General features: G+C 40.3%; 46 protein-coding genes and 2 tRNA genes (2 of these 48 cut by a window edge). 19 read left to right on the forward strand and 29 right to left on the reverse strand.

The genetic code is table 11. The annotated features are described in order from the left end of the window. The 5 genes from LY624_RS10180 to aspS form a co-directional block, all read right to left on the reverse strand. A protein-coding gene (locus LY624_RS10180; protein WP_445936710.1) for an alpha/beta hydrolase crosses the window boundary here: on the reverse strand, nucleotides 1-168 show its beginning. 543 nt of this gene lie to the left of the window's left edge; 168 of the gene's 711 nt are visible here — the first part of the coding sequence; it begins with the start codon at nucleotides 166-168; its stop codon lies beyond the left edge, outside the window. A gap of 28 nt (nucleotides 169-196) precedes the next feature. Further along, the gene (locus LY624_RS10185; protein WP_341802910.1) at nucleotides 197-784 is read right to left on the reverse strand and encodes a GNAT family N-acetyltransferase; all 588 of its coding nucleotides are present in this window, start codon (nucleotides 782-784) and stop codon (nucleotides 197-199) included. 30 nt (nucleotides 785-814) lie between these two features. Next, nucleotides 815-1,405 carry a pentapeptide repeat-containing protein gene (locus LY624_RS10190; RefSeq protein WP_341802911.1) on the reverse strand — a complete coding sequence of 197 codons (591 nt, stop codon included), beginning with the start codon at nucleotides 1,403-1,405 and terminating at the stop codon, nucleotides 815-817. Beyond that, on the reverse strand, nucleotides 1,402-1,608 hold the full coding sequence (locus LY624_RS10195) for a hypothetical protein (RefSeq protein ID WP_130150156.1): 207 nt from the start codon (nucleotides 1,606-1,608) through the stop codon (nucleotides 1,402-1,404). Before LY624_RS10195 ends, LY624_RS10190 begins: the two co-directional genes overlap by 4 nt. 104 nt (nucleotides 1,609-1,712) lie before the next feature. Continuing rightward, a complete protein-coding gene (gene aspS / locus LY624_RS10200) occupies nucleotides 1,713-3,482 on the reverse strand; it encodes an aspartate--tRNA ligase (protein WP_130150157.1) in 1,770 nt (589 codons plus the stop codon). Nucleotides 3,483-3,709: 227 nt separating this feature from the next. On the opposite strand from aspS, the gene LY624_RS10205 reads away from it, so the two are divergent. Both LY624_RS10205 and LY624_RS10210 read left to right on the forward strand, forming a co-directional pair. After that, entirely contained in the window at nucleotides 3,710-4,558 is an 849-nt protein-coding gene (locus LY624_RS10205) for a DUF72 domain-containing protein (protein ID WP_341802912.1), read from the forward strand. A gap of 13 nt (nucleotides 4,559-4,571) precedes the next feature. After that, the gene (locus LY624_RS10210) at nucleotides 4,572-5,066 is read left to right on the forward strand and encodes a M48 metallopeptidase family protein (RefSeq protein WP_341802913.1); all 495 of its coding nucleotides are present in this window, start codon (nucleotides 4,572-4,574) and stop codon (nucleotides 5,064-5,066) included. 31 nt (nucleotides 5,067-5,097) lie between these two features. On the opposite strand, the gene LY624_RS10215 is transcribed toward LY624_RS10210, so the two are convergent. Further along, nucleotides 5,098-6,108, reverse strand: coding sequence for a DUF5924 family protein (locus LY624_RS10215; RefSeq protein WP_062569376.1), 1,011 nt, complete (start codon nucleotides 6,106-6,108; stop codon nucleotides 5,098-5,100). 169 nt (nucleotides 6,109-6,277) lie between these two features. Here LY624_RS10215 and LY624_RS10220 point away from each other — a divergent pair, with 169 nt between their 5' ends. Next, nucleotides 6,278-6,751, forward strand: coding sequence for a hypothetical protein (locus LY624_RS10220; protein WP_130150160.1), 474 nt, complete (start codon nucleotides 6,278-6,280; stop codon nucleotides 6,749-6,751). 46 nt (nucleotides 6,752-6,797) lie between these two features. Here the strand turns inward: LY624_RS10220 and LY624_RS10225 are convergent, their stop codons facing one another. Beyond that, nucleotides 6,798-7,478: a DUF3334 family protein gene (locus tag LY624_RS10225; protein WP_341802914.1), complete on the reverse strand. Its 681-nt coding sequence runs from the start codon at nucleotides 7,476-7,478 to the stop codon at nucleotides 6,798-6,800. Between the two features lie 118 nt (nucleotides 7,479-7,596). On the opposite strand from LY624_RS10225, the gene cmoA reads away from it, so the two are divergent. The 5 genes from cmoA (at nucleotide 7,597) to LY624_RS10250 (ending at nucleotide 11,942) form a co-directional block, all read left to right on the forward strand. Then, nucleotides 7,597-8,322, forward strand: coding sequence for a carboxy-S-adenosyl-L-methionine synthase CmoA (cmoA, locus tag LY624_RS10230; protein WP_193988968.1), 726 nt, complete (start codon nucleotides 7,597-7,599; stop codon nucleotides 8,320-8,322). A 28-nt stretch (nucleotides 8,323-8,350) separates the two neighbouring features. Further along, nucleotides 8,351-9,319 carry a tRNA 5-methoxyuridine(34)/uridine 5-oxyacetic acid(34) synthase CmoB gene (gene cmoB, locus LY624_RS10235; protein ID WP_341802915.1) on the forward strand — a complete coding sequence of 323 codons (969 nt, stop codon included), beginning with the start codon at nucleotides 8,351-8,353 and terminating at the stop codon, nucleotides 9,317-9,319. A 193-nt stretch (nucleotides 9,320-9,512) separates the two neighbouring features. Beyond that, nucleotides 9,513-10,565: a phosphoribosylformylglycinamidine cyclo-ligase gene (purM, locus tag LY624_RS10240; RefSeq protein ID WP_054551593.1), complete on the forward strand. Its 1,053-nt coding sequence runs from the start codon at nucleotides 9,513-9,515 to the stop codon at nucleotides 10,563-10,565. Beyond that, on the forward strand, nucleotides 10,565-11,212 hold the full coding sequence (gene purN / locus LY624_RS10245; RefSeq protein ID WP_341802916.1) for a phosphoribosylglycinamide formyltransferase: 648 nt from the start codon (nucleotides 10,565-10,567) through the stop codon (nucleotides 11,210-11,212). Before purM ends, purN begins: the two co-directional genes overlap by 1 nt. Continuing rightward, on the forward strand, nucleotides 11,166-11,942 hold the full coding sequence (locus LY624_RS10250; RefSeq protein ID WP_445936740.1) for a DUF3108 domain-containing protein: 777 nt from the start codon (nucleotides 11,166-11,168) through the stop codon (nucleotides 11,940-11,942). The genes purN and LY624_RS10250 overlap by 47 nt, the downstream gene beginning before the upstream one ends. 97 nt (nucleotides 11,943-12,039) lie before the next feature. Here the strand turns inward: LY624_RS10250 and LY624_RS10255 are convergent, their stop codons facing one another. Beyond that, the gene (locus tag LY624_RS10255) at nucleotides 12,040-12,804 is read right to left on the reverse strand and encodes a class II glutamine amidotransferase (protein ID WP_130150165.1); all 765 of its coding nucleotides are present in this window, start codon (nucleotides 12,802-12,804) and stop codon (nucleotides 12,040-12,042) included. 310 nt (nucleotides 12,805-13,114) lie between these two features. Between LY624_RS10255 and fadE the strand changes: the two genes are divergently transcribed. Next, nucleotides 13,115-15,571: an acyl-CoA dehydrogenase FadE gene (fadE, locus tag LY624_RS10260; RefSeq protein ID WP_130150166.1), complete on the forward strand. Its 2,457-nt coding sequence runs from the start codon at nucleotides 13,115-13,117 to the stop codon at nucleotides 15,569-15,571. Here the strand turns inward: fadE and LY624_RS10265 are convergent. Together LY624_RS10265 and LY624_RS10270 are read right to left on the reverse strand one after the other, a co-directional pair. Continuing rightward, complete coding sequence (locus tag LY624_RS10265; protein ID WP_341802917.1) at nucleotides 15,568-16,662, reverse strand: DUF6136 family protein; 1,095 nt, start codon at nucleotides 16,660-16,662, stop codon at nucleotides 15,568-15,570. The genes fadE and LY624_RS10265 overlap by 4 nt on opposite strands. Further along, entirely contained in the window at nucleotides 16,659-17,249 is a 591-nt protein-coding gene (locus LY624_RS10270; protein WP_341802918.1) for an ABC transporter ATP-binding protein, read from the reverse strand. The genes LY624_RS10265 and LY624_RS10270 overlap by 4 nt, the downstream gene beginning before the upstream one ends. A gap of 149 nt (nucleotides 17,250-17,398) precedes the next feature. On the opposite strand from LY624_RS10270, the gene LY624_RS10275 reads away from it, so the two are divergent. From LY624_RS10275 to LY624_RS10285, 3 genes are all read left to right on the forward strand, one after another. After that, nucleotides 17,399-19,324, forward strand: a complete 1,926-nt coding sequence (locus LY624_RS10275; protein WP_341802920.1) for a S9 family peptidase — start codon at nucleotides 17,399-17,401, stop codon at nucleotides 19,322-19,324. Between the two features lie 301 nt (nucleotides 19,325-19,625). Continuing rightward, a complete protein-coding gene (locus LY624_RS10280; protein ID WP_341802921.1) occupies nucleotides 19,626-20,063 on the forward strand; it encodes a SulA-like leucine-rich domain-containing protein in 438 nt (145 codons plus the stop codon). Nucleotides 20,064-20,103: 40 nt separating this feature from the next. Continuing rightward, nucleotides 20,104-20,583 carry a YchJ family protein gene (locus LY624_RS10285; protein ID WP_341802922.1) on the forward strand — a complete coding sequence of 160 codons (480 nt, stop codon included), beginning with the start codon at nucleotides 20,104-20,106 and terminating at the stop codon, nucleotides 20,581-20,583. 11 nt (nucleotides 20,584-20,594) lie between these two features. Here the strand turns inward: LY624_RS10285 and LY624_RS10290 are convergent, their stop codons facing one another. The 4 genes from LY624_RS10290 to LY624_RS10305 form a co-directional block, all read right to left on the reverse strand. After that, nucleotides 20,595-21,410, reverse strand: a complete 816-nt coding sequence (locus LY624_RS10290) for an alpha/beta hydrolase (protein ID WP_341802923.1) — start codon at nucleotides 21,408-21,410, stop codon at nucleotides 20,595-20,597. A 2-nt stretch (nucleotides 21,411-21,412) separates the two neighbouring features. Continuing rightward, the gene (locus LY624_RS10295) at nucleotides 21,413-22,054 is read right to left on the reverse strand and encodes an alpha/beta hydrolase (RefSeq protein WP_237118298.1); all 642 of its coding nucleotides are present in this window, start codon (nucleotides 22,052-22,054) and stop codon (nucleotides 21,413-21,415) included. 66 nt (nucleotides 22,055-22,120) lie between these two features. Beyond that, on the reverse strand, nucleotides 22,121-22,420 hold the full coding sequence (locus LY624_RS10300; protein ID WP_062570016.1) for a DUF6172 family protein: 300 nt from the start codon (nucleotides 22,418-22,420) through the stop codon (nucleotides 22,121-22,123). 161 nt (nucleotides 22,421-22,581) lie between these two features. Continuing rightward, nucleotides 22,582-23,097 carry a VC2046/SO_2500 family protein gene (locus LY624_RS10305; protein WP_062570015.1) on the reverse strand — a complete coding sequence of 172 codons (516 nt, stop codon included), beginning with the start codon at nucleotides 23,095-23,097 and terminating at the stop codon, nucleotides 22,582-22,584. Nucleotides 23,098-23,209: 112 nt separating this feature from the next. Here LY624_RS10305 and LY624_RS10310 point away from each other — a divergent pair. Together LY624_RS10310 and LY624_RS10315 are read left to right on the forward strand one after the other, a co-directional pair. Then, nucleotides 23,210-23,294: transfer RNA gene (locus tag LY624_RS10310), tRNA-Tyr, on the forward strand. 48 nt (nucleotides 23,295-23,342) lie between these two features. Beyond that, a tRNA-Tyr gene (locus tag LY624_RS10315) sits at nucleotides 23,343-23,427 on the forward strand. A gap of 42 nt (nucleotides 23,428-23,469) precedes the next feature. Here LY624_RS10315 and LY624_RS10320 read toward each other — a convergent pair. Next, nucleotides 23,470-24,156: a M48 family metallopeptidase gene (locus tag LY624_RS10320; RefSeq protein ID WP_445936711.1), complete on the reverse strand. Its 687-nt coding sequence runs from the start codon at nucleotides 24,154-24,156 to the stop codon at nucleotides 23,470-23,472. 103 nt (nucleotides 24,157-24,259) lie between these two features. Here LY624_RS10320 and LY624_RS10325 point away from each other — a divergent pair, with 103 nt between their 5' ends. Continuing rightward, entirely contained in the window at nucleotides 24,260-25,240 is a 981-nt protein-coding gene (locus LY624_RS10325; protein ID WP_130150186.1) for an ion channel, read from the forward strand. On the opposite strand, the gene LY624_RS10330 is transcribed toward LY624_RS10325, so the two are convergent. Further along, a complete protein-coding gene (locus LY624_RS10330; protein WP_130150188.1) occupies nucleotides 25,237-26,307 on the reverse strand; it encodes a GGDEF domain-containing protein in 1,071 nt (356 codons plus the stop codon). The two genes, LY624_RS10325 and LY624_RS10330, sit on opposite strands and share 4 nt — an antisense overlap. Nucleotides 26,308-26,444: 137 nt before the next feature. Between LY624_RS10330 and LY624_RS10335 the strand changes: the two genes are divergently transcribed. Together LY624_RS10335 and LY624_RS10340 are read left to right on the forward strand one after the other, a co-directional pair. Continuing rightward, complete coding sequence (locus tag LY624_RS10335) at nucleotides 26,445-29,774, forward strand: PAS domain S-box protein (protein ID WP_341802925.1); 3,330 nt, start codon at nucleotides 26,445-26,447, stop codon at nucleotides 29,772-29,774. Continuing rightward, nucleotides 29,771-30,760, forward strand: coding sequence for a response regulator (locus tag LY624_RS10340; protein WP_130150191.1), 990 nt, complete (start codon nucleotides 29,771-29,773; stop codon nucleotides 30,758-30,760). Before LY624_RS10335 ends, LY624_RS10340 begins: the two co-directional genes overlap by 4 nt. 17 nt (nucleotides 30,761-30,777) lie before the next feature. Here the strand turns inward: LY624_RS10340 and LY624_RS10345 are convergent, their stop codons facing one another. Next, nucleotides 30,778-31,170 (reverse strand): VOC family protein, encoded by a 393-nt coding sequence (locus LY624_RS10345; RefSeq protein ID WP_341802926.1) that lies wholly within the window; start codon nucleotides 31,168-31,170, stop codon nucleotides 30,778-30,780. A 2-nt stretch (nucleotides 31,171-31,172) separates the two neighbouring features. After that, on the reverse strand, nucleotides 31,173-31,820 hold the full coding sequence (locus LY624_RS10350) for an HD domain-containing protein (protein ID WP_341802927.1): 648 nt from the start codon (nucleotides 31,818-31,820) through the stop codon (nucleotides 31,173-31,175). A 135-nt stretch (nucleotides 31,821-31,955) separates the two neighbouring features. On the opposite strand from LY624_RS10350, the gene LY624_RS10355 reads away from it, so the two are divergent. Further along, a complete protein-coding gene (locus LY624_RS10355; RefSeq protein ID WP_341802928.1) occupies nucleotides 31,956-33,146 on the forward strand; it encodes a class I SAM-dependent methyltransferase in 1,191 nt (396 codons plus the stop codon). A 3-nt stretch (nucleotides 33,147-33,149) separates the two neighbouring features. Here LY624_RS10355 and LY624_RS10360 read toward each other — a convergent pair whose 3' ends face one another. The 6 genes from LY624_RS10360 to LY624_RS10385 form a co-directional block, all read right to left on the reverse strand. Continuing rightward, the gene (locus LY624_RS10360) at nucleotides 33,150-33,440 is read right to left on the reverse strand and encodes a PilZ domain-containing protein (RefSeq protein ID WP_130150197.1); all 291 of its coding nucleotides are present in this window, start codon (nucleotides 33,438-33,440) and stop codon (nucleotides 33,150-33,152) included. A gap of 12 nt (nucleotides 33,441-33,452) precedes the next feature. Further along, nucleotides 33,453-33,764 carry a response regulator gene (locus LY624_RS10365; protein ID WP_237115262.1) on the reverse strand — a complete coding sequence of 104 codons (312 nt, stop codon included), beginning with the start codon at nucleotides 33,762-33,764 and terminating at the stop codon, nucleotides 33,453-33,455. Between the two features lie 179 nt (nucleotides 33,765-33,943). Next, complete coding sequence (hrpA, locus tag LY624_RS10370; protein ID WP_341802929.1) at nucleotides 33,944-37,834, reverse strand: ATP-dependent RNA helicase HrpA; 3,891 nt, start codon at nucleotides 37,832-37,834, stop codon at nucleotides 33,944-33,946. Nucleotides 37,835-37,947: 113 nt separating this feature from the next. Next, a complete protein-coding gene (locus LY624_RS10375; RefSeq protein ID WP_341802930.1) occupies nucleotides 37,948-38,820 on the reverse strand; it encodes a peptidylprolyl isomerase in 873 nt (290 codons plus the stop codon). Between the two features lie 88 nt (nucleotides 38,821-38,908). Next, nucleotides 38,909-42,613 (reverse strand): autotransporter assembly complex protein TamB, encoded by a 3,705-nt coding sequence (tamB, locus tag LY624_RS10380; protein WP_341802931.1) that lies wholly within the window; start codon nucleotides 42,611-42,613, stop codon nucleotides 38,909-38,911. Next, nucleotides 42,613-44,340, reverse strand: a complete 1,728-nt coding sequence (locus LY624_RS10385; RefSeq protein ID WP_445936712.1) for an autotransporter assembly complex protein TamA — start codon at nucleotides 44,338-44,340, stop codon at nucleotides 42,613-42,615. The genes tamB and LY624_RS10385 overlap by 1 nt, the downstream gene beginning before the upstream one ends. Nucleotides 44,341-44,510: 170 nt before the next feature. Here LY624_RS10385 and LY624_RS10390 point away from each other — a divergent pair, with 170 nt between their 5' ends. Continuing rightward, nucleotides 44,511-44,840 carry a ribonuclease E inhibitor RraB gene (locus LY624_RS10390; protein WP_062570001.1) on the forward strand — a complete coding sequence of 110 codons (330 nt, stop codon included), beginning with the start codon at nucleotides 44,511-44,513 and terminating at the stop codon, nucleotides 44,838-44,840. 40 nt (nucleotides 44,841-44,880) lie between these two features. Here the strand turns inward: LY624_RS10390 and LY624_RS10395 are convergent, their stop codons facing one another. From LY624_RS10395 to LY624_RS10415, 5 genes are all read right to left on the reverse strand, one after another. Then, complete coding sequence (locus LY624_RS10395; RefSeq protein ID WP_341802932.1) at nucleotides 44,881-46,626, reverse strand: DEAD/DEAH box helicase; 1,746 nt, start codon at nucleotides 46,624-46,626, stop codon at nucleotides 44,881-44,883. Between the two features lie 62 nt (nucleotides 46,627-46,688). Beyond that, nucleotides 46,689-46,994: an H-NS histone family protein gene (locus LY624_RS10400; RefSeq protein ID WP_062570000.1), complete on the reverse strand. Its 306-nt coding sequence runs from the start codon at nucleotides 46,992-46,994 to the stop codon at nucleotides 46,689-46,691. Between the two features lie 102 nt (nucleotides 46,995-47,096). Then, a complete protein-coding gene (locus LY624_RS10405) occupies nucleotides 47,097-51,284 on the reverse strand; it encodes an ATP-binding protein (protein ID WP_341802933.1) in 4,188 nt (1,395 codons plus the stop codon). Nucleotides 51,285-51,478: 194 nt separating this feature from the next. Beyond that, nucleotides 51,479-54,301, reverse strand: coding sequence for a TonB-dependent receptor domain-containing protein (locus tag LY624_RS10410; RefSeq protein ID WP_130150207.1), 2,823 nt, complete (start codon nucleotides 54,299-54,301; stop codon nucleotides 51,479-51,481). A gap of 737 nt (nucleotides 54,302-55,038) precedes the next feature. Further along, a protein-coding gene (locus LY624_RS10415) for a TonB-dependent receptor (protein ID WP_341802934.1) crosses the window boundary here: on the reverse strand, nucleotides 55,039-57,671 show its 3' portion. Its footprint extends 214 nt past the window's final position; 2,633 of the gene's 2,847 nt are visible here — the last part of the coding sequence; the start codon falls outside the window, past its right edge — the gene reads right to left on this strand; its stop codon occupies nucleotides 55,039-55,041.

Consider the following 57,671-nt stretch of genomic DNA (forward strand, 5'->3'; position numbering starts at 1 on the left):
CATACCATAGCCTGCCCCAATAAACGCCACGGGGCATTTTTTCTTTATCGTGCATTTGCTATCGGCAGCTGTAATGGTCACCGGAATATGGCGTGCCCGCTCAGTATCAAACAGTGTCTCTGTTTGATTTGCAAAAGCTGTTTGCCCGCTAAGGGTTAACGCGAGCATTAGCGCCGCCTTTTTAATATTTAACATACTATAACTGCTCTAATTTGAATTCTAAGCTACGTTTAACCATAGGCCATTCACCATCAATAATTGAAAACACCACGGTATCACGTACGCATCCATCGGCCATTATTTGGTGATTTCGAAGCACCCCATCTTGTTTCGCTCCTAAGCGAGCAATGGCATTGCGCGAAGCCTGGTTATGCCAATGGGTACGAAACTCAACGGCAATCACATTAAGTGTTTCAAATGCATAACTCAGCAGCAGTTTTTTACAATCAGTATTAACCCCTGTACGCTGAAAACGCTTGGCATACCAGGTATAGCCAATTTCTAAACGGCGGTTTTTACTATCTATATTACAAAAGCGAGTTGAGCCTATCACCTCATCGGTGTGTTTATCGATGACAGCAAATGGTAATGCGCGCCCAAGTGCTTGTTGCTCAAATGCCATACTTAAATAATCGTCAACACGTTCTTCATTAGGCACCGAGGTAAACCACAACTCCCAAAGCTTTCCATCTGAAGCAGCGCTTACTAAAGCATCGCGATGTTCACTTGTTAACGGCACTAATTTAACAAATTGACCTTCCAAGGTGATGAGACTTAAATTCATAATCTTCCTTAACCCTCTTAGTAATAAAACTTAGTCCACCAGCTCTATATCGAGCCCTGCGAGCAAGTCCAGAGCTGCATAGCGCTCAAATTTAGCTTTGCTGATATTATTAGCAGTTATATCAATGGCAAAATGGCTGGCACCAATAAAATTAGCGTTACTGAGATTGGTTTGTTGAAACAAGCTGTCACGAAAATCAGTGTCAGTAAAATCAGCAGATGATAGATCCGCATGCCTAAAATCAACATCTTTGGCAAAACAGCTGCGCATTTTTAATGCCTTTAAACTCAGTTCAAAAAAGCTGCTGTGGCTAAGTTCACAACTAATAAAACTCACTGGAGCACGGCTGGCAAGTAGCGGCCAATCAACATCAGTAAAACGCACACTGGTTAATTTACACTGTTTAAAGCTGACCTCTTCGAGTGAGGTGTATCTCAGCCCAAGCGCAGCTAAATTGCAGTTTTTGAACTCACACTCTATAAATCGGCAATTTTCAAACTGGCTACTGCTAAAGTCACAGTCAATAAATTCACATTGCTCAAACTCGCAATGTGAAAACGTTTGTCCCGCTAAATTAACCTCAAAGGTTTGTTCAAAATAAAGTGAATGACTTTTGATCACGCGCTCGTCTCAATATCTTTTTTAAGCGCCAGTACAGCAATAAAAATTAGGCCAAATAATGGCATAAAACCTAAAAGCCCACCGATTATGGCGACGATTACAGGTGTTGTCGTTTTACGTTTACCTAAGTAATAGCTAATAACGGCAAAAAACGGGATTAAAATCAAAATGAAAAAACCGATGAAGCTTCCACTTACGCTCATGCCCACTCCTTGAAGAACATATTTAAAAACATTTAAGCACAAAAAAACCCTAAGGCATACACCTTAGGGTTTTCATTAAACCTTATAATTCAGTTTATTATGAATTATTCAGTGTCTTTCGCTACAACATCAATGGCAAGCTCAGTTAATGCATCTGCATTTGCTTTGCTTGGTGCATCTGTTAATAAACATGATGCTTGAGTTGTTTTAGGGAAAGCAATAACGTCACGAATGTTATCAGTACCGCATAACAGCATAACTAAACGGTCAAGACCAAACGCAAGACCTGCGTGCGGTGGAGTACCGTATTTAAGTGCGTCAAGTAAGAAACCAAACTTGTCTTGTTGCTCTTGCGCTTCGATACCTAAAATTCTAAATGCTGTTTCTTGCATGTCTGCATTGTGAATACGTACCGAACCACCACCAACTTCATAGCCGTTTAATACCATGTCGTATGCATCTGATAATGCACCAGCTGGGTTTGCTTCAAGCTCTTGGGCAGAAATACCTTTTGGTGCAGTGAATGGGTGGTGAACCGCATGCAGTGTACCTTCATCGTCTTCTTCGAACATTGGGAAGTCAACAACCCATAAAGGTTTCCAGCTATCAAGATCAGTGATACCTAAATCAACACCAATCTTAAGACGTAGTGCACCCATCGCTTCGTTTACAACGTTGCGCTTGTCAGCACCGAATAAAATGATATCGCCAGATTGTGCGTTAGTACGCTCAAGTAACTGGTTGATCACCTCTTCGTTTAAGAACTTAGCGATTGGTGATTGTACACCTTCAACGCCCGCAGCACGGTCGTTCACTTTCATCCATGCTAGGCCTTTCGCGCCATAGATACCGATGAATTTAGTGTAATCGTCGATTTGTTTACGAGAAAGCTCAGCACCACCTGGTACAGTTAATACCGCAACACGGCCTTTTTCGTCATTAGCAGGACCAGAGAACACTTTAAACTCAACGTCTTTTACTAAATCAGCAACGTCTACAAGTTGCATTGGGTTACGTAGGTCTGGTTTATCAGAACCATATAAACGCATTGCTTCGCTGTAAGGCATTACTGGGAAGTCGCCTAAGTCAACGTCTAGTAATGATTGCCACATTTCGCGGATCATTTTCTCAGTCATTGCACGCACTTCATCAGAGCTCATGAATGACGTCTCTAAATCGATTTGTGTGAATTCTGGCTGACGGTCAGCACGTAAATCTTCGTCACGGAAACATTTAACAATTTGATAGTAACGGTCGAAACCCGACATCATTAATAATTGTTTAAATAACTGTGGCGACTGAGGTAAAGCGTAGAAGCTACCTTTGTGAACACGGCTAGGTACTAAGTAATCACGCGCACCTTCTGGTGTTGCTTTTGTCAGCACTGGAGTTTCAATGTCTAAGAAACCGTTGTCATCTAAGAAACGACGCACAAAGCTGCTCGCTTTTGCACGAAGTTTAATACGGTCGCTCATTTCAAGACGACGTAAATCTAGGTAACGGTATTTTAAACGGCGCTCTTCAGAGTTTTGCTGATTAAAATCAAGTGGTAATGGCTCTGAACGGTTGATGATAGTTAAGCTTGTGCCTAAAATTTCAACTTCACCTGTTGCCATGTCTTTATTTACTTGGCTATCAGGGCGTGCGCGAACAACACCTTTTAACTGCACACAAAACTCTTGGCGTAGTTTATTAGCAGTATCCATTAATCCTTCTACTTCCGGATCAAATACCACTTGTACTAGACCTTCTCTGTCACGTAAATCGACGAAAATAAGGCCACCAAGGTCACGGCGTTTGTTGATCCAACCACATAGTTCAACTTCTTGATCTACGTGAGATTTATTTAGCTGTCCGCAATATATAGAGCGCATAGTATTCCTGTCAGTTAAAGACTTATAGCCGCCTGCTCTTAAGAGTTCGCTATTTTGAGAGCAAAAGCCACTATACAAAGTAATCATTTAAGGCAGAGCATTATACCCAAACCATCGCAAAATGCGAGTGCCAGCAGTGCCTGTCAGGGGCTAAATATACACCCCGACTTCTGAGCAAACATTTCTTTTGTTACACTAAGCAAAGTTTAAATTTATTGGTTGATTTAATGCTGTATTTAGGTTGTCCGCAGTGGTCTAGCACCGCATGGAAAGGAAATTTACTCTCTAGTCACTGTAAAAGCGCCGACATGCTCAGTGAGTATGCGCAATGCTTTAATTCAGTTGAGGGCAACACCAGTTTTTATGCTGACCCAAGTCATGAGTCATTGTTACGCTGGCATGATGCGGTACCCGAAGACTTTAAATTTACTTTTAAGTTTCATCGGCGTTTTAGTCACGAATTACAACTGACTAATATAAATAGTGAGCTGAATGCATGGCTAAACTTATTTGAGCCAATTTTTGCCAAAACAGGGCAAATTATGTTGCAGTTACCCAGTGCCTTTGGCCCGAATGCCCTGCCACTACTAACTAACTTTATTGCCCAGTTACCAAAACAGCTTAATTACGGCGTAGAAGTTCGTCACCCTGCCTTTTTCCAAAAAGGAGAGGCTGAAATTCGTTTAAATCAGCTATTGATTGAAAATAATATAGACCGCATCAGCATGGATACTCGCGCTTTATTTGCTGTACCCGCCGATAACGATGCATTGATTGATGCACAAAAGAAAAAGCCTCATTTACCTGTGCATGCAATCGCTACAAACAATAACCCACTGGTGCGTTTTGTTATTGCAAGCTTAGATCACGAATACAAATCCTATTACCAACCTTGGCTCAAAAAAATAAACCAATGGCTCGAAGAAGGTAAATCACCTTATGTATTTTTTCATACCGCAGATAATCGCCAGTCACCACTTTTAGCAAGACAATTTTGCCAAGATTTAGGTTACAATCACCCCGTGCTTGCGCCTTTTATAGGTGAACGCGAAGCAAGCCAAAGCAGTTTATTTTAATTTCAGAGTGCATATGAAAGATTACAGCCGTTATTTTCAAGGTTACCCGCCCCATATTATTGAGCAAGTGTTACAGCTATTTAATGGCGACAAAGCTGCAAACTATCTAAAGGGCAAATACCCTGACGCACATAGCATTACCAGCGACAAAGCTTTATACAATTACGCCACGGAGCTAAAAAAGCGTTATCTTAAAAATGCCCTGCCTTTTGGCCGTGCCGCGTTCAAAAAACAAGGCGATATGGTCACCAATGCATTAGGTACCCATACTTTTCGTATGCAAGGTAAAACCCGTAAACACGACCTAGCCATTAATAGCGATTTACTTCGCGCACCTGAGCCTTTACTCAAAGCGCTCGTCGTACATGAACTGGCTCATTTTAAAGAGAAAGACCACAACAAAGCATTTTATCAACTATGTTGTCACATGGAGCCGCAATACCATCAACTAGAACTGGATTTAAGAATATTCAGCGTATTAGTCGGTGAAGGAAAAAATCCTTACTAGAGTGCCTAGTTTAAGTGAAATCGGCAGCGCTTTATTCAACTTCAAACCTTATTTGACCAATTAGCTGCCCTGATTCTGTAACCACTTTAACTATCCATTTGCCAGATGAATCTGCAGGGAAATTCGTTTTATGACTCCACGCCCTATAGCCCTTTTCCCGTCCACCCGATATTTCTAATGGAATACGCTCAACCTCTTTACGGTTATGCACCCATACATGGTAAATTTTTTCATTCAAGCCTCTCGGGGCTTTAACAGCGCTAAAGCTATATAGACCTTTTTGATGTAAAGCATGCTCGGTTAATTTTTGAATCGGCTCTATTGGTTTACGGGCTTGTTCGTCAAGCTGATACGACATGCTCATATCGGTTAAGCGCAGTGCCGCAGGCGGCACAAAGCTACGTAACTGCCATAAACCTGCACTGAGCGCTCCTAATAGCAAGACAAGTAATGGAAAACGCCACCATTTTGCATTAGGCATTAAGTTACCTAAGCTTGGTATGGTAAAGATAACAGCTGTAATGAGCGCAATTTCAAAGCTCTGGCTGGTGGTAAGTTGGAATAAAATAGGTAAAGTAACTGAGATTACAACAAATAACGAAAAGTTATGAAAAACAGTAAATAACACACTGTGTTTAGCGAGTTTTTTATAATAAAGCGGGTCAACAACAGAGATAAATGCGCACAGTGCAATTAAACCAGTAAATGCAGCCTGAGGGTGATCCCACGTTGTTACCGCTAAAAAAAACGGCAGTGCAAAAAACAAACTCTCTTGCTGCACAACCTGTAATGCAAAACGCATAAAATTGGGAGACACAGCCAAACCAAATTGCTGTTCAACTTTATCCCGTAACCAGTTATCTAGAATTAACCAAACCCAGCTTACAAGTAAAAGTATAGAAATAACTTGCGAGAATGACTCTTTTCGCTCAACGAATATAAAGCTTGCAACCCCACTGCAAAAAGCCAACACCGCCATAAGACCAGGGCGCTTTTGCATTGCTATGACAAATTTTGTTATAAAGTCTTTTAAGTAATTCATGCAATCATAAAATCCGTTTAAGAGTATGTGATTAAAGCATAAATTGGATGAATGTAGGCTTTAAAAACGAGCTTTTAGTTCAATGCAGTTAGACATTTAGATGAAGCTAACAAGCAATAAGTATTATTTTCAAAAAGGAACAAATGGAATGTTATATAGGATCTTGATAATGCTTTTATTACTCTCTAAGTGTATAACTGCAAATGCATTTGAAGATTATAGTTTTTTTAATGGTGAATGGAATTGCAAAATGAAATCAGTATTACCAGACGATGCAATACTAGAAGTTGATAGCCATATAACTACTTCAATCGAAGATTTAAACTCATACGCAAGAAGCTTTTTTAAAATTTACTTCAAACAAAACCCTAATGTGGCCTCTATTATTTCTGTAGAATCCTCAGAAAAAATGGATTTTGAGGGTGATATCATGATCAGCTTTGATTCCTATACCCATAAAACAAAACTAATCAAAGATGATCTAAATTTATTTTCACCAGAGTCTGTGAAAAGCTTTACTCGAGGGCCTTCAGTGACAGTTAAATCAAAAATCAAAAAAATAGACGATGAGACTATTACGTTAATTGGGATCCCAGACAAAGATGTTATCAATTGCTCTAAAGCACAAAAAAGCGCGGTTTAAACCGCGCCTCTATTTTCCCTGACGGCTGAAAGCCAAAGTCGTTGGGTTACAGCCCTAACTCTGCCATAAAATCATCATCTGCATCGTCTGCTTGTGATGATGCTTTTTGCTTTTCAGCTTTTTGTTTAGCTTCGTTTTCGATGATGTCATCTGGATCAACGGCTTCTGAAATATCAAAGTCATGTAGTTTGATAAATTCAGTTTTATCCATTGCTAGTTCTAGATAGAAAATATTTTGCTTCGCTGTAGTGAATGTTACACGGCGAGCTTGTGGTCTATCCATGGTAGTATCAACAGAGATTTGCACCTGCTTGTTAATCGCCATCATTTTAGGTTGGTTTTGAGTGATTGATGTATGCAGCTGCTCTCTTACCTTAGAGGTAAAGTCGCCCACAATTTGGTTCATCAGCTCACCTAATACATTAGCAACATCATCTGATAAATGGCTTTGCGCAATTTCATCTTCTGGCATCCCCATATTACGCATATAGTCATGGTAGATTTCCATGGCTGCTTGCGCTGTGAAATTAGTAACAACTAGGCCTGTAAAGCCACCATCAAACAATACAAAACAGCCAATATCTGGGCGCATACAGGTACGGGTAATTTTTTGCACCATCGCAGAATAACTAATATTGTTACCACTTGCTGATGACAATACGCCGGTTACTGAATGACACAGAGTTGATAAGATATCTTCGGTACTGATCACTTTGCTTTTAGTCATTAAACTTCTCTTTTTTGTACTTGTTATTGATAATTCTAGCCAAGCTACTGAATTTATCACTGACTATCCAGTTAAAAATGCTAAAATAGCGGTATTATTTTTTAAAGAGACTGTTCACGTGACGCAAAAAGACAGTATTTATGCCACTGAGCAAGCGGTTAAAGACTTTAGCTTTGACCAACATGTAGTAGAAGTTTTCCCTGATATGATCCAGCGCTCGGTGCCAGGCTATGCCACCATAGTAAGCACCATGGGTAAGCTGGCTGGCGAGTACGCGCAAAGCAATTCAAACCTATACGACTTAGGCTGTTCACTTGGTGCAGTAACGTTAAGTATGCGCCGTAATATTCGCACCGATAACTGTAATATCATTGCGGTCGATAACTCACAAGCGATGGTTGAACGCTGTAAATTACACTTACAAGGTTTTCGCTCTGACGTGCCGGTCACCGTTACGCTGGGTGATATAAACGATTTAGCCATCGAGAATGCCTCTGTGGTCGCGATGAACTTTACTCTACAGTTTATTCCACCTGAAAAACGCCAAGCGGTGCTTGAAAAGATTTATGCAAATTTAAAACCTGGCGGCGTTTTGTTGCTTAGCGAAAAAATTAAAGGTGAAGATGAGCAATGCGATAATTTGCTCATTGATTTACACCATGATTTTAAGCGTCATAACGGCTATTCGGAGCTTGAGATCAGCCAAAAGCGTACGGCTATCGAAAACGTCATGCGCCCTGATCATTTATCTACCCACTTAAACCGATTAAGTGAAATTGGTTTTAGCCAAACGCAAGTGTGGTATCAATGTTTTAACTTCTGCTCGATGATTGCAATCAAGTAATCATCACAACGATATAAAAGAGTATTTCATGTATCAATGGTTTAACCAATTTTACGCTGCGATTGCACAAAGCCCGCTTAGTCACTGGCTCGAAACTTTGCCAGGTCAATTAAAGCACTGGGAACTAGAAGCCAGCCATGGCGATTTATCTAAATGGCAAAAAGTGCTGAAAAACTTACCTGAAGTAAGCACCAACCATGTAAATCTTCAGAATAAAGTACAAATTGGCACCGGTGATGAGCTATCTGAAGGTCAGCAAAAACAGTTAACGCATTTATTAAAGCGCATGATGCCATGGCGTAAAGGGCCATTTAGCTTGCACGGTATTGAGATTGATACTGAGTGGCGCAGTGATTGGAAATGGGATCGTTTACTGCCGCATATCGAACCGTTAAAAGGCCGCACTGTGCTTGATATTGGCTGTGGCTCGGGTTATCACTTATGGCGCATGCGCGGTGAAGGCGCCAATTTTGTGGTGGGTATTGATCCATCCGATTTATTCTTATGCCAATTCCAAGCGATTAAACACTATCACCAAGATGAAAACGTGCATTTATTGCCGCTAGGTGTAGAGGCTCTGCCAGAACTAAAAGCATTCGATACCGTGTTTTCGATGGGTGTTTTATATCACCGCCGCTCACCTATCGACTTTTTAGCGCAGTTAAAAGCGCAGCTTCGCCCAGGTGGTGAGCTGGTACTTGAAACCCTGGTTGTTGAAGGTGATGAGCATACAGTCTTAGTGCCAACCGACCGTTATGCCAAAATGCGTAATGTGTGGTTTATTCCAAGCACCGCGGCATTAAAACTATGGATGGAGCGTGTTGGCTTTAAAGATGTACAAGTTAAAGACTGCGCAATCACAACACTTGAAGAACAACGTAAAACCGAGTGGATGGAAAACGAATCACTGGTCGACTTTTTAGATCCAAATGACACCAGCAAAACCATCGAAGGTTACCCTGCCCCTCTTCGCGCTATTTTAACCGCGAAAGCTTAAGCCAAATTTGGCTCTCGGTTTTAGGCTCTGAACAAACCAAGAGCCTAAAACCCAATAGCTAATTCCTTTTTTAGCGGACAACTGTCCTTGTCAAGTCGGTTAAAGTGATTTTTCAACTAGCCGCGCCATTGCAATTGTTGTAAAATACGCGCGTTTCTAAGCAACCCACATGCAACTTTTTTGAGGAAAACCTGTGAGCGAACAAAAACAGTCTCTTAGCTATAAAGACGCGGGCGTAGATATCGATGCCGGTAATGCACTTGTTGAGCGTATTAAAGGCGTAGTTAAAAAAACCAGACGTCCTGAAGTAATGGGCGGTATCGGTGGTTTTGGCGCACTTTGCGAACTACCAACTGGCTATAAAGAGCCTGTACTGGTTGCTGGCACAGACGGCGTTGGTACAAAACTACGTTTAGCTATTGATCTTAAAAAGCACGACACAGTGGGTATTGACCTTGTTGCTATGTGTGTAAACGACCTTATCGTACAAGGTGCTGAGCCACTATTTTTCCTTGACTACTATGCAACTGGTAAATTAGACGTAGATACTGCGGCTGATGTTGTAACAGGCATTGGTAAAGGCTGTGAGCTATCTGGCTGTGCATTAATCGGCGGTGAAACTGCTGAAATGCCTGGTATGTATGACGGCGAAGACTACGACATGGCTGGTTTCTGTACGGGTGTTGTAGAAAAATCAAAAATTATCGACGGTACTAAAGTGGCTGCAGGCGACCAATTAATCGCACTTGCATCAAGCGGTCCTCATTCAAACGGCTTCTCATTAATTCGTAAAGTACTTGAAGTATCTGGTGCAGACACAAGCGCAGAGCTTGAAGGCAAAACACTTGGCGATCACCTTTTAGAGCCAACTCGCATTTACGTTAAACAACTACTTGAGTTATTCAAGCAGGTTGACGTTCACGCGTTATCGCACATCACGGGTGGTGGTTTCTGGGAAAACATCCCGCGCGTACTTCCTGAGTCTGCAAAAGCAGTAATCAAAGGCGATAGCTGGGAATGGCCTGTTGTTTTCAACTGGTTACAAGAAAACGGCAACATCACAACTCACGAAATGTACCGTACATTCAACTGCGGTGTAGGTATGGTCTTAGTTGTTCCTGCTGACAAACTTGAGCAAAGCTTAACAATTCTTAAAGATCTTGGCGAAAATGCATGGCACATCGGTGAGATCCAAGATGCAAAAGCAGGCGAAGAACAAGTAGAAATTTTAGGTGGTCGTGACTAATGACCCCTTGTCGTCTTGTTGTATTAATTTCTGGTAGCGGTTCAAACCTTCAAGCCATCATCGACGCCTGCGCGCGCGGTGAAATCAAGGCCGACATCGCCGCTGTAATTAGTAATAAAGCCGACGCCTATGGCCTTGAGCGAGCAAAAAAAGCAGGTATACAAACACGTGTACTTAGCCATAAAGATTTTGACTCGCGTGAGGCCTATGATGCTGAGTTAATGGACATTATTGAAAGTTTTGAACCAAATCTGGTTGTATTAGCTGGTTTTATGCGTATTCTAACACCTAGCTTAGTGCAAAAATTTAAAGGAAAAATGTTGAACATTCATCCTTCTTTGTTGCCTAAGTACCAAGGGCTGAATACCCATCAAAGAGCAATAGATGCAAAAGATGAGGTTCACGGCGTAAGTGTTCACTTTGTAACTGAAGAGCTAGACGGCGGTCCCGTTGTGCTTCAGGCCAAAGTGCCGGTACTCGAAAACGATACCGCAGACACACTTGCGCAACGTGTTCATCAACAAGAACATATAATCTATCCTTTGGTGGTCAAGTGGTTCAGTGAACAACGACTCAAGATGGAAGCAGATTATGCAGTTTTTGACAAAAAGAAACTTCCTGCACACGGCGCACATTACCCAGAATAAAAAACGAAGTGCCCTACTCGCATGTGTGGGCACTTTATTACTTCCTACCAGTGTTTTAGCTGGCGACCTCACTCAATACCAAGCCAAATACGATGTACTTCGTAAAGGTGAAACCCATGGTAAAGCGGTACGTGAACTAAAAAAAATCAACGATGGCAACTATGTACTTACCTATCATAGTGAAATTGAATGGATGATTTTTTCTGATTCACGAAAAGAAACCTCCGAATTTAGTTACCAAGATCATAAAATATCACCTCTTAGTTACGCTATGGAGCGAACAGGAACAGGGCCAGACAAAGAATATACGCTCAAGTTCGATCCTGTTCACAAGCAGGTCAACAGTAACCAAAGTAAATACCCACTAAAATTCGATTGGTCAGATGATTTCCAAGACTCTTTATCGTATCAAGTACAGGTTCGCGAAGAATTAAAGCAAGGTAAAACGCAGCTTTCGTATCCTTTAGTCGATAAAAAAGGTAACCTGCGTAATTATGACTTTGAAGTCATTGGTACAGAAATGATTTCATTGCCAATCGGTAATATAGATGCAATTAAAGTAAAACGCTTATACGACAACAATAAACGTCAAGCCCTTGCTTGGTTTGCCCCTGAAATGGACTACATGTTGGTTCGCATGTGGAAAGGTGAAAAAGGTGTCGAACAGTTTGAAGTACAACTTAACTCATTCACTGTCACAACACCTGTTACCGTAGCTAATGATAAGTAGTCGCGATTTTACATCGCGAAAAGCGTCTACATCACACTAAGGTATCAGCGTTTAGGTAAATTATCTTTTAAAAGTCGCGGGTGAACCCGCTTCTACCTTAGATTAATTCGCCCATTTTAAACAACGCAAACTCACCTGGCTCCATTTTTTGCCAGCGTTCGTCATTAGTGAGCGGCCTTGTTGCAATGACAGTAACCACATCATTCGGTGTGGTTTCTTTTTGAAAATCAACCACCATATCAGCATCAATTAATGTCGCTTTGCCAAACGGCGCACGGCGTGTGATCCAGTGCAGATTATTAGTGCAATATGCCAACACATACACACCGTCAGTAAGCAACATATTAAACACGCCCTTTTCACGTAAAGTATGCGCAAGTTTAGCCACATAGCGAAACACGGATGCCATATTTGAAGGACGTTTTGGGTATTTTTCTCGCACTTTATCAAGTAACCAGCAAAATGCTAATTCACTGTCGGTATTTCCAACCGGTCTATAATGCTCAGGTTTTAAATCATGATAATTAGAAAGTTGACCATTATGAGCATAAGTAATTTCACGCCCCCATAGCTCACGAGTAAATGGGTGGGTATTTTCAAGACACACACGACCACGATTCCCCTGACGAATATGGCTTATCACCGAAATACTCTTTATTGGGTAAGCTTTCACAAGCTTGGCAATCTCAGACTGGCAACTTGGCTCTGGGTCTTTAAACGTGCGACAGCCCTTCCCTTCATAAAAAGTAATACCCCAACCATCTTTATGCGGCCCAGTATTCCCCCCACGTTCTAATAACCCTGAAAAACTGAAACAAATATCCGTTGGTACATTGGCCGACATGCCAAGCAACTCACACATAAAACTCTATACCTATATACATAATGAAAGAATTGCATCGCAATGCAGCTTTGCTCGCAGCTATTGTTAAACATAGTGGCACTGTTAGCAACTAGCTCCCTAATTTTTTATAAACTCGATGGGTAAACTATTAAATATATGATGGTAATTTCAAAAATAACCGCTTAAATCAGCTTACTTTGATTTAATGTACAACTTGTTCAAACAAACACAGCAGTAATTACTGTTTTATCCTTGTTCCCCTCTTGATAATTGCTTGTTCTAGCGCTACTCTAAAAGAGGTGGTCTGACCTCTATTAAGGAATAATCAATGACTCTCATATTTTTACTAGGTTTACTCGTGCTGCTTAGCGTTGCGAGTTACCACAGATCAAGCTGGAATACCTGTTTAGGTATTGCCATTGCGACTTTACTTGTTGGCACATTTGCTGGCGCGTTTGGCGCAATTAGTTGGCTACTATTCTTACTTATTGCTGTGCCACTTTCTGTGACTAGCATTCGTCAACAATACATCATTAAACCAATCTTTGCTGCGTTTAAAAAAGTAACACCGACTATGTCGGATACTGAAAAATCAGCCATTGATGCTGGTACTACATGGTGGGAAGCGGATCTATTTTGTGGCCGTCCTGACTGGAACAAATTACATCAGTACCCTGCTCCGAAATTAACAATCGAAGAGCAAGCGTTTATTGATGGTCCAGTTGAAGAAGTATGTAGCATGCTAGATGACTGGCACGCAACACACGAACTAACTGATTTACCGCAAGATGTTTGGCAATACCTAAAAGACAACAAATTCTTTGCCATGATCATCAAAAAAGAATACGGCGGTTTAGAGTTTTCTGCTTATGCACAATCATGTGTACTGCAAAAGCTAACAAGTAAATCAACGTTACTATCTTCTATCGTAGGTGTACCTAACTCGTTAGGTCCTGGTGAGCTACTTCAGCACTATGGTACTAAAGAGCAAAAAGATCATTACTTACCACGCCTTGCAAGTGGTCAAGAAATTCCATGTTTTGCTTTAACATCACCAGAAGCAGGTTCTGACGCAAGTGCAATTCCTGATTACGGTGTTGTATGTAAAGGTCAATGGAACGGTGAAGAAGTTGTTGGTATTAGCTTAACGTGGAACAAGCGTTATATTACTCTTGCCCCTGTTGCGACTGTACTTGGCCTTGCATTTAAACTACAAGATCCAGACGGTTTACTCGGTGAAGACAAAGAACCTGGTATTACTTGTGCGCTTATCCCAACAGATACCCCAGGAGTAGAAATTGGCCGTCGCCATTTCCCGCTAAATGTTCCATTCCAGAATGGTCCTACTCGCGGTAAAGACATCTTCGTACCACTTGATTACATCATTGGTGGCCCGAAAATGGCAGGTCAAGGCTGGCGTATGCTTGTTGAATGTTTATCTGTTGGTCGTGCAATCACATTGCCGTCTAACTCAACAGGTGGCATTAAAACAATTGCGCTTGCAACAGGTTCTTACAGCCGTATTCGTCGTCAATTCCGTTTACCTATTGGTCAAATGGAAGGTGTTGAAGAGTCATTAGCAAAACTGGCAGGTTACGCATACAGCTCTGATGCTGCTGTTAGCATGTCTACAGGTGCTGTTGACCTTGGTGAAAAGCCATCGGTTGTATCTGCGATTATCAAATATCACTTAACTGAGCAAATGCGTGAAGCAACAATTCACGGCATGGATGTTCACGGTGGTAAAGGCATTATGCTTGGTCCAAACAACTACTTAGGTCGTGGTTACCAAGGTGCGCCAATTGCAATTACTGTAGAAGGTGCAAACATCTTAACGCGTAACATGATCATCTATGGTCAAGGTGCGATTCGCTGCCATCCATTCGTGTTAACCGAGCTTGGTGCTTGTGCGATTGAAGACCGTGAAGAAGCACTGTCAGTATTCGATAAAGCGTTAATGGGCCACATTGGCTTTACGATTTCGAACCTAGTTCGTACTAAGTGGTTAGCCTTTACTAATGCTCGCTTCACAAGCACGCCATACAAAGACGAAACAGCGGAATTCTACCGTATTGCATCTCGTTTCAGTGCGTCATTAGCATTAATGTCGGATATCAGCATGGCGGTATTTGGTGGTTCATTGAAGCGTAAAGAGCGTATCTCTGCACGTTTAGGTGACTTACTAAGCTACTTATACCTTGTATCTGCAACACTTAAACGTTACAACGATGAAGGCCGTAAAAAAGAAGATTTTGCGCTTGTTCAATGGAGCTGCCAAGATCACCTTTATCACTGCCAACGTGCACTTGCTGACTTAATCAATAACATGCCATCTGCACCACTTCGTGCAATGCTAAAAATCATGTTATTCCCATTCGGTCGTCCTGTTCGTAAACCTACTGATAAGCTTGAGCACAAACTTGCTCACTTATTACAAGTACCAAGCGAAACTCGTAACCGTTTAGCTAACTACATTTACCTTAAAAACGAGCCGCTTAATCTTGTTGGTCGTCAAGAGCAAACGCTTAAAGACGTACTCGAAGTTGAACCGCTGTTTAATAAGGTATGTCGTGAAAAAGGTGTAAAACTGCCTTTCTTCCAACTTGATAAAGTAGCGCAAATGGGTCTGGAAGCAGGCATTTTAAGCCAAGCAGAAGCCGACAAACTAGCCGCAGTTGAAAAAGCCCGTCTTGACGTTATTAACGTTGACGACTTTGACCCTGCTGACTTAGTTGCTGGTAAAGTTGCTCGTGGCGAAGGCAATAAAAAAGCGGATGCCGCTTAAGCAATAAACAGTATTCCAATTGTTATAACAAACCAAACCAGCGCATAATGCGCTGGTTTTTTTTGCGCTAAATATTGCTGTAATAAACACCATACTGCCCCGATAATTATTAAAAGCATGTTAGTGCCGAGCATGCTTATAAGTACCACGAGAGCCAGAACAAAAAATACTAGGCTAGGTAAAAAGTGGCTTATATAAAACTGCTTGCCTTGGCTGACACTTTGAAAAAATAACCGATATTTATTAAAAACAGCCATGCAATCAAACTGCAGTGAGCTCGCTAGCAACACGCATACTGAAAAAGCAGTAGCTTGTATCAGGTCACTAAAGTCGTTACGGATTGTAATTAGCTGCAATAAAGCTAACAACAGTGCAACTAGTACTGCTCCACGCCAAATTAAGCTCCAACTGTGCTGTATAAAGTAGCTAAGCCAGAATAAACCAAACGATTGCACTTTCAATTTATGACTCATTCTTACAGATGGGAGCAAAGTCGAACAGCAGAAAATAGCAACAAAACCCAAAAAGTAGTGCAGCGAAGTAAAACTTACAGGCAGTAATACCAATACAAAACTTATTAAGAAGCTATAAAAGAGCGCAAGTGGCCTATAAAGAACAAATACCCCACAAAACCATTGCAACAACATGAACAAAAGAAAATGAGGCACTTGTAGCCATTGCTTTAGTGATAGATCCATTGCTATTAATAAACTCGCAATAAGCCAAGCATTACTTAAAAATAGTAATTTGCAGTCAACGCACACTCGCCAAGAAGATTTAAATAAACTGCGCTGAAATGCCCTGTTTTGCGCATTTTTAATGGCTGGGGCCATGGCCCATACCATCACAGATTCAAGTAAAAGATAAACCACTGCTAATTTTGCACCGTAAGCAGGTGCTGCATGGCTATCAACTATTTTTCCAAGCCCTAAAAACAACAGTAAAGCCAAACCAAGAAATGCAGGACCCAGTACGAGTGCGAACAGCAAGCTAAAACTCTTTAGCTGAGACAGCATACTTTTAAGGGTAGTCGTATATGCTAGATATCGAAAAGAGAGGAATGAGATGTATCTGGCAAAGTAGTCAATCATAATGATGAACACTCAAAACCGTGCTGTAAAAATACCTCCGGTTCATGGCTTGTTATGATGATCTGCCCATTAGGTTTATCATTAAGGTAGCTATTAAGCAATTTGAGTAAAAATCGAATGCTTTCTTGGTCTAATGCTGCACTCGGTTCATCTAACAACAAAAATGGGGCTTGCTTTAAAAAAGCAATAATAAGTTGGCACTTCTTTTGATTACCACTCGACAAAGCACTAAAACGGGTATTGAGGTGCTCATCAAACCTAAATCCGGTAATAAGTTGCTCTGGCATTTCTTTCTTTAACGCCTTACAACTAAGTTCAATAATTTGTCGCGCGGTTAAAAAATTGGGCAGCGCAATACGGTCACTGGCAATCGAAACATAACTTTGAACAGATTCAATTGTTTCACTATTGAACAAAACATACCCTGATTGTGGATTTTCGAGGCCTGCAATGATCATCAGTAATGTTGTTTTTCCCTTGCCATTAGCTGCTTGTAAACAAGTTTTTTTGCCGTTGAACTGCTTATTATAATTTTTAAAAACTTGAGCCGAAGCGAAACGCTTATTGAGGTCTTTAATTTCTATCATGATTATTCCTTTAATTGTGGAAAAATACTAACACACTGGTGTCCACATTTAGTTACATGATTTGTAACAAATATCAACGCTCGAAGGCTTGCGTTTATAAATTGAACAAGTAAGACTCTATTGCGGAAAAATAAAAAGGAATAATTACAATGAAACCGAGTTTCCAATTAGCAGCCATTGCTTGTGCGCTCAGCCTTGCATTAGCAGGATGTTCACAGTCAAACCAATCAACAACTAATACTAATAACCAACAGCAAGTCCAAACAGTTAAACAATATGATGCTGAGACCTTTTTTGATACAACCTCAATTATGGGTAGCAGTTTTTCACCGAAGGGCGACAAAGTACTAATAAGCAGCGACGAAAGCGGTATTTATAGCTTGTACGAAGTCGATATTAAAACCGCCAAGAAAGCCCGTTTAACAGATTTTGAAGACAGTACTTATGCAGTCGCTTATTTCCCTAACGATGAGCGCGTATTATTTACTAAAGACTCAGGCGGTAACGAGCGTTATCACATCTATGTGCGCGAAACCGATGGCACAGTTAAAGATCTCACCCCAGGTGAAGAAACCCGCGCGGGTTTTGCAGGCTTCACTGAAGATGCGAAACAATTTTTTATAACAAGCAATCAACGTGATGCTAAGTTTATGGACCTTTATCGCGTTGATGCTAACAGCTATGAAGTGACCCCTGTTTATCAAAATACTATGGGGCTTGATGTCGGTGCAATCAGCCCTGATGGCCGTTTTATTGCTTTATCGAAAAACAATTCGAACAAAGACAGCGATGTATTCATTCTTGATACTCGCAAAAAAACGCTTAAACCAGAACTCATCACTCGCCATGACGACGATGCCAAATACGGTCCTGAAACCTTCTCAAGAGACAGTAAATCACTGTATTACTCAACCGATGCCAAAGGTGAGTTTGCAGAAATTTGGCGCTATGATTTAACGACTGGCGAGCATAGCCCTGCCCTCAAAGATGAATGGGATGTGAGCTTTATTTACTTCTCTAAATCTGGTCGTTATCAAGTAAGTGGTGTTAATGCTGATGCGAGCACTAAGGTGTCGATAATCGATACCACCACAGGTAAAGGCATTGCTATGCCATCATTACCGGCTGGTAACTTACGTGGTGTAAACTTCTCTGCTGATGAAAAGACCATGGCGTTTTACTTGAATTCAGATACCTCGCCAAGCAACTTATTTGTGTGGCAACTCGGTGAGTCGAAAGCGAAACAGTTAACCAACACACTAAGTGATGCGATTGATCAAAATGACTTAGTTGAAAGCACAATTGTACGCTTTAAAAGTTTTGATGGTTTAGAAATCCCTGGGGTTTTATATAAGCCTAAGCAAGCTAACAGCAACAACAAAGTACCAGCTTTAGTTTGGGTGCATGGCGGCCCAGGCGGACAAAGCCGCACAGGTTATAGTGCAATGCAGCAGCATCTAGTCAATCATGGTTATGCCATTTTTGCAGTCAATAACCGTGGCAGTTCAGGTTACGGTAAAACCTTCTTTCATTTAGATGACAAAAAGCATGGCACTGACGATTTACAAGATATCGTTTATGGTAAAAAACACCTGCAAAGCCTAGATTGGGTTGACGCAGACAAAATTGGCATCATGGGAGGGAGTTATGGTGGTTTCATGACTGCTGCAGCACTTGCCTTCGAACCTGAAGAATTCAAAGTAGGCATTAATATCTTTGGTGTAACAAACTGGGTTAGAACCTTAAACTCGATCCCACCATGGTGGGAGAGTTTTAAAAAGGCGCTGTATGATGAAATGGGCGACCCCGCGACAGACGGCGAACGTCACCGTGCAATTTCGCCGCTCTTTCATGCTAAAAACATCACTAAGCCATTAATGGTGATCCAAGGTGCTAACGACCCACGGGTTTTACAAGTTGAAAGCGATGAACTTGTTGCCGCTGTAAAGGCAAATGGTGTGCCTGTCGACTATGTGTTATTTGATGATGAAGGCCATGGTTTTACTAAAAAGGAAAACCGTATTAAAGCCTCAAACGCATACCTTGAGTTTTTAAATACCTACTTAGATAAGTAGTAAAACAGTAAAGGTTAAAGGCCGGTTTTATACCGGCTTTTTTATGCAAAATACCTGTATACAAGCAAAATTTAGTATTTCATACAGTACTGTACGAAATACTGTATGAATTTAGTGGTAGATTTTTCACCTTTTTAGCTCTTCAAAGAAAATCATAACTACATGTTTAATAACAACTAAATATTTTTAATTAAAATAAAACTGAACTATTGGTTAAAAAATAGCAAAAAAGTACTTGCGCAAAAACACTGTATAAACTACTGTATACACATACTGTATAAACAACCAGTGAGTGAAAGTTATGTTACAGCCAATTACATTAAGAACAGTTAAAAGCTACCAACAAGATAACGACAAAGCGTCTGTTAATTTAATTCAAATTGAAGACGAAATATCAGCAACCTTTGAGTTATTAAAAGTATTGCATCATTACAATAGCCAAAATGCATGGACACTATTAATTGCCCCTGATCATGTACCTAGCAAAGCATTATTAGATTCGTGTTCGATTGATACCAGCAAACTACTTGTGATCAGACAAAAGCATTTAGTTAACCTTGAGTACGTACTTAACTCAGCATTACATAACGGTAATTTTGCTGCTGTGATCACATGGACAGATATTGTAAACAACCACCAACTAGATTCGATGAATTTAAACCTTGAGCAGGCATCTGCTAAGTTTTATTGTTTTACAAAAAGCGCTCAATTAAACAATTTAGTACCCCAGCCACAATAGGCTTGTTAAAATAACAATTTATAGTTTTAGGTAAGTTGTTATGACATCACTCACATACCCCCTTTGTCCTTGTGGCAGCGAATCGACTTACGAGCTTTGCTGCCAGCCTTTTCATACAGGCGCAAGCCAAGCTGATACGCCAGAACAACTTATGCGTTCTCGTTTTAGTGCTTACGCGCTAAAAGATGCAAAATATGTATTTAGTACCTATGCACAAAGCCAGCAAGCCGCGAACTCGGTTCGCGAAATTAAAGATTTTGCAAATAGCTGTCGTTTTACCAAGCTAAACGTTTTAGATACTGAATATAACGAGCAAGAAGGTTTTGTAGAATTTAAAGCAAATTACTTTTACCAAAACTTGTATTGTGAGTTACACGAAAAGTCGCGTTTTATTAAAGAAGATGGCCTATGGCGTTACCTTGATGGTGATATAACGCCCGTTGCAGATATTAAAATTGGCCGTAATGATGAATGCCCTTGCGGTAGCGGCAAAAAATATAAAAAGTGTCACGCAATTTAAATCACGGCTATTCACTTTTTATATAGCCAATCTAAACCTTGACTGGCCGTTGTAGGGAAAGCCGTTGCGTGGTGGGCATGTGGAATAACAAATAAATTTGTCATCACGTGTTCGCCACTTTGCTTATTAATTTTATCTACTAATTGTTTAGTACCAAAAACCATTTTTTCACCTTCACTCTCTTCAAGCTCACCCACTGCGATGTAAACTTTTGTAGTGTTGGTAGCTGGTTTTACAGCCATAGCTAATATTGAGTTTTCTTTAAACCACACTGATGGACTGCCAATAATATAGCTTGAAAAAAGCGTCGGCTCGGTAAATAAGGTATAAGCAGCAAACAGGCCCCCTAATGAATTACCGACAAGTGTCTTTTGCGTGCCAGTTCGATAATGGGTGTTAATATAAGGAATAACAGTGTGTTTTAAGTAATTTAAATGTTGCTTTGCGCCCCCTGTAGCACGTTTCCATGTCTTATCAACAAACGGTGTGTAATCATGAATTCGGCTATTTAGCCCTGATATGCCCTTTTGATAACCAACGGCAACAAGAATTACTTCCTCAATGGAGCCTGAATTCATCATAAAACGGCTAGCACCTGAGGCTATGGGCAAACTGTAATTGGCGTCTAACAGATAAACCACAGGGTAACGTTTCTGGCTTTGTTTTTGATAGCTACGTGGCAGTTTGATAGTAATGGGGTATTCGTTTTCTGTATGTTTATCTTTTAGCAAAACTGTATCAGTGCGCGGCAGAGTATAGGGTTCAGCCCAAGCGGTAAAGCTTGTCCCAAAAATACAGAACATCAAAATAAAAAGTATATTAGGCATCGTTAATCCTTTAGCCATTTCTTAATGGGTAACACCCACTCATCTTTTGGCTCATAAAATGCGCCATGAGAGAGTCCTGTATTAATGCTTATTTCTTCGAACTTAGTAACTTCACTCCTATCAATTAAAAATTGGCAAGAGCCAACCTGATCTGAACGTTCAAAGATTGAGTAAACCTTACCGAATGCCCTAACTGATGGATGCTTTTTAATTAAACCTGCACACCCTGCTAATATTATTAAGTTGATATTTGTGCGTTTAAGTTCATTGGCTGCCAGTACCGATAATGCCCCACCTCGTGAAAAACCGACCAGACTAATATGCGACTCAGGAACACCTGCCTTTAATAAAATGTCGACATCAGCAGCTAACTTTTTAGCAAATAAAAATGGGGCTGTGCCTTTTTTTCGGTGGTATGCAATTAAGTTATAGGCTGGATCTGCTAGTGCTTTTTTAATTGCAGGAAAATCATAAATGCCATATTTTGGATGACGTGGACGAGTGTGCTCACCTTCGACGATGTAACCATGAGAATAAAAAACATAATGCTCATTGCTATTGAAGCTACTAGGAAGCTCATCATAAATAGTATTTGCTTGGACTTGGCATCCGCAAATAACGAGTAGTAATAAAAAACGGCGCATACTAATCCATAGCTAGGCAATAAAAATGGGCCATAAGGCCCACTCTTAGATTCGCTCGTTTGACGTTTACTCTTCGTCAAACTCTTGTAATTGTCGCTGTGCAGGACGCGCTAAGATTTCAACATAAAACGTCATAAGTCCTTTGGCTTCAATATCGCTAATGCATTTGTTGATCTCTGCCACATGCACAACCTGAGCATCTTCTGCAGATTCGCCAAACTTACAGTCAAACGCCCAATAATCAGCCCCTTCAGGAAGTGTTTTGTTGCGTTCACGTTTTAAGTATTTTTTTACTTCGTGTTTGGCTGCATCAACCATACGAGGATATTTGATTTTCTCATGGTTAAGCGTGAATGTTTTTTTCATTATGGTCCTAATAACTTGATTCAATAGTCATGGCATAAAGCCACTAGGTCGCATTATAACAAGCACATTTAAAATTAGCTGTAGTTTTTAATAATACGCTGAAATTTACCTATATTACCTATTGTAGCGTACAAGAAAGTTATGACAATGGAATTAATTGTTTAAGCTGTCGCTAAGTACAAAGGCTGATGAATTGATTCGTCTTTTAAGCCATCATAAAAAGCCGCTGCATCCATTTGTGGTCGCTCTGTAACACTATTATTAGTGTAATAACGCTTTCTAACAGCAGGTTCGCAATTATCAATGACATTTAATGGCACATGGCATTTATCATCACGAATTGTCAGTGGCTCTGGGTTTAAACATTGACGTAAACGAATGTCTGTAAGTCCACCACTTAGAAGACGAAATGCATTTTGCTCGCCAATTAGCATGTCAAATTGCTCTGGTGCTAATGCTTGCTTTGGTCCCGCCCCTAACTCATTACGTAGCGCTTGCTCAGATATTTGGGTGTTAGCTAACTCTGATTTTGGTAGGTGAAACTGACTAAAGTCGAGCACATCATGAGAGAGCATTGCCAATAGTAAAGCAAATTCTCCACTGCGTTGCTCATGAACACTTTTATTAAGACGATTATCAAGTTGACTCTCATTGAGTAACAAACCATCAATTTGCATAGACTTTAGCCGAATAGTTTCAAGATTAACCAGTTATCGGCATTAATCCATTTTTCTTTAGTTTTTTTCTTTACTTAAATAATCAGTTTGCTATTATCAGCGCCGTTGCATTGGAGGGGTTCCCGAGCGGCCAAAGGGATCAGACTGTAAATCTGACGGCTCAGCCTTCGCTGGTTCGAATCCAGCTCCCTCCACCACTTTTCTACGCTCAGTTAAGTGGGGCCAAATGCAATAACAATTAGTGTGGAGGGGTTCCCGAGCGGCCAAAGGGATCAGACTGTAAATCTGACGGCTCAGCCTTCGCTGGTTCGAATCCAGCTCCCTCCACCACTTTTCTATACGACTTCTCTTTATATCTATTTTGTTATTATCTCATTGCCAGCGTAACTGACTACCGTTTACTTTTAACCACTGACTTGCTTTTTTATAATCAGGGTAAAAGCGACTCACACGCTGCCAAAATACAGAACTGTGATTCATATATTTTAAATGCGCAAGTTCATGGACAATTACATAGTCGATTACCCACGTTGGCGCACAGGCTAAGTGTAGGTTGAAAGTTAACTCTCGACGTTGATTACAGCTCCCCCAGCGACGTTTATAATGTTGCACTTTTAACTGCTCTGGCAATGCCTCCTGCATTTTCAAGCAGTAGTCATGAATACGCATTTCAAGGTAGCTCTCTAGCTTGTGATGTAAAAAGTCTTCCAGTAATGACAAATACTTACTCTCTGTATTCTTTACACGTGATGACACTGATAAGCTCAGCTCACTTGAGCGTTCATTTTGTTGCCAGTGACTACTTTTGCCTTTATTAAGTTTAATTGCTAACGGTTGGTTAAATAAGTTTATTACGCCCGTTTCCAATGGAAACTGCTGCATTTGTGCTTGTGAAGCTTGCTTAGCAATTTGTGCTTGTACCCAGTTTTTTTTAGACACGAGCCAGGACTCAATATCACCTAGTGGTACAAAATGAGGCGCGTAGACTGTTAGCTGCTGCTGAGCTACTTTAATCGCTACTGTTTTCCTACGTTTACTGCGTTTTAATGTGTAATCCAACAAAAAATAAACCAATTCAATGCATAAAATCTTGGTATTACATTTTACCCTGTAAAATACCTGCTAATCTATAAATATGACTAACAAATAAGTTTTCATTCTTATGCCTGATAAACCCTGTTGTAGTTATACCTCTCCCACAGGAAAAAAGTGCCAAGAAACTGATATGGGATCTGGCTTTTGTTTTTGGCACGACAATAAATTTGATAAGTCTGGGCTTGAACTAACGCAGAAATTGGAGCGTTACGCTAAAAAAGGTGGGTTATTACAAGGCTTACAATTACAAAGAGCTAACTTATCTGGGCTTAACTTAATTAAGCAAGATGATGAAGAAGGCTATGATCTCTCTTACTGCAATTTCTATCGAGCAAACCTATCTGGTGCACATTTATTCAATAATAAAATTGCCAATGCCTCACTCATGAAAGCAAATTTGCATAACGCGAGCCTGCATTACTGTGATTTGAAGGACACAAACTTGCTTGGCGTTAAACTCAACGATAGCCGCATCGATAATATTGATTTGGGAGAAAAATTATTACAAGAATCGCAAGCAATTAAAGCGCGAAAAAATAAACAACATAGTCAAGCACATGATCTATTTGAACAATCCGAAGAGATTTATCGAAATCTTCGTAAAGCATCGGAACATCAGGGTCTTTTTGAACTCGCGGGTAACTTTACTTATAAAGAACTTCGCATGAGACATGCACAGTACCCTAAGGGTTCTACAAAGCAAATTACCTCCAGCTTTATTGATATGTTATGTGGGTATGGGGAAAAACCTGAAAATGTGATTCGCTTTAGCTTATCACTGATAATCTGTTGTGCTATTTGTTATTTTTTATTTGGCGTGAGCTATGACAACACTGTTTTGCAACTAAACTTTGATAACTCCTTTTCACAAAATTTATCAGCACTTTTAAATAGTATTTATTTTAGTGTCGTTACCTTTACCACCTTAGGCTATGGAGACATCACGCCTATTGGCCTTTCAAGACTGATAGCGGCTATTGAAGCATTTTGTGGTAGTTTCTCTCTTGCGCTGTTTGTGGTGGTATTTGTAAAAAGAATGACGCGCTAGTGAACGATAAACGAGCCTTGATGTTTTTTTGCCTCATACATTTTTTTGTCTGCACGATTAATTAGCTCCTCGGCATCAACCGTGCTATCAAGAGGGGCAGCAACCAAACCAAAACTTAAATGAAGTTCTGGGTAACGGGCTTCGAATGATGCTATTAGCTTATCGCAAATGGTAATTGCATTTTGTATTTCACAGTCAGGTAAAATCATACAAAACTCATCTCCGCCATAGCGACATGGAATATCAATTTCTCTAATATTTTCATGAAGATATTGACCTATATATTTTAATACTTCATCCCCTTTTAAATGGCCTTGCGTATCATTTACTGCTTTAAAGTTATCTAAATCAAAATACACAATGGTTAAAGGCAATTTATGTCGTCTGGCTCTGGCGAGGTCTCGCTGCAACAGCTCTTGCATTACTCTGCGATTATATAGATTGGTTAGAGGATCTAACTTCGCTAACTTTTCAAGCTCTTGTGTGCGCTGTGCCACCTTTTCTTCAAGCCCTTTGGCATAAACCTCAGTGCGGCGTTTTGCATTTTCTATTTCACCGACAAGACTATCAATATAAGTATCGAAAACCAGCGTGGTATCAAAGTAAATCAATTTATCAACTGTTTGCAAAGTTAGGCTAAGCTCAGCTTGATCTGTTATTGTTGTTCGCAAAACCTTAAAAATTATTTCTTTGAGCGTACACACTGCCGAAAGGTATAGCTTGGGCTCAACACCAATTCGTTTATGCACCATACCAATACGCAGTCGGTTGTTTACATACTCGTTCTCATACTGACCACAAAATAAATCAATGATGTATTGCCGCTGCGCATCTCTTAGCCTAGTCAGTGTATCCGCGTCACCAATCAGTAAAGATATTTCGTCGACTTCGGTTTGTTTTTGGTAAAACTCATTCACCATATTCTCAATTGATGACTCAATCACTGCCTTATAATTACTCAAAGATTTAAGACTCTGCGAGGTAAGACCAAGAAGGCTCATTCGATGCTGAATTTCAACATCGTTTATGTGCATTTGCTCTACTAATGTCTGCTCAGTTCTACGCATAAAGGACCTATAACTACACAACTGTTAATTAAATATAGCTAATGAAATAAAACCTACGTACCTGTGTAGTAGGTTTTTCTCTAAATTCATGTAGATTTGTATTAGACTGTAATTACATGCGGCGATGTAGAGTTATTATGCTAGCGAAATTTTTTATTACTGACCAAAATCCAAACTTAATTATTAGTGGTGTTTATGATCCCAGCTTGGTCATCCTCTCAATCGCAACGGCTATATTTGCCGCTTATTTTTCACTCCACCTAATTGATCTAGCAGACAGAACTCGCTTTGACTCTTATAAAAAGTTAAGTAATGCAACCAGCGCATTAATACTCTCCGGTGGTATCTGGAGTATGCATTTTATTGGTATGCTGGCTTTTTCGCTGTGTACTAAAATAAACTACTCTCCGGGGCTCACCTTCTTCTCATTTGTACCTGCCTTTTTAGCGTGTTACACAGGTATGTCTTTTTTACGTAACAAAGATGTCAGCCATATTCCTCATACCGTAAAGCTACTGATAAGTTCTGTACTGTTAGGTGCTGGCATTGGCACGATGCATTACACTGGTATGGCAGCAATGGAATTAAGCCCTTTGCTTCGTTACGATCCACTATGGTTTGCTGCCTCTATCGTTGTAGCTGTGCTACTCTCTTTTATTGGTTTGTATGCCCGTTTTCATTTAAGAGATCATTTGAAGCGTCTCAGTCAATTACAAAACCGTGTCATCTGCGCCACCATTTTAGGCTTGGCCGTTGCGGGAATGCATTATATGGGAATGGCAGCCACACGTTTTGTCGCAACCTCACCCTTTCTTTCTGAAAATGAAGATAACTCACACCTGATTTTCATTGCCGTCAGTGTTTCATTTGCAACCGTATTACTCACCGCTATCGTCGGAATTATTAACGGAATGATCCGCTATCGCATGCTGTTAGCTGAAAAATCAGCAGAGGAGTCTCGCTTAGATGCCATATTAAGTACCGCTATAGATGGTATTGTAACAATAGATATTAAAGGCATTATCTTGAGCTTTAATAAGTCAGCAGAGAGTATTTTTGGTTGGAAACAAGAAGAGGTACTAGGCAAAAATGTTAACATGCTCATGAATGACGATATTGCCAATCAACATGATGGCTTTTTATCTAACAGCGCAAATCATGAATTGAAAAAAGTCATCGGTGTGAATCGAGAAGTATGCGCAAAACATAAAGATGGCCACCAATTTCCAATTCGCTTGGGCCTTGGCGAAGCTAAGCAACCCGATGCAGAAACATTATTCGTAGGCTTCATAACCGACTTAACACAGCAGCGCGCGCTACAAAAGAGTTTAGAGGAAAAAGAACAGCAATATCGCACGTTAATGAATAACACGCCTGGCGCTGTTTTTCGCTGTTTATTAGACGATCATTGGAGTATGTTGTTTATAAGTCCAAGAGTTATGGACTTAACAGGTTATAGCCACCAAGAGTTTGTATCTCAAGCCATTACTTTTTCAGACATCATCAATAAAGACGACGAAGCTCATATTTCAGAAGTAATGGCCGAAGCTATTGCTAGAAATAATCAATACGCTGTTGAATATCGTATTCGTCACCGCAGTGGTAAAACAGTATGGGTTCTAGATCAAGGCTCTATCAACGAAACCGCCGGTGCTGATGAAAAATGGATTGATGGTGTACTTGTAGACATTACAGATCGCCATGAGTATGAAGAATCCCTTATGCAAGCGAAACATGAAGCAGAAGCCGCTGCACAGGCCAAGCAATCTTTCATGGCAAATATGAGCCATGAGATCCGTACACCGATGAACGCAATTATCGGTTTTAGCGATATATTAATGGACAGCCCACTTAATAAAGAGCAGCAAAAACATATTGTGACCGTAAATAGCTCAGCACGTTCGTTATTACATTTACTCAATGATGTACTCGATTCAGCCAAGCTAGAAAAAGGCAAACTTGACATACACTACGAACATTTCAATCTGCAAGCCCTACTCGACAATATTGTTTCAACCTTTTGGCTTGAGGCAAAAAGAAAAAACCTGCTACTTGATTTAAGAATTGCGGACAATATTGCACCAGTATACATAGGTGATGAGGCTCGTTTACGCCAAGTATTAAACAACCTTATAGGCAATGCTATCAAATTTACAGAATCAGGTTCTGTTACTATTAGTGTTAGTAAAACTCAAAATGAACACCTATTTTTTGAGGTTCAAGATACCGGTATCGGCATCGCAAAAAGCCGACTAAAAGCAATATTTCAGCCATTTGAACAAGCAGATGGCACTATGACCCGTCGTTTTGGTGGGACAGGCCTTGGCACAACAATCAGTAAGCAGCTCGTCGAGCTTATGGGCGGAACGATTAGTGCTGTCAGCACTGAAGGAAAAGGTAGTTGTTTCTTCTTTACGCTAGCACTGAGCGAAGGTGAAATTGATAAAGTAGATAAACTGAGTAACAACCAACTTACGCTACCGCCACTACGTATACTGGTTGTTGATGATATAGAACAAAATGTTGAGTTACTTAATATTTTGCTCTCTCAGTCAGGACATACCGTCACCACTGCCAGTGATGGCTTAGCAGCTATTGAGCTATTTACCCAACAGAGTTTTGATGTCATTTTAATGGATATTCATATGCCTGAATGTGACGGCATCACTGCCACTAAAAGAATTCGCGACATTGAACAACAAAAACAGCATAAAAAGACACCGATAATCGCCCTCACAGCCAGTGTTTTACAGCAAGATAAGCTAACGGCTAAACAGGCAGGCATGAACGGTTTTGCAAATAAACCTGTCGATATTCAACAAGTAAATCACGAAATAGCCAAGGTGCTTGGTCTTGAGATCAATGCAATTTCAAATCAAAGTACACAACTAGAAAAACAGCATATTAATTACGCGAAAGGCATTCAAATGTGGGGCAGCAAGGAAAAACTCAATACTGAAATAAGTGCATTCCTTGCTAATCATAAAAGCAGTGTTCTACGTTTAAAAGAAGCCACACTGGATAAAAAAGAGCGGCAAATGATTTTGCACACTTTAAAAGGTGTTGCAGGAAACTTAACATTAACGAATCTAGTATATTTACTGTCTCAAGTAGAAAAAGCAATAGATCATAGCCAAGCTCAATCACAACTAGCAGCGTGCGAAACAGAATGGCAGACCCTTTTGGCAATGGTTGAACAAACGAAGGACGATAACACCGATAATCAATTAGATGATGAAGTAGCTATCGATGATTTTTTACCTTTAATTGATACATTACAAACGCAAGCAGAGCATGCTGAAATAGATGATGAGCTACTCAGTCAAGTGTACGCTTTAGCACCGCCTAGGTATAAAGAAACCGTTGCTGACATTTGCAAACACTTCGATAATTTCGACTTTGATGCAGCCAACACTGAATTAGCAAGTTTAAAACAAAGTATCACTGAACATAAGGAGTTATCATGAGCCACATTTCTGAACGTGAAAGAATTCTCGTCGTGGACGATGAACCTGCAAATTTAAAAGTGATGCGTGAAGTTCTTGGCAATGATTACAGGTTGTCATTTGCAAAATCGGGTGAATTAGCCTTACAACTCATTGAAAATGAACCACCCAAACTTATTTTACTCGATATCATGATGCCTGATATGAATGGTTTTGAAGTATGTAAGGTTTTAAAGTCTAATCAACACACTGCGCATATTCCTGTTATTTTTGTGACTGCACTTGCACACGAGCAAGACGAATCTGAAGGATTTGCGTTAGGCGCAGTTGATTACATCACCAAGCCAATTAGCCCTGCTATTGTGCGTGCACGAGTTAAAACACACTTATCACTTATTCAAGCTGAACAACTTCAATTAGCGCATATTGATCTTATTAATCGTCTGGGTCGTGCTGCTGAATATAAAGATACCGACACGGGTGAGCACATTGCTCGTATGAGTCGTTATAGTAAAGTCCTCGCATTAGCATATGGCATGAGTGAATACCAAGCAGAGCAGTTAAGGCAAGCAGCTCCCATGCATGATGTTGGAAAAATTGGCATCCCTGATTCGGTACTGTTAAAGCCAGGTCGTTTAGATGCCACAGAGTTTGAGCATATGAAACAACATGCGATCATTGGTGCAAAAATACTTGAAAACTCAACCTCTCCCCTGTTACAACTCGCGCACAAGCTTGCTCTTGAGCACCACGAAAAATGGGATGGAACAGGTTATCCGTATGGTTTAAAAGGAGAAGAGATCAGTATTGAAGGCCGAATAGTGAGTATTGCTGATGTATTTGATGCACTCACCTCTGTGCGCCCTTATAAAGACGCTTGGCCAGTTGAAAAAGCGGTAGAGCTACTAAAAACGGAATCAGGCAAACACTTTGACCCACAACTCATCGATTTATTTATTGGTCAAATTGATTCTATCATCGAAATTAAAAATACTTATTCTCGCTAAAAGACGGTTTAAAGGTCTTATTCAAGACCTTTTTTAATCCCCTCGTAATCATGAGAGGTGATTTCATGGCTGTTGCCAGCACAGTCTTTAAAGTACATAGAATAAGTCACGTCATGATCAGCGATCACCGTTTTAATATCGAACTTTGATAGATGCGAAAGCCATGCTAGAAATTGCGCTGCGTTTACACTAAAAGCAATGCCTTTACTGTTTCCTGATGCTTCAAATAACGCCAGACGAATCGTTTTTGCTTGATCTTCAAGCGTTAATGGGCCTTTTCCCTCATCCCAAAACGCAAGCTCTGGTACCACAGAAAAACCCAACACTTCTCGATACCATGTTACCGCTCGCGCCAAATCATCAACATTTAAGTGGCAATGATCCACCCCGTTTAGCAAAGGAACTGCCATTGTCATTCTCCAATCTCTGATTTAAGCTGCGCTAAAAAGGCCTGCATATACTCTGTTCGTCTATTCGCTTCATCTTTCGCGGAGGGGGTATTCATGCTCTCACTGATGTGTAATAGCTTTATAAAAAAGTGATCTAGGGTATATTTGCCATCGTCTGGCTCGCGATTTAAACAAAATGGATCATCTTTATGGTAAAGATAGCGGCCAATAGAGCCGCCCACTTTCATACAGCGGCTAACGCCAATAGCACCGAGTGCGTCCATTCGATCTGCATCTTGTACTATTTGTGCCTCAACACTTTGAACAGCAATATTTGCGCTAAAACTATGTGCCGCTATAGCATGGTGAATCGCATTGAAATATTGCTCTGGGTAATTTATCGAGCTGAGAAAGCTTAACGCTTTATCCGCCGCCATGGTCGATGCTTTTGAGCGATCAGGGTGATTTTTTGCCACCGCTACACAATCATGTAACCATGCAGCCGGTAGAACGACCTCCATACAGGCCTTTTCAGCAATGCATAACTGTTTTGCAACTCGCACCACTCGCTCAACATGGCTAATATCGTGTGCCACATCGGCATGAAGTAAAGATAAAATAAAATCTCGACATTGAGTTTCCAGTTCTGCAAAGTCTATTTTTGGCTGCATAAAGCGGCTGTTACCATTAACTGATTGAAATTATGCTTACTTTACCGTGGTTACTGGATTTGTTCAAAACATTCATTGTATGTTTGCCGGTGCTTCATTAAACTATGCCCCCTTTTATTTGACGCGAGAATCCCTATGTCATCTGCTATTTACCTACAAGCTGGACGAGAAAAATCATTAAAAAGAAAGCACCCTTGGGTGTTCTCTAAAGCCATCAAAAAAGTAAAAGGTAAACCAGGGCTAGGCGATACGGTTACTATTTATGATAATGACGGTAAGTTTCTCGCAATAGCGGCATATAGCCCACAATCACAAATACGCGCACGTGTATGGAGCTTTGACCAACACGAAGTTATAGACCAAGCCTTCTTCGAAAAACGTCTTCGCCGTGCTTATGATGCACGCCAGCAAGTGATCAGCGAAGGTGGCCTAACAGGCTTTCGTTTATGTGCTGCAGAGTCTGATTATCTACCTGGTATCACCATCGACAAATTTGATAACGTACTAGTATGCCAATTACTGAGTGCAGGTGCTGAGCGTCATAAAGGCGAGATTGTAGCGGCGTTAATGGCCATTTTTCCAGGTTCTGATATCTACGAGCGTTCTGATGTAGACGTGCGTACTAAAGAAGGGTTAGATCCAATAAAAGGCGTGCTTTGGGGTAACGTCCCTACTGAGCCTGTGCTTATTGAAGAGAATGGACTAAAGCTTGAAGTAGATATTTTAGAAGGTCATAAAACAGGCTTTTACCTAGATCAACGTGATAGCCGTGCAGCCCTTGAACGCTTTTCTAAAGATAAAACCGTTCTCAACTGCTTTAGCTACACGGGCACATTTTCGCTCTATGCCTTACGAGGCGGCTGTAAACATGTGACCAATGTTGATGTATCACAACCTGCACTTGATACAGCTAAGCGTAATGTAGAGCATAACAACCTTGATCTAAATAAAGTCGACTTTGTTAAGCAAGATGTATTTAAGTTACTACGCCAATACCGTGATGAAGGTAAACTATTTGATACCATTGTAATGGATCCACCTAAATTCGCCGATAATAAAGCACAGCTCACCGGTGCATGTCGTGGTTATAAAGATATCAATATGATTGCGATGCAAATTCTAAAACCAGGTGGAACATTACTCACTTTCTCGTGTTCTGGTTTAATGGAACAGAATTTATTTCAAAAAGTCGTGGCTGATGCAGCCCTCGATGCAGGAAAAGAGCTGCTCATCATGGAGCGATTAAACCAAGCAGCTGACCACCCTATTGCTGGCAGCTACCCAGAAGGTTTTTATCTAAAAGGCTTGATATGTAAAGTTTACTAGGCACTAGTTAAAACTGATAATTTCAAGCCCTGCACTTAAGGAGCCATCAGGCTCCTTCGTTGCTCTAATAACTTTGGCTGTTGCATCAAATGATGTAATTGACGTGCTCGTTGAAGCAATAAGCACGCGGAACATGCTACCTACTTCCACTACGTCATCAAGGTTGACTGCAAGTCCTGTGGCACTTAAATCTGTACATGTTGCCTCTATTTCATTCCCACTTTCTAAAGGGATGAGTTTTGCAGGTGTGTGGATTTGCATACGTCTAAAATCGCGTTTTTCATCATGAAACATAAATAATCCTTCCTAAACCACTGTTTTTATTTTCTCAATGAGTGTTTTCACAGAGAAAGGTTTTACCACATAAGCGTCGCAACCAGCCTCAAAGCCTGCTTTTTGCTCAAGCTCTGACTCTAAACCCGACACCATAACCACTGGAATTTGCTCAGTTTCTGGTGTGTTTTTTAATAGCCGACATGTATCATAGCCATCCAGCCCTGGCATACAAACATCTAGTAGAATTGCATCTGGCGGATCAGCAATAGCAGACGATAAACAGGTCGTGCCTGAGTTTGCATAGCTTAAAGAAAACTCGAGGCCCAGTGATGCTTTGAGCATTTCGAAATTAAAATACTCATCATCCACAACTAAAATTTCAAGCTGTTGCTTTCTTTGTGAGCGCTCGGGAACAGCAATCGGTTTTTCCTTTTCAATGCCCACATGACCTCCTTAGTTAATGTCTGTGGTTTATGTGTGCAACAACGCAAACTTTATTGCACATACACGCCTATAATGAATTATAACTCAGATTCTTTAATTGCGTTTAAAACTCGCTTTGCAGATACAGGATAAGGCGTCCCTAATGTTTGTGCAAATAAAGAAACGCGTAATTCTTGTTGCATCCAAAAAAGCGTTACAATCTCTTGTGGTATTGGCATCCCCTTTGGAATTTTATTAGCAAGTTTTTGATATTGCTCAGCCACTTTTTCAAGCTCAAGAACACATAAACGATCACGATTAGGATCAACAGGCAACTTCTCTAAACGTCGCTCTATTGCTTTCAAATATCGAATTAAGTCAGTCATTTTAGCTGCGCCATGTTGACTAACAAATCCCTTAAAAACTAAACTTTGCAGCTGTGTTTTAATATCACCATGAGCTGTGATCATGGTTAAATCAACACGCCCTTTCATGCGCTTATTAAGTCCATGAGCAATACTTAACACTTGCTCAACTTGCGTGGCAATTTCTACAACCGTATCGCCAAGCTCACCACGAATTTTCTCTTTGGCTTGTTCAAACGCCTGCTCAGTACGAATATTGCCGTACTTAATTAGTAAGCTATCAACAGCGGCCGCAATACAGTCATCAATTAAGTCATTGACCTTACCAAACGGATTAAAGTACAAACCAAGTTTCGACTTATTTGGTAAGTTTTGTTGTAAGTATTTAATCGGAGATGGCACATTTAAAAGCACTAAACGACGCAAGCCTTGTTGATGGGCTTGTTGTGCTTTTTGTTCGTTATCAAATAGCTCAACGGCTGCGGAGTCTTTTTTGTCAACCAAAGCAGGAAACGCCTTGATTTCATATTGACCTTGCTTTTTAACATAGGAAGAAGGTAATTCACCAAAGCTCCACTGTGTTAAGTCCGTCTTCTCTATGCCTTTATCAGCTACTTTCGATAAAGTATCGGTTACTTTACCTTGTAATTGCGCTTTCAGCTTCTCTAAATTTAGCCCACGAGCAAGTAACTTATCGTGTTCATCACGTACTTCAAACTGTAAACGTAAATGTGGCGCGAGCGTTGTTAAGTCCCAAGCATCAGGGTCAACGCGTACCCCTGTCATACGCAATAAACGCATACTTATGACATCAAGTAAGTTGCCCTGCATTGGCTCAATTGCCGCAAGTACAGCATCGGCGTAGTTTGGGGCTGGTACAAAATTACGGCGTAGTGTTTTTGGCAATGACTTAATTAATGCGCAAATAAGTTCATGTCTAAACGCAGGGATATGCCAATCAAAGCCGATTTCTTGAACTTGGTTAAGTAACGCAACAGGAATTTGAACCGCTACACCATCAACCGCTTGCCCTGGATCAAAATGATAGGTCAACGGCAATAATAAATTATCTTGTTGCCATGTATCGGGGTAATCAAACTCGGTGACATGATCAGCGCCATGCTGCATTAGCTCATCGCGTGACATATGCAAAAAGCGTTTATCTTTTTGCTTTTGTCCCTTCCACCATTTATTAAACGCGGCACGATTATTTACATCCGCAGGTATCTTTTTGTCGTAAAACTCATACAGTGTTTGCTCATCAACGAGGATATCGCGACGGCGAGACTTATTCTCTAGCACCTGAATATCGTCAATTAGCTCTTGGTTGTACTGTAAAAAGCCTTCATTTTGACCAAGTTCTTGTTCAACCAAAGCGCTGCGAATAAACAGCTCTCTGCTTACTTTAGGATCAATATTGCTGTATACACAACGACGCTTATTAACAATGAGTAGACCATATAATGTTTGCTGCTCAAAGGCGATAACAGCACCTGGTTTTTTCTCCCAATGTGGCTCACTGTAGCTGCGCTTGACTAAATGCTGCGCAAAGCCCTCAACCCACTTCAGGTCGATACGGGCATTGATACGAGCGTACAGCTTACTTGTTTCCACCAGCTCTGCAGCCATGATCCATTTAGGACTCTTTTTAAATAGCGCTGAACCTGGAAAAATATGGAACTGACTATTACGTGCACCTTTGTACACTTGTTTTTCGTCTTTAAAGCCAATATGACTTAGCATACCGCTCAATAGCGACTGATGAATACGATCGCTGTCAGCTACGTTCGTCGTGGCTTTCATGCCCATTTCGTTACACACAGTAGAAAGCTGATAAACAATATCTTGCCATTCACGAATTCGCATATAAGCTAAAAAGTCTTTTTGACACAGCTTTCTGAATTGACTATTGCTTAACTCACTTTGCTGCTCTTCAAGGTAATTCCACAGATTTAAAAACGCAATAAAGTCTGAATCAGGATCATCAAAACGGCCATGTTTTTCATCGGCTGCGCCACGCTTTTCTTGCGGTCGCTCACGCGGGTCTTGAATTGACAGTGCCGCGACAATAATAATTACTTCGCGAAGAGCGCCAAGCCCATCCGCTGTAAGCACCATTTTTGCTAAACGGGGATCAACAGGTAATCGACTTAAACTACGTCCTGATTTAGTTAATTCTGTTTGTTTGTGGCGTTTAGCGGGTTTAACTGCTTCAAGTTCTTCGAGTAAGGTTAAACCATCATTGATGTTACGACTGTCTGGCGCTTGTACAAACGGAAACTGCTGCATGTCCCCTAGCCCAAGACCAAGCATTTGCAAAATAACCGAGGCTAGATTAGTACGTAAAATTTCTGGGTCAGTGAATTCTGGTCGTGAATTAAAATCATCTTCGCTGTATAAGCGAATACAAATACCCGCTTCAATACGACCACAACGGCCCTTACGCTGGTTGGCACTGGCTTGTGAGATTGCCTCTATTGGTAAGCGTTGTACTTTAGTACGGTAGCTGTAACGACTAATTCGTGCAGTACCTGGGTCAATAACATAACGAATACCTGGTACAGTCAGTGATGTTTCGGCTACATTTGTCGCTAAAATAATGTGGCGGCGAGAATGCGGGGCAAATATACGGTTTTGCTCGGCGTTCGAGAGTCGCGAATATAAAGGCAATACGTCGGTGCCCTTTAAGTTACGCTTTGATAACGCATCAGCTGTATCGCGAATTTCACGCTCACCATTCATAAAAATTAGGATGTCACCGGGGCCTTCTTCACACAGCTCATCAACGGCATCAAAAATGCCTTGCAACTGGTCGCCATCGGCTTCCATCTCGTCTTTATTAATATCTGTGGTTGGGCGATAACGTACTTCAACAGGGAAAGTACGTCCCGATACTTCAATTATCGGCGCGTCATCAAAATGTTTCGAGAATCGCTCAGGATCGATAGTTGCCGAGGTAATAATGACTTTGAGGTCGGGGCGTTTTGGTAATAAGTTCTTTAAATAACCCAAAATAAAATCAATATTAAGGCTACGCTCGTGCGCCTCATCGATAATAATCGTGTCATATTGATTTAAATAACGATCTTGTTGGATTTCAGCCAGTAAAATACCATCGGTCATCAACTTGATATAACTGTTGTCTGAAACCTGATCACTAAAACGAATTTTAAAACCGACTTGCTGACCAAGCTCGCATTGCATCTCTTCTGCGATACGGTTGGCAACGCTACGAGCGGCCAAACGCCGTGGCTGTGTATGACCAATATAACCCTCAACCCCACGGCCTAGCTCTAAGCACATTTTCGGTATTTGTGTCGTTTTACCTGAGCCGGTTTCACCTGCAATGATCACCACTTGGTTATTGGCAATCGCCTGTTTAATATCCTCTTTCTTTTGGCTAACAGGCAGCTGTTCAGGGTAAGTTACTGTTGGTAAGGCTGCTACACGCTGAACACGTAATTGCTGCGAGCGGGCAATATCTTCTGCGATTTTTTGCGCTATGTTCGCTTGCTTTGTTTCATCGTTGATTTTTTTGATGCCATGCAGGCGTTTTTTGAGGATGAATTGATCTTTGCGTAAGCATGTTTTTAATTCGCCGAACAGCGGACCTAGGTTAACCACCCGATACCCTTATATTTATCTACTTTTAGACTGAGTATTGTAACAAACAATTTATAGCCAAACTACTTGAGTGCGCGAGAATTAAACGCACTCAAGAGAATTTGAATAGAGGGTTATTTAACTCGCTCTGTAGGAATAGGCATGGCACATACATCAATATAATTTGCACTTTGCACAAACCATTCGCCCATCCGGTTTTTACGCGCCTCAATGAGTTCCACAAATGACGACGAGTCAGTTTTCATTACTCTAAATTGGCTTGTATCTTCCTCACTAATATCAGCTAACACTTGCATGTCAGTGATTGGGTTAAATACTTCACCTTTTGTGGGCGTTCGACTCAACAAGTTAAAATGCTCCATCCCCTCCAGAACACGGCCAAACACCGTTGTGTTTCGGTCTAAATAACGCTGCGCGTTACCTATCGTCACATAAAATTCGGTTCCGCCGCTATTGACATCATTATCGCGTGCCATCGCAAAAATACCAGGACAATGAGCCTGCCAAGTTTGTGTTTGCGCTTCATTCTGAGCAACAGCAAAACCATTTAAAAAGCCTGTTTTTGTGGCATAACCATCAGGGTCTTGAAGCTGAGTAATGGATAACGGTTTTTTTGTTTGGTAATAAAATTCGGCGGGAAGTGCTGTTTTTGCTGTTTTGGGTGTTTTTGTTTCACTTGAATCTCCCCCTTGCGCGACAAAACCTTCAACAAAGCGGTAGACATTCAAGCCTTTGTAAAAACCTTCTCTGGCGAGCAGCTTCATATTTTCTGCGTGCTTCGGCGCGAGCATTTCATTTAACTCTATATACGCAGCCCCAGTCGGTAAGGTGAGTTTGAGAATGTTGTTTGCTGATACTGTTCGCCACTGTGACTTATCAGCCGTTTTAATGATATCTGCTGCCGAGCGCTTTTCAACTTGCTCAGCAGCGTGTAAAGAGACAGATAAAAGTGTGCTAAAACACACCGTTAATAGAGTTAGTTTCATTGTTATTATCTTTTAAGTTGTTGACAACTCAGCCTATTAACTTCTGCTTTATTACGCAAGTAAAAGTGTACAAAAATGCTAAGAGAGACTAGTCCCAATCAAACTTATAGAGAATATCAACATTTTGATAGAGCCCACTGGTTACTTCTATGTACAGTTGCGACAACAGTTGGTAACGAACAGCCACCTCACTTAACGAGTCAAAAATTCCCACACTGTATTTTACTTGTATACCTGGGGTTAGATAGCCCGAAATTTCTACTTTAGTATCATCGCCACTGCCTTTTGAGCTCAAGCTGACATCAGATAAACCAAAGCTTTCTCCTATTTTAGAAACGACCCCTTCACTACGGTTCACCCCTTGAGCTAGTAAAAGTTGCGTAAGCATTGCATCCGTTGAACTATCCCCTTCGTCTAGCGGTTGACCATTCAAAAGATACGCCAGTGCTTGTGCTTGGTCCATGGCAGGCTCTGAATAAACTTTCAAGGAGGGCTGCTCAACATTCCCCGTTAACGTGATCCCCGCAATAACCCCATTTGAAGTGTTTTCTGGATTTCTAATTGCTTTAATATTGAGATAAGGTTTATCAATCGAACCACTGAAACCAACCTGCCCTGTACGAATTTGCAAGTCTTGACCAAATGCACGATAAGTACCTTCGATTAGATTTAACTCACCCGTTGCGATCATAGGAGTGGTTTGATCCATACTAATATTTATATCACCTGCTACTTTTGATTTGAGACCAAATGAATCGATACGTACATCATTCTCCACTAAAAGCTTCAAATTAATAGCGTAATCAAACGGGGCTTTTTCAGTTTGTTGCTGCTTTATATCTACAATGACTTCATCATCACTCACTTGCACAGCACCTTCGGGAAGCTCTTCTATTTCAATTCTGCCCCATGGCACAACAACCTGACCATCTAAATTAAATGCGCGATTTTTTAATGACATAGTAATTTCTGGCGAGACCTTAAATGTGACATCTTGCTGCGCACGAACGAAAAACTCATTCCCCTCTAGTTTCACATTCACATCTGGCAACTCAGCTTGCCAATCAATATCACCCGACAAATTGAGTGAACCACCTTCTGCGTCTTTCAGCTTGCCAGTGATCTCTGCGCTTTGGTTATTAAATGCAATATCAACGTGCGAATCTTGCAATGAAACGGGTAAAGTCGCACCATCTAAGTTAACTTGTTCGATATTTAACTCACCATTTAGCAAAGGCTCTTTCAGTGTGCCTGCAACGTTCAACTTGCCTTTAATTTCTCCGGTTAGTTGCTCAAGCGAACCAATAAACGGCTGAATATTTGTCAGCAAGATCTTTTCAATTTCTAGCTCACCAGATAAATTTTGATTAGCTTGTATATCGTCGATATTAATGTGTGACGTCACTTTACCAAGTACCGAAGAGTCAAGCGTGGCCTCTAATTTGCCAATACTGGCATCACTCATCGCCGACAAGTTAAGCTCTTCAATAGGCAGTTTATAGACACTTGCGTCATCTATCAGTGTAGCTGCAAGTTCGCTAGTACTCATATTGGCACGCAATGTTTTAAGCGCGCCATCAGCCCAATTAGCCACAAACTCGCCGTTTGCTGAACCGCTGACTTTAATATTCTCAGGTATAAATCGGTTAAACTCTGGGAATGATAACGCTGCTAACTGCGCATTTAGCTGACCAAGCTGCTTAGTCTGCTGAAGTGTATTAACACAAAGCTTTGAGCTTGCACTTTGCCAACAATGATCAGCAATATGAAAGTCGAGCGTATTTATATCGACATTTGCTTTAATCGCTTTATCTGTGGTTAAACGTATATGATTATCGGTAATTAAAATATTACTTAAACTACCTTGCCATTTATCTTTTTTAAGTTGCCCATTGATATCCAGAGATGCTTTTCCTTGATCCACATCTAAAAGCAGCCTCAAATGATGATCAACCTTGTCACCAGTCACATTGAGCTCTACCTGATTAATCTTATTATCTGCGATGTTTGCAGAATCTAGAATAAGCGATATATCTGTTTGCCAGTCGGCAGCATAGTCGAACTGACCTTTAAGTGTTAATCCATCAATTTGAAGATCTTGATAGCTCAAGGTATTAAGAGCTAAATTCAAATCAACCACAGGGGCTAAGCGCTCGCCACGAATAACAAGGTCTGCATTCCCTTTGCCTTGCATGAGTAAAATTTCTTGCTCGGCGGCATCTAAGCGTAGCTTGCCATCAACACGCCAACTTTCATCAACTTGACCAGACAGAGCGAGTTCATTACTGCCACTTTTTAGTTGCAGTTTATCGAAGCTCGCATGCAGGCTGCTATCAAGTTTAAAGTCTGATTCTAGACTTACAGGTACATCGTTTACGGTACCATTAATTGTGGTATTCTCGACTGCCAACTGCCAGTCAGTACCTGTTAAACCAAATGATCCTTTGAAACCACCTGATAAATCACTACTCATAGCATCAGTTAAATACTGTGCTTTTAAGTGTTCAAGTTTGCCGTTAAATTCAGTATTTACACCTTTTGACCAATCAACCGATGCGTGAATAATTGCTTGGCTTTCATTAGCATTTAACTTTAGTTGCTCAAGCTTTGCCCCTGTTAAACTTCCTTGCAATTGGCTACTAACTGACACCTGAGGATATGCGCCAAGTTGGCTAATTAAATCAACTTTAACCTTATAATCGTTTGCATGCCCTTGCCCATGTAAATCAAGCTTTGAAAGATTTAGTTGTTCAGCGCCTGCGTCCAGCGACCACTTATCCACACGACCCGTTAAACTAAATGGAAAGTTATCTTTTTGCAGGTTGACTTGCGCATCCACGTTCAAAGGGTACTGTCCTTTTGTTAGCAACGTCACATTTAAATCAGCTAACGTCCCTGTTAGATCAAGTTTTAACTGATGATTAGGGTGAGTTAGAGCAACATGACCTTGCACTGAGTTATGCGCATTAAGTTCAGCAAATAAATCAGTATTTAACTGCCAATCATTGTATTGTGCGTCAAGCTTTTCAACTCTCACTTCATGACCTTTTGCGGTCGCTGAAAGGGCAATATTGTTAATAACCTCAGCACGTTCGGCTGCTACTGGTGTCACCGCTACTTTACTGATATTTAAAGTATTTAGCTGTATATTAAGGGGTAAAGTTAAGTCCAGAGTTGGTAATGCAGGCAGTACCGTTAATGGCTGGCTTTTGGGCTGTTCTTTAACGTCATGAAGTTGCACTGTAACAGTATTAATTTTCAGCGCATCAACGAGAATATCAGATAGCTCAGCAACAGCAGAAAGGTTTAGCTTTTCAACAGTAACATCAGCACTTGGATGCGTTAAAGTTAATTGATTAATTGCGACACGCTTAACGGTTACTTTCAGCGGCAATGTGATTTGCTCATCGCTGGGAGCGGTATCTTGTTGTAATTGCTCTTGAGCGGGTTGTGGTTGTTGATCTGCGACCGCTTGTTGGCTTTTAACATTTACATCAATGTTCTGCGCACTAATATTATCAAGGCAGATGCCATTACATCCCCACCAAAAAAGATCAACTTTGAGCTGTTTAGCATCTAGCTTTATAGCCTGGTTTTCATAGCGCACATCAAATGGGTCATTATATAAAAAACGACCTGAAGGTAACTTAATCTCTAAGCCATCCACCAACTTATTGGCTGAGTATGCAATAAAGTGATTACCAGGTGCGGTGAATAGCAAACAAAAAAGTAAAACGCCAATGCTTAAAAGCGTTACCGTGAGTACTGAGGTTATTTTTTTAAACTTCGTCATTAAATTTCAGGCCCTATGGTAATACTTAAACGCGTGCTTTTACTCTCTTTTGTCACTCCCCATGCATGGTCTATACGAATCGGTCCGACTGGCGTTAAATACCGCAAACCAAAACCAGCCCCCACTTCTACTCGATCACTAAAATCATTGGTTGCTGTACCGCTATCAACAAACAAAGCTGCACGCCAGTTTTTGGCAAACTGATAGTTATACTCCATGGTCCCAGACATTAAATATTTACCGCCAATCAAACGCCCATTTTCATCTTCAGGTGAAATTGACTGATACGCAAAGCCGCGCACGCTTTGATCACCACCCGCATAAAAGCGAAGTGAGAAAGGCACATCGTCAATGTCATCAACTAACATGGCTCCCAAATTAGCACGTACGAAAAATAAATGACGATCAGCCACTGTCGTTAACCATGCATTTTGCAACTGTAAACGCAAAATATTGGTGGTCGAAAACATATCCTTTAAACCAAACTCAGCGGAGATCAGCCATTGATAGCCTTCATAAGGTGTTGTGCCACCCTCGGTTTCTTTTTTTGCGTAACTAATGCCTGGCATCAGCATTTTTGAGCTTTGCTCTTCATCACCGATACGATAAGTTTCACGATCACGACGAATAAAGGCGGTACGCACCCAATCATCGTCAGTTAACCATTGGCGTTGTATTTGGCCTGTTAAAATTTTACTGTAAACATCGTTTGTCAGCTCATCTTCTAACTTATAACCCACAGAAAAACGCCATAAGTCGTCATTAGGGTCATCAACAGGCACGGTATAACCGAGTGAAATATCTTGTTGTCTTTGTGACACATTCAGATTACTTTCTAAATAGTGACCATCACTTGTGATCCAAGGCTTTGTCCATTTAAAACGCACTTTTGGCCCAAGATCAGTACTATAGCCACCACCCACTTCATAACTATTTGCTGGTTTATGAAGGACATCTACTTTTACAGGCACATGTTCATCTTTACGATTGGCGATATCAGCATAAACCCTAACGCTGGCGAAGTACGGCGTACTCGACAACGCTAAGTTATAATCAGACACGTCTGTAGATTTATAAGGTTGGCCATTTTTAAAACTCGCTAGCGAGCGAATATATTTCTCAGCGGGTGTCTCATTACCAATAATAATTTCACCAAATTGATAACGAGGACCTGTGTCTACGTTAAACGTGATATCTGCACTGTTTTTTTTCAAAGACACTGCTAATGTGTGTTGGTGCCACTTTGCATCAAAGTAACCAAGTTCAAGGAGCTGGCCTTCAATTCGCTTTCTAGCCGCTTCGTAATTACCATGATTTAGAAAATCACCTTGCTTTAATTTAATGCTGTTAACTGCCACCATAAACTCGGGGTCGCTTTTTCCCGCACCGCTAATGGTTACATTGATATTTGCAATACGAGTAACAGGTCCTCGCTCCACATCAACAATAATAAGCTGTTTTTCTTGGTCGAAATTAATTTTAATGACGGGTTTATAGTAGCCAAGTGCTTTTAGACTTGTTTCAACTTGACTTTTTGCATGGCGTTTAAGTGCTTTTGACGCTTTTTCATCGATTAACTGGTTAACGTAAAGTTCAACGTTTTTTTCAAGTTCACCACTGAGTCCCTGAATTTTATATTCTTTTATGATTGTTGCTGCACTAAAAGCTGGATGGCTAAAAGCGGCGCACAAAAGTAAAAAGACAAAAAAGAAATGCCGAGAGAACAAAAAATATCCTTACCTTTTTGAAATGCCTGAAGCGAAAATGAGTACAAACTAATTTTAACACAGTGAAATAATGACTGACATAATGGAAATAGTAAAATTAGTACACGTAACGCTATTATTTTCGCTACAATAGCGAACAATAACTAGATTTAAAATGAATGAGCGATTAAATGCATTTCCCAGACGATGAAAATGGTCAATTATTAGCTGAAATTGCGGCTGCCGGTGTCGATTTAAACTGTTTACAAGAAGTCGACTTTTATATTTTGTTTGAGCAAAAGCCAGATGCAGAAAAGTTTGCAACGGCCATTGAAAGTGACGAGTTAGCGCCGAGTACAGAACTCAATAAATGCCCTGATACTGGCGTATGGGAAGTGATTACTCGCGTTAAAATGGTGCCAGATCACACCTTACTTTCTCAGACAGAACAATACCTTGAAAGCATTGCCAACGGTCATAATGGCTATGGTGATGGTTGGGGTTTGATGGCTGAAGATTAATTAATTTAGTTTGTTGCGCGATGCAATATCGCGCAAAGCCCTAATGTGACAATTGATTTGCTTTTCTGAAGCTGCCTTCATAATCAAACAATTTCTCAGCTACCTTCCAACCATACTTCTTATTTTTACGCGCTATCACAAAATCGGGTGCAACTAATAGATGCTGCGCTGATTCAACTTGTTCAGCAGTTTGCCACTTTTTGCTGCCTGCTCCCTCTTTATGTCTCTTAAATTGTTTATTAAAAATAAATCGCCCAGTATCATTCGCTAGATTAAAAACCTCATCGCAGCTGGCGCCATCTTCATCAAAGTAACTTATTTTTAAAAGCCCATTTGGCAGTGCCTTCGCTAACAGCCCGCTACAACGAAGCACTAAGGCATCTTTTAAATTAAGGGCTTCTCGTAGTTTATCATCAGGGTCAGCCATCATTGCGCCGCATGACTGACATTGTCTAGCAGCAATATCATTTTGCTCACCACATTGCTCACACTCTTTGAAGCGAAAGCGATAATCACATTGTTCTTGTGTGTCTCCATCGTCAAGTAACCCTTGGCAGCGTCGCCCAAAATGTTCTATCACTTTACCGCTATCGTCTGTTTTGCCCCAAAAAATATTAGCAAAACCGCAACCAGGACACAGTACCTGCACTGGTTCATTATCACTTTGTCCCTTTTTACTGCCTACTTCTGGGTAAAAGAGATCAAAACCATTCCCCGCATAATCAATGACTAAGCAATTTTTTTTCCCTTCACTTAAACGCAGTCCACGACCCACTATTTGCTGGTATAGACTCACTGATTCTGTGGGACGTAAAATAGCAATATAGTCGACATGAGGAGCATCAAACCCTGTAGTTAACACCGACACATTGACCAAAAACTTTAACTGTTTTTGTTTAAATTGAGTAATAATTTGGTCGCGTTCGTTGTTATCGGTCTCCCCTGTAATCAACGCAGTTTGCTCAGCAGGTAAATAGCCAACAATTTCTTTTGCATGCATAACAGTGGCTGCAAAAATCATCACTCCATGGCGATTTTCGCTGTAATCAATCACTTGTTTAATAATGGCTTTGGTTGCCCGGGTACTGTCCTTGAGCAGTGCATTCATGTTTTCAACACTGTAGCGACCAAAAGAGTCACTGGGTAATGAAGCAAAGTCATAATGACTAATTGCAGCATCAATTTCATGAGGAGGTGTTAAATAGCCATGTTTAATCATATAGCGTAGTGGTAATTCAAAAATACACTTTTTGAATGGTGCTGTTTGCTCCCCTCGAACAAATCCATGGTAATGATGATGATAAACCCAACCCATACCCATTCTAAATGGTGTCGCAGTCAACCCTAACACTTTGAGTTTTGGGTTTTGCTTTTTTAAGGCACTGATCACCTGTCCATATTGGCTTTTATCATCGCCACTTACACGGTGGCACTCATCAATAATTAATAATGAGTAGGCTTCGTCAAGCTGTGCAGTATTTCTAGCAAGTGACTGGACGCTGGCAAAGGTCACTTGTTCGCTCAGTGATTTTTGCTTTAAACCTGCCGAGAAGATACTCGCCTTAAAACCAAAGCTGGCATATTTTTGCGCATTTTGCTCAACCAGCTCTTTAACATGGGCGAGCACTAAAATTTTTTGCCTGGCTATTCTTGCAAGTTCTGCAATGACTAAGCTTTTACCCGCTCCCGTGGGCAACACGATCAACGCGGCATCATTTGTCTTTCGAAAATGTGCAACGGTTCTATCTACGGCTTCTTGCTGATAAGGTCTTAGTGTGTATTTCATACTAGTATGATGGCGACAAAAAAGGGAAGCATACGCTTCCCTTTTCAATCTTTAAAGTGAAATTATGCTAGGTGTTTAGTTAAATCAACACCTTGGAATGCTTTAGGTCGTTTACCACGGCCAGTCCACTCAACGATTTCACCATTATACTCAATGCGGTATTTAGGTTTTACTTTTGTGCGCTTATCAGTGCCTACCACATCTTGTAGATCTTCTAATGTAAGTCCTTTTTCTTTTAAAAGATCGAGTACTTCTTTTTTAGCTTCTTGCTGTTGAGTATTTTTCTCGATAGCTGTATCAATAAGTTGCTTTGCTTTTTCTAGCTCACTTAAAGACGCAGTTTTTACAAAAGATCGAATTTCTTTCATTGAAAGCTCTCTTTATTATAAAAGTTAAGTTACATATAGAACCTCAACCAGTATATGAGGAAAATATAAAATAATCTATTATATACCCTAACTTTATCTATTTTATTCAGACCATTCTTTTATTTTATCCACGATATCATTCAACTGTACAATAAGCATTCGAACAATTTCTGGGTCTTGGTTTTTGCTAAATTCTTGCTCTGTATTCACTATAAGCTCAGAGAGTGTTGGATACTGAAGCATCACGATAGCTCCTTTAAGCTTATGAATAGTTGAAGAAATCTTACTATATTCGCTATTTTCGAGTTGTTCGTTTAACGTACTTAAATCAATGTGCAGGCTATTTACAAAGACATCTGCCAACATTTTTGCATCTGCCTCATTCCCAAAAACATTTAACCAATGCTGTTTACTTTTTATTCCTGTTAACGATGACTCTATATTCGTTTCTTGTACCTGGTTTTTGTCTTTTTGTAGATCAATAAACTCTACTAGCCTGTTATATAACTCGTTAAGTTTGTATGGCTTAAATAACACACAATTCATCCCTACTTTCATAGCTTTATCAAGACATTCTTGAGAGTCATCAGCAGTAAACCCAATAATTGGTAAGGATTTAAACTCAGGCATGCCACGAAGCTGCTCAGTTAATTTAAAGCCATCTAGGTGTGGCATATGGCAATCGGTCAATAACAAATCAAAATGACCATTACGCAGAGTATTTAATGCTGCAATACCATCTTCGACCATCACAGCTTTTATACCCAGCTTCTGGCACTGTTTTTCTAATAGTAATTGATTAGTTTTATTATCCTCAGCTATCAGAATCTTTCCATGTAAACTACCCGTGCCTTTTGAGGAAATAAATTGAGTATTGGCATGAACATTATTGAACAGTTCACGTAATAGATCTGGGTATATAGGGCTAACCCCCAAAGTATGACAACAGCATTTTACCTGTGGTTTTGTCTCACCAGAGATAGCGACAATAATATAACTGTTGCTTGAGTGCGGTATAGCTTGTTGCCAATCATCCCCCCATAACTGCTGCATATACTGCTCATCAATGAGGATGTTCTGCGTATTGGTAAATGTATTTTTATCAATCGGCCAAGATAGCTGATTATAGTTAATACCCATAGTCGATAAGTTATCAAGTAATTGACGGTTATTACTATATACTGACCAATACAGGGATGGTAATGGGCTTTTATCTTTGAATACATTAGTTAATGGAACCGAAATATATACATTTGTCCCTTTTGAGAAAGTGCTGGAAATCGTAATTTCCCCTTTCATTGCTTCAATTAATTGCTTAGCCAATGTAAGTCCAAGCCCTGCCCCGCCATAACGCCTTTGTGTGGAGCCATCAGCTTGCTCGAAAGGGGTATAAATATCTGCAAGTTGCTGTGCAGTCATTCCTGTGCCCGTATCCGACACCTCAATTTTTAATTTATGTTTATCGAATAATACGTCACAATTAATGCTACCTGATTCAGTAAATTTAACCGCATTATTAAGAACATTTGAAAGCACTTGCATTAAGTGAGTTACATCAATTTGTGCAGATGTATAAGCTGCTGTTCGCCAAGAAAGCGTAAAGTCTAAACCTTTTTCTTTTGCTAAGTATTCATGAGCACGAAAAACACGACACAAGTGTGATTCAAGATCTACATCTTGATAATTTAATTCAATGTTACCGGAGTTGGTATTGGCAAAATACAAGATATCATTCACTAAGCTTAGTAGCTTAGAAATAGAGCTATCGATGTGCTCTAATAAATAGAATTGTTCATCTGTTAAAGTAGATGACTTTAGTAGTTCAATAAAGCCATTAACCCCTGATATTGGCGTACGTAATTCATGGCTCATTGTGGCTATAAAGCGGCTTTTTGCGAGCTCAGCCTGATGCGCTAATTGATTTGCTTTACTTAAATCGGCTTGCTGTCTTTTTAATAAGCTAATATCGAGTAAAATTCCATTCCAACGAATTCCTTCATTTGTCGAAGTAGTCATACTTTCAGCGTTGGCAATGTAACGACACCAAATTTGTTGACCTAAGTTATTTACCCGAAATTCTATGTCGATTATTTTATTTAATTTACTGGCTGACTTAAACGCTTTGGCTATTTTGATACGATCAACATCATCAATATACGGTGAAATACAACCGGTCATGCCACGCTGGTTGACTGTACGGGAGGTAATCCCGAGTAAACTTTGTGCGCCTTTACTTATATAGGTATAGCAGCCCTCTCCATTATCATAATACTCATACTGAAATACACCGCCCGGAATCGTATCTGTTATCGTTTGTAACAAACGCTGCACGGATTGTGTCTCTCGTTGTAAATTGTGGTGCTGTGTTACATCCGTTATAACTGTCAAAATTCCAGCCAATTGCTCATCAGTTCCGAAATAAGGCTTCTTTGTATAGAGCAAATCAAGCTGCTTTCCTTGTCGGTTGGTATATTTAATTTGCTGATTAATAGCTTTTCCTGAGTCTAAACTATATTTGTTTTGTGCAATCAAGTCTTTAACAACTGGTAAATCATCGCGCAAGAATTGCTTTTGCTCATCCCATAAATGCGCAAAGTTCTCGCGGTAAGCCTTATTCCACATTAGGCGTTTTTGATCTTTATCTTGTATCACCACCATTGTAGGTAAATCATCAATTAACTTTTGGGTGAAATTTAACTTCTCCAACGCGACTTGCTCTGCTTTTTGTCGCTTGGCTATTTCGCGATTGATGGTGTAGCGCCAGCCAATAAAGTACACAATAGAGACAAAAATCAATATTAAGACCAAAATAGCTGTCGTATTAACCGTTTGCCTGTCATAACCTCTCTCAATACTAAAAATCCCATGCCGATTTACAATATGAGTGAAATCATTACTTGTTAATGTTTTAAATAAGCTATCAAGCAATGTAGCAAAATCTGGCAAATTTTGATTGATTAAAAAATAAATAGGCTGTGTGTATTGATATCGGGGGTTTATATAAAACTCACCAATATAAAATTGGTTAAGCTGATAAGCCGCTATACTTTGCGGTAACATCACCCCATCAATGGTATCGTTTCTTAGGGCATAGAAAAGTGTTTTGACTGAGTTAAACGAGACAGTTTCGATAGGTTTATTTGTGATTAATTTCTGTTTAGGATCTGCAAATACATCAAGATAACCAATGCGAGAACCATTGTTTCTTTGTTTAGAAATCAAGATCATCTCGAAACTATAATGTGAAGGAAGAGCAATCAGAGTACCATGATCAAGCTTATCAGGTGTCATGGTAGGAATAAGATCAATTTTATTAGCAAGAAACAACTTTGCCAACTCATCACTATTGGCAGCAGGAATATATTTAAATTGAATACCACTTCGCTGTGCCAGTAACATCATAGTATCGTTTAGATAACCCGTTGCTTCACCATTATTATTCGTCGAATTGACTGGAAATAAGTCATCTACAAACGAAAATGTCAGTAATAGGTTTGTTTCTTCATCCCCCCCTATTCGGTTAAAGTCTCGCTTAAACTGACTATAGGCTTTTGATGCTAAATATTCCTCACTTGCCGAGTTTTCCCATAGCTGTTTGGTTGTCGGTGAGATAGAGGCAAGTAAAGAATTAACTTGGTTTCTCAATACGACCTTCTGCTGGTTAAACATGACATGAAGTGTTTCACTGGCAAGCCAAATTGGGCTTACTATTTTTAAGTTCTTTTGTGGGCGCTTTTTTAAATAATGGGAAAGTACCGAGTAATCCCCCAAAAAAGCATCAAAAGTACCGTCTGATACTTTATCAAAGGCATCTTCGGGTTTTATAAAACGATTGATAAATAACGCACCATTTTGTGCTAAATATTCACAATGAGAGCTTCCGGTTATACAAACCCAGCGTAAACTTGCCAAGTTTTTTAACGCATCATTGGCAATAGATTGGTTGGCTACAATACCTTGAGGTGCTTCCATGAACGGAGCTGAAAATAAGAAATGCTTTTTACGCTGTTCAGTTTTATTTAAACCAACCGTAAAGTCTATTTCTCCAGCTTGTAGGGCATCGAGGAGAAGATCTAAACTATCGAACACTTGATACTCTAGCTTTGAATCGGTTAGGCGAGCAATTTCATCACTGTAACCAACGATGACTCCTGAGAATTGCCCCTCCTCTGTACGCGTATGGTAAGGGAAGAAGTTGTAATTGACGATACCCGCTTTGAGCTTTGGTTTATCCCCTTGTGCGGCTTGCGTAAAAAAAGTACAAAAAAATAAAAGCGCTACAACACACAAGTAAGAAATAAATAGTCTTTTCAGAACATGACCATTAAAAAGAAATAACTAGCTACATTCTAGCAGTGTAATTTAAATACTCAATTTTTGTTTGTTCAGAGCTTTGAATTGAAGTGTGATTGAGCTGTAAATGTGCAATAGAAAACGGCTTTATTAAAGTTAATAAAGCCGTTTTAGGTAACTAAGATTTAAAATTAAAACTTAGTAGTAAAGCTTAACTGGAAGTATTGACCAGTTACGTCATATGCTTCAGATACTGTATTGATACCTGTACCGCCGCTAGATGAGCTTTGGTTAGCAACTGGAGGTTGCTTATCAAATAAGTTTCGAACTGTTAGTGTAATATCTGTGTTATCAGAAATTGCATAAGAGCCAGAAAGATCATGATAAACCACTGACGGGAAATGGTTATACTTATCTAATGGTGTAAAGTCAGTGTAGTTGAAGTTACCACCATCAACACTATCTACTGAACGATCCCAGTAGCGCATACGCCACGAAACACTTAAGTCATCAAGAAGGTATGTTAAGTTTAAGTTTGCGCGGTTATCAGGTGTAAATACTTGACCTGCATACTCAATTGTTTCACCACTTTCGATACCAGTCACATCATATTTACGTAAATGGTTCCAAAGTAAGTTCGCTCCAAACGTACCCATATCGGTATCTAGCTTATAGGCTAGCTCAAGGTCAATACCAGAAGTTTCGATGTCGTTTTCATTACTTGTACCTGAATGTACTTCAGTTAGAGCACCATTACCATCTCGAAGTGCATTACCTTGACAAGAAGCATCAAACTCACCTGGGGCAACATCGAAACAACGATTCAGTACTGTAGTACGGCTCGTAGTTGAAATCGCATCTTCAACTGAAATATCGTAGTAGTCAACAGTCATAGATAGGTTGTCAGTTACTTGCCAAACGAAACCTAGGCTGTATGTATCTGCAGTTTCCTCTTTAACATCAGGGTTACCACCGACAGTACCACCTGTGCTTTGAGCTTCGATTTGAGTAAGCTCAAAAGAACCATTAGCCGCTACACGTGCTGCAACTTCAGGAATTGATAGACAGTTCGTCGCAACATTACCTGTATCTGAAGCTGTAACACCACTACATGGATCAGTTACATTAGCAAAAGTCTCACCACGACCGCCAAATAAATCTGCGATATTTGGTGTACGAACAGCTGTCGCTGCAGAAGCACGCAGTTTTAATGTCTCAATTGGAGAGTATTGCACGCCAGCATTCCATGTAGTCTGGCCACCAACAATTTCATGATCCGCATAACGAGCAGCTAAATCTACTTCTAAGTTATCTAGTACAGGAAGGATAGTCTCAATATAGATATCATTTGAATAATAGCTACCATTTGTTGGATCTGCTTTATTAGTACTAGATGCACCTGTTTGCGCTAAATCACCTGGGCTATAAGAACCTTTCTCTAAACGATGTTCGTAACCCATTGCCATGCCTGCAAAGCCACCAGGAAGCTCTAAAGGTAACTCACCAACTAAAGAAGTTGAGAAAATAAACTGTTCTGTTTGACCTGCTGTTTTTGCTGGCACTTTTACATAATCAACAGCGTCTTGTGAGATAGTTCCTGCACCAAATAAGTCTAAAGGTACACAACCTTGAAGAACAGCTAGCTCGTCAGCACACTGCAAATCACCATCCGCATTTCTGATAACATCGAATGCTTTCGCTGCTCTTTCTACGTTAACTTGACCACCGTTTTCTTGGCGTTGATCTGTTTTACCCCAAGAAACATAGCTGTTCAGAGACCATGAGTCGTTAATAGCCCAATCTACACCTGTTGCAATTCGGATTGTATCTCGTTCTAGATCTGTTGAGCGTGCTCCAAATTCAACCATACGACGAACTAATGCAGGGATGTTATCATCCATTGTATAACCATCAGCAAGTAGGTTCTGGCGTAATAGCTCTGGAACCAAAGGGTTGCTCATAGAGATACCACCTACGCCACCACGTGAAGGTAGGAAAACATCGTCAGTTGTGAATGGTGTTGGTTCAATTGTTGAATCGTAAGTTTTAGATGAATTCCAGTTAACTTCTGCAAAATATTGAATATCATCATTTATCTCTTGCTTGATATTCATTGCTGCATATTTACGCTCAAGCGGAGTTACTAGTTGTCGAGCAGAAGCACGGTTGAACGCTTGGCCACCACCGATACCTGTATACGGAGTACCATCCGCATTATAACCACCTACACGGCCTTGTGGTGGGTATGAAGAGAAAACCTTATCAACGTATTCGTTGCCGTTTTCATCTAAAAGAATTGCTTCATCGAATTCTGAAAAGTCTCTGTCAGATGACTTAAGACCTTTATCGTCATCATAGCCTAATGCTACAGTTACACTACCAGTTCCCCAGCTATTACCAGACGTAATATTTACTGTGTACTTTTCACGATCGCTTTCAGATGAAATACCTGTTTGAGCATTGAACTCAATACCTTCAACATTATCACGAGTGATAATGTTAACAACACCTGCTACAGCGTCTGAACCATAAATAGCTGATGAAGCGCTTTTTAGAATTTCGATACGCTCAATCATAGAAGCTGGTATAGCATTTAGATCCACTGCATAACCAGATGAAGGCGAAACACCAGAAACAAATCGACGACCATTAACTAACACTAAGGTTCTAGATTCGCCTAGATTACGAAGAGAGGTCGTATTCAAACCAACACTTGTAGTACTGAATGATGAGTTAGATTGGTCTGATCCTGCGATTGCAACTGGAGTCTGGTTAAGAACATCAGCAACGTTTAACGCGCCCATTTGAACGATATCGCTACGACCGATGACAGTAACTGGAACAGGCGTTTCCATATCTGTTCTTTTAATGCGAGACCCTGTAACCTGAATTCGTTCAACACTTTCTGCGCTTTCATCTTCCGCAGCAATTGTCGACGCTGAAAACGCAGCTGTTGAAGCTGCACCAAAAGCGATAGCTAAACGAACCGCCTTTGAAACTTGATTATTTAACATTTGATTCTCCCTGGACCACTATTACTGTGGCTATATATTGCATAAACTTGTTTATTACTTGTTTATTATTTACATCGTATAGAACTACGACAAACGAATAATAAACAAAAAAAACAAAATATCCAGCCCTTTATTTACAGTTCCTTAATTAAAAACCAAAAAATTTACTTTTTACTATACTTTGTATACAAACATAAAATTTAGCGTTTAAGTTTAAATTGACAATAAAAAAATTAAATAAACAAGATATTAATAATTATTTAACTTATCAGGTTTTATTTGGCAACTTCTTAACAGAGCCGTTTTCTTAACCACATTTAAAGCAACAACTTCAATGCGTTAGAACAAGACTTCAGACTGAAACTGTAACTACTTTAGTAATTACTTACATAAATTGGGATATATACTTATTTTTCTAAGCTTAATTTGACAATGAGAGTTGTCAGCTACACATTCCATATAAGCTTTGCCATAGAAGGGATACTTTCTGGTAATCTACTCAGTGTACAACCTAAACGATTACAAAAAAATAAGTAGCTCGTCGCGTCTGATATTATTGTTATTTTTGGAATTATGAGAAGGTTTGTATGATTGACTTTAGGAAGCGCGAGTCGCTAAAAAGCTCCTCAAAAAACTGAAACTACGTTTTATGATCTAAAAACAAACAATTAATGCAACAAAGAAAAAGGCCAAAACATAATGTCTTGGCCTTAGTAGGGAAAAATATTAACAGTTCATTAGAACTTAAGGTTAACACTCATATGTACAAAACGACCTAAAGTGTCATAGTAGCCGGCCACTGTATTCGCGTTTGACGAAATAGTGTTACCAACCATAGGTGGCTCTTTATCAAAGATATTATTAATACCACCTGTCAGCGTTACATGCTCATTGACTGAGTAATTACCTGAAAGGTCGATGAAGTTGTAAGAATCAATACCACCATTTTCAATTAATGATGTATCTGCATCACCTTCATAGTCTACGCCACCGTAGTAACGCCATTTAAGGCCTACTCGCCAATCACCTGCAATATAATTTACATTCGCAGTGTGACGCCATTTTGGTGATGCAAAACAGTCCGTACTTACATTACCAGAACAATCATAAGCCAGTGACTCATCACCTAGGATTGGCTCCACTTCTTTTTTGATGCTGTAATAACCATTAATATCAAATTTCAATGTTGCTTCGTTAAGCTCCATTGTGTAAGCAGCTGTTAAATCAACACCTTCCCACGTACGACCACCAATGTTGTCACTTAAGTTTACAACATAACCATCTTGGCCTAACCATAGGCTACCTGATGCACTTCGTTGAATATTATCACAGAAGAAAGCATCACCGGTTGTAGCACAGTTATTTAAGATGCGCTCAGCACCCACAACACCCACTACTTTTTCCATTTCAATTTGGAAATAGTCAACAGAGAAGTTGAAGTTATCAAATGGGTTTGCAACTAAACCAATCGTAATGGTTTCAGCTTCTTCCGGTTTTAGGTTTGGATTACCACCAGCAAATTGATTGTATTGACCTGCAGGCGATGCAGTAACGGCACCATATTGTGAACCAGTTACGCCCGTGTTCGCACACTGCGCTGAATCATATGCAGGGCTGTCACTTGCACAACCGTCACTACCACTCCAAAGGCTGATGCTTTGTGCTGCGAATAGCTCACCAACATTAGGAGCACGAACCGCTTTTGCAAAGCTTGCACGGAACTTATACGCATCGGCTAGCGTATAATCACCACCAATTGAGTAAGTTGTATCTGAACCTGTTGTTGAGTAATCAGACCAACGTGCAGCCGTTGAAATATTAAACTCATCTAGCACTGGAATTTGCAGCTCACCGTACACTTCATTTACATCAATCGAGCCATATAAGCTTGGTGATGGACCACCTTGACCTAATAGCTGACCTTCTTCATAAACCGTATCTGATGTACGCTCATATTCTTGCTCACGGCGTTCCACACCAAATACAGCTGCAATAGGCAAAGATGCACTTGGTAGAGTCAAATCAAGCTCACCTGATACATAACCACTATAAATTGTTTGTGTTACTAAACCAGTTTGCGTACCAACACCTGCTAGCTGCGCTGCTTGCTCAGGTGTTACGCCATCTAGTTCAAATACATTATAGTAAAGACAACCATCTGCTTCTTCACATGACGTACCAACAGCGCCAACACGTGGACCAATTTTTGGTGCTAATAAATCATTTTTATACACTGAGCTCGATGTTGTTGCAGAGTAGTTATAGCTAACATCATATGTCCAGTTATCGTTAATCTCACCTTCCATACCCGTTAGGATACGATATGAAGTATGCTCTAGGTTATCTGCACGCGGGCCACCTTCAACATTACGTTTACCGATATAAGCAACAAATTGATCACTTCCTGTTTGACCAAAAAGCTCTTGCAACTGCTGTTTTTGTAAGTCCGACAATAATGGGTTGTTGTAATCCATTAAAAACTCTTCGTTAAAGAACGTCCCCGACTCAGCGATTTGACCAGCTGTTCTATTGTGCATAAATGAGAACTCTAGGTATGGTCTAAAGTGCTCATTGATTTCATAATCAATGAAGCTACCTAATGTAAAGCGCTCATTTGGGCGTAAGAAGTGATTCACAGGCGCATAGTTATAACGATAGCCATCATCTTCAATAAAACCCTGACCATTTGGGTTTAGATAGCCCCAAAACTCTTGTGTATAATCCACTTCGCCATCAACTACAGGGAAGATATCAAAGTGTGGGTTTGGTGTATTTGCTGAACCACCACACACGTTACCCGCACCATTTAAAGCACATGACGAATAGTCGCGGCTACCCTGCAACAGCTCTGTTTGACGGTTGTAAGTTACGTAACCAACTGCATGGCCTTTACCTGAGTCAAACCCACTACCCACCGTTAAATCTAAGCTATATGACTTCCCATCGATTCCCGTATTGCCCGTTTCATAATCATAGCCTTGGTCATCCATCAGGCCTTGAATATACCCATTATCATTATTATGTTGATAGCCTGATGCTCCCATGTTGAATGAGATACCATCAAACTCATCGTTCATCACAAAGTTAACAACACCCGCAACAGCATCAGCACCATAAACTGCCGCCGCACCACCAGTTAGTACGTCAACACGCTTAACTAATGATGCTGGAATTTGGTTAATATCAGGAACCTGAGATGTAATACTACCAGCCTGCATACGGCGGCCATTGATCAATACCAATGTTCTGTTTGAGCCAAGACCACGAAGGTCAACGGTTGCGGTACCCGTTGCGCCATTCGCAAGAAATGAACTTTGCGCAGCTTCAATTTGTGGTAATTGGTTTAATACATCCTCAACACGAGAGAAAC

This window comes from Pseudoalteromonas sp. N1230-9, from assembly GCF_032716425.1.
In the GTDB taxonomy this organism is placed as follows: Bacteria; Pseudomonadota; Gammaproteobacteria; order Enterobacterales; family Alteromonadaceae; genus Pseudoalteromonas.

What these genes read in the sequence shown, in the direction of transcription:
- LY624_RS10185 (WP_341802910.1), bottom strand. Translation starts at nt 784, where the DNA reads ATGAATTTAAGTCTCATCACCTTGGAAGGTCAATTTGTTAAATTAGTG.
- LY624_RS10195 (WP_130150156.1), bottom strand. Translation starts at nt 1,608, where the DNA reads ATGAGCGTAAGTGGAAGCTTCATCGGTTTTTTCATTTTGATTTTAATC.
- aspS (WP_130150157.1), bottom strand. Translation starts at nt 3,482, where the DNA reads ATGCGCTCTATATATTGCGGACAGCTAAATAAATCTCACGTAGATCAA.
- LY624_RS10205 (WP_341802912.1), top strand. Translation starts at nt 3,710, where the DNA reads ATGCTGTATTTAGGTTGTCCGCAGTGGTCTAGCACCGCATGGAAAGGA.
- LY624_RS10210 (WP_341802913.1), top strand. Translation starts at nt 4,572, where the DNA reads ATGAAAGATTACAGCCGTTATTTTCAAGGTTACCCGCCCCATATTATT.
- LY624_RS10215 (WP_062569376.1), bottom strand. Translation starts at nt 6,108, where the DNA reads ATGAATTACTTAAAAGACTTTATAACAAAATTTGTCATAGCAATGCAA.
- LY624_RS10220 (WP_130150160.1), top strand. Translation starts at nt 6,278, where the DNA reads ATGCTTTTATTACTCTCTAAGTGTATAACTGCAAATGCATTTGAAGAT.
- LY624_RS10225 (WP_341802914.1), bottom strand. Translation starts at nt 7,478, where the DNA reads ATGACTAAAAGCAAAGTGATCAGTACCGAAGATATCTTATCAACTCTG.
- cmoB (WP_341802915.1), top strand. Translation starts at nt 8,351, where the DNA reads ATGTATCAATGGTTTAACCAATTTTACGCTGCGATTGCACAAAGCCCG.
- purN (WP_341802916.1), top strand. Translation starts at nt 10,565, where the DNA reads ATGACCCCTTGTCGTCTTGTTGTATTAATTTCTGGTAGCGGTTCAAAC.
- LY624_RS10255 (WP_130150165.1), bottom strand. Translation starts at nt 12,804, where the DNA reads ATGTGTGAGTTGCTTGGCATGTCGGCCAATGTACCAACGGATATTTGT.
- fadE (WP_130150166.1), top strand. Translation starts at nt 13,115, where the DNA reads ATGACTCTCATATTTTTACTAGGTTTACTCGTGCTGCTTAGCGTTGCG.
- LY624_RS10265 (WP_341802917.1), bottom strand. Translation starts at nt 16,662, where the DNA reads ATGATTGACTACTTTGCCAGATACATCTCATTCCTCTCTTTTCGATAT.
- LY624_RS10270 (WP_341802918.1), bottom strand. Translation starts at nt 17,249, where the DNA reads ATGATAGAAATTAAAGACCTCAATAAGCGTTTCGCTTCGGCTCAAGTT.
- LY624_RS10275 (WP_341802920.1), top strand. Translation starts at nt 17,399, where the DNA reads ATGAAACCGAGTTTCCAATTAGCAGCCATTGCTTGTGCGCTCAGCCTT.
- LY624_RS10280 (WP_341802921.1), top strand. Translation starts at nt 19,626, where the DNA reads ATGTTACAGCCAATTACATTAAGAACAGTTAAAAGCTACCAACAAGAT.
- LY624_RS10285 (WP_341802922.1), top strand. Translation starts at nt 20,104, where the DNA reads ATGACATCACTCACATACCCCCTTTGTCCTTGTGGCAGCGAATCGACT.
- LY624_RS10290 (WP_341802923.1), bottom strand. Translation starts at nt 21,410, where the DNA reads ATGCCTAATATACTTTTTATTTTGATGTTCTGTATTTTTGGGACAAGC.
- LY624_RS10295 (WP_237118298.1), bottom strand. Translation starts at nt 22,054, where the DNA reads ATGCGCCGTTTTTTATTACTACTCGTTATTTGCGGATGCCAAGTCCAA.
- LY624_RS10300 (WP_062570016.1), bottom strand. Translation starts at nt 22,420, where the DNA reads ATGAAAAAAACATTCACGCTTAACCATGAGAAAATCAAATATCCTCGT.
- LY624_RS10305 (WP_062570015.1), bottom strand. Translation starts at nt 23,097, where the DNA reads ATGCAAATTGATGGTTTGTTACTCAATGAGAGTCAACTTGATAATCGT.
- LY624_RS10325 (WP_130150186.1), top strand. Translation starts at nt 24,260, where the DNA reads ATGCCTGATAAACCCTGTTGTAGTTATACCTCTCCCACAGGAAAAAAG.
- LY624_RS10330 (WP_130150188.1), bottom strand. Translation starts at nt 26,307, where the DNA reads ATGCGTAGAACTGAGCAGACATTAGTAGAGCAAATGCACATAAACGAT.
- LY624_RS10335 (WP_341802925.1), top strand. Translation starts at nt 26,445, where the DNA reads ATGCTAGCGAAATTTTTTATTACTGACCAAAATCCAAACTTAATTATT.
- LY624_RS10340 (WP_130150191.1), top strand. Translation starts at nt 29,771, where the DNA reads ATGAGCCACATTTCTGAACGTGAAAGAATTCTCGTCGTGGACGATGAA.
- LY624_RS10345 (WP_341802926.1), bottom strand. Translation starts at nt 31,170, where the DNA reads ATGGCAGTTCCTTTGCTAAACGGGGTGGATCATTGCCACTTAAATGTT.
- LY624_RS10350 (WP_341802927.1), bottom strand. Translation starts at nt 31,820, where the DNA reads ATGCAGCCAAAAATAGACTTTGCAGAACTGGAAACTCAATGTCGAGAT.
- LY624_RS10355 (WP_341802928.1), top strand. Translation starts at nt 31,956, where the DNA reads ATGTCATCTGCTATTTACCTACAAGCTGGACGAGAAAAATCATTAAAA.
- LY624_RS10360 (WP_130150197.1), bottom strand. Translation starts at nt 33,440, where the DNA reads ATGTTTCATGATGAAAAACGCGATTTTAGACGTATGCAAATCCACACA.
- LY624_RS10365 (WP_237115262.1), bottom strand. Translation starts at nt 33,764, where the DNA reads ATGCTCAAAGCATCACTGGGCCTCGAGTTTTCTTTAAGCTATGCAAAC.
- LY624_RS10375 (WP_341802930.1), bottom strand. Translation starts at nt 38,820, where the DNA reads ATGAAACTAACTCTATTAACGGTGTGTTTTAGCACACTTTTATCTGTC.
- tamB (WP_341802931.1), bottom strand. Translation starts at nt 42,613, where the DNA reads ATGACGAAGTTTAAAAAAATAACCTCAGTACTCACGGTAACGCTTTTA.
- LY624_RS10390 (WP_062570001.1), top strand. Translation starts at nt 44,511, where the DNA reads ATGCATTTCCCAGACGATGAAAATGGTCAATTATTAGCTGAAATTGCG.
- LY624_RS10395 (WP_341802932.1), bottom strand. Translation starts at nt 46,626, where the DNA reads ATGAAATACACACTAAGACCTTATCAGCAAGAAGCCGTAGATAGAACC.
- LY624_RS10400 (WP_062570000.1), bottom strand. Translation starts at nt 46,994, where the DNA reads ATGAAAGAAATTCGATCTTTTGTAAAAACTGCGTCTTTAAGTGAGCTA.
- LY624_RS10410 (WP_130150207.1), bottom strand. Translation starts at nt 54,301, where the DNA reads ATGTTAAATAATCAAGTTTCAAAGGCGGTTCGTTTAGCTATCGCTTTT.